The following is a 49,483-nucleotide window of genomic DNA, read 5'->3' on the forward strand; positions in this document are numbered from 1 at the left end:
GGGGTGCAGGCGGGTGCGGCTGCGGCGGGCGATGAACCACAGGGCGGGGGCGACGGCCAGCGCGACGAGCGTGAGCGGCGGGGACAGCCACGCCATGATCACCAGGGAGATCAGGAAGAGCAGGACGTTCCCGATGGTCATCGGGAGCATGAAGAGCAGGCCCTGGATGAGCTGGAGGTCGCTGGTGGCCCGCCCGACGACCTGCCCGGTGGACAGCTCGTCCTGCCGCCGGCCGTCGAGCCGGGTGATCGTGTCGTACATGTCGGTGCGCAGGTCGTGCTGCACGTCGAGGGCGAGACGGCCGCCGTAGTAGCGGCGGACGTAGGTGAGGCCGTAGACGACGAGCGCGGCGCCGACGAGCACACCGGCCCAGGTGGCCATGTCCCTGCTCTTGTCGCCGATGACGTCGTCGATGATCACCTTGGTGATCAGCGGGACGAGGGCCATGACGGCCATGCCCGCGAGGGACGATCCGAGGGCGAGGACGACGTCCTTGGGATACCGCCAGGCGTACCCCGCCAGTCGCCGTGCCCATCCCCGCTGCGCGTCCACGCGGTGCCCTCCGGTCGGTCGTTCCGCTCACCTGATCTACCGCAAGGCACCAACACGGGCGAGCGGGGATTTCATCCCGCCGCAACATTCGGGGCACGGAGCGGGCCGGGCGGAGACGACCGCGGGCCGGTCCGGGCCGGCCTGCGGCCCAGGTGGCGGGCAGGCCTGGCGGCGGCCCGAGCGGCGGGCGGGTGACGGCCCGGACGGCGGACCGGCCCCGGTGGCCCCAGCGGCGAGCAACCCGAGCGGCGAGCAGGCGGCGGGCGGCCCGGACGGCGGTGGCCCGGGCGGCAAGCGGCCGGGCGGTGAGCGGCCCGGACGGCATCTCCCGCAGCAGGGCCGTCACCGCCTCCCGTCCCGACCCACCGGAGATGATCACTGTGCCGGGCTGCCGGACCGCCCGGCCGGGCGTGCGGGGCGCGGTGCCCGGCCGGGTGCGCCTTCCTTTACAGGTAGGGGCGGGTGATCAGTTCGACGGCGTGACCGGAGGGGTCCTTGAAGTAGACGCCCCGGCCGCCGTGCTCGGTGTTCGTCTCGCCGGGGCGCCGCATCTGCGGGTCGGCCCAGTACTCGACGCCGCCGTCGCGCAGGCGCCCGCAGGCGCGGTCGAAGAGGTCGTCGTCGACCAGGAACGCGTAGTGCTGCATCTGGATGTCGACCGGGGGCTCGGCGAACTGGAGCAGTACGCCGTCGGCGAGCTGGATGTTGGTGAAGGGACCCCAGGACGGCGCGGCCGGGACTTCCAGCAACTCCCGGTAGAAGCGGGCGGATTCCTCGCGGTCCTGGGCGGCGATGATGGTGTGGTTGAACGTGGCTGCCATACGGCTGACCTCACGGTGACGCGGCGGGAAGCGGACTGGGCGGGCTCGTGGAGACGCACGAGCACCGGGGGTCCGCGTGCCGCGGCGAGGGGGTGGCCGACGCGCACCCGACGCGCGGTCAGACCTCCACCGGGTCGCCGATCCGTGTGTGGCGCAAGGCCGTTCCGGTGTTCACGTCGCGCAACGGTAGTCGATGCGGTCCGTCACCACAACGCGCCCGCCGGACACGGCAGTCCGGTCCTCGTCACGCAATCGCCACCTCTTCTTCACGCGCATGCCCGCATGTCCATGTCACTCTCTGCGGTATCACCCAGACATCAACCCGCGTAGATCGGACACCCCACATGCTCGCGATACGCATACCCGCACACCGGCGGCGCCGGACGGCGACCGCGCTCGCCGCGGCCGCGCTCATCGGCGTCGCCGCCCCCACGCTCTCCGCCACCCCGGCGACGGCGACGGCCCGGACGGCATCGGGCGCCACGGCCACCGCCGGTGACTACGACTCGACCTACTACAAGGACGCGATCGGCAAGACCGGGTCCGCGCTGAAGTCCTCGCTCCACACGATCATCGACGACCAGACGAAGCTCTCGTACTCGGCCGTCTGGGACGCGCTGAAGAACACCGACCAGGACCCCGCCAACAGCGGCAACGTGATCCTGCTCTACTCCGGCATCTCCCGCAGCAAGTCGCTCAACGGCGGGGACACCGGGGACTGGAACCGCGAGCACGTCTGGGCCAAGTCGCACGGCGACTTCGGGACCTCCATCGGGCCCGGCACCGACCTGCACCATCTGCGTCCCGAGGACGTCCAGGTCAACAGCATCCGCGGCAACAAGGACTTCGACAACGGCGGCAGCGCCGTGAGCAACGGCGGCGGCAGCCTCACCGACTCCGACTCCTTCGAGCCCCGCGACGCCGTCAAGGGCGACGTGGCCCGCATGATCTTCTACATGGCGGTCCGCTACGAGGGTGACGACGGCTGGCCCGACCTGGAGGTCAACAGCAGCGTCAACAACGGCAGCAACCCGTACATCGGCAAGCTCGCCGTACTGAAGGCGTGGAACGCCGAGGACCCGCCGGACGCCTTCGAGCAGCGCCGCAACCAGGTCATCTACGACTCCTACCAGCACAACCGCAACCCGTTCGTCGACCACCCGGAGTGGGTCGAGGCGATCTGGTAGTCCGGTCGTCTGACCGCCGTGGCCGATGGGTAGGGAGGTGGCCATGGCAGACGAACCGGAGAGCGCCGCCCGGATGTGCGGGCGGCTGTGGGCGACGCTGGTCGTGCTGAGGGCTGTCGGGGAGGACCGGGGTCGCAACACGGACCTCCTCGACGAGGACTGGCTCGACAAGGCGCAGAAGCACCCCGCCGACCACCTCGGCAGACAACTCGCCCTGGCGGCGGAACACCTGTGCAAGGCCCGGCGGCGCGGCGCCCGGCACGGCGAAGCCGCCACGCGGCTGTTCCTGGCGATACCCGGGTACGTCCCGAAGGACGGCAGGATCCCGTCGTCCTTCGGCGGCGAGCCGCGGGGCACCGAGTTCGCCAAGGCGTACCACGAGCAGCGCGGCGCGTACGCCGAGTACAAGCCGCTGTTCAAGTGACCCGGCCCGGGCCGCCGTTCAGCCCAGGTGCGTCGGGGCGAACATGCGCAGTACGGCGGGGAGGACGACCACCGAGGGGCCCGGGGCGGCCAGTGCCCGCGCCAGGTCCGCCTCCAGGGTCTCCGGTGACGTCCGCACCCCCGGCACCCCGAAGGACTCGGCCAGCGCGACGTAGTCGGGCCGGGTCAGTTCCGTCGCGGTGGCCTGCCCGAACGCGTCGGTCATGTACTCGCGCAGGATGCCGTAGCCGCCGTCGTCGACGATCAGCCAGGTGACGTTCAGGCCGTACTGGCGGGCCGTCGCCAGTTCGGCGACGGAGTACAGGGCGCCGCCGTCGCCGGACACCGCCAGCACCGGGCGGGTCGGGTCGGCGGCCGCCGCTCCCAGCGCGGCCGGGAAGCCGTAGCCGAGGCCGCCGGCGCCCTGCGCGGAGTGCATGGTGTTGGGTGCCCCGGCGTCGAAGGCCGACCAGGCCCAGTAGGCCAGGATCGTCATGTCCCAGAAGGAGGGCGCGTCCTTCGGCAGTGCCCTGCGCACGGCCGACAGGACGTCCTGTTCCAGGGTGAGTTCCTGGGAGGCGATGCGTTCGCGGACCTTGTCCAGCAGCTCACGGACGCGCTCCGGCGCCGTCGGGTCGGTCCGCTCCCCCACCGCCTCCAGCAGGGCCTGGAGGGCGAGGCGGGCGTCGGCGTGGATGCCCAGGGCCGGGTGGTTGGACTCCAGCTTGCCGAGGTCGGCCTCGATCTGGATCACCCGGCCGCGCGGGGCGAACGTGTGGTAGTTGGAGGAGAGTTCGCCGAGGCCCGAGCCGACCACCAGCAGGACGTCGGCGTCCTCCAGGAAGTCCGTCGTGTGCCGGTCCTCCAGCCAGGACTGGAGGGAGAGCGGGTGCGTCCAGGGGAAGGCGCCCTTGCCGCCGAAGGTCGTCACGACGGGGGCCCGAAGCCGCTCGGCGAGCTGCCGCAGCTTGCCGGAGGCGTCCGCGCGGACCACTCCCCCGCCCGCGATGATCGCGGGGCGCCGGGCGCGCGTCAGCAGATCCGCGGCGACCGCCGTGAGTTCGACGCGCGGCGGCAGGTCCTCCGGGGTCGCGTCCACCGCCGTCACCACCGGCAGGCTCGTCGCCAGGAGCAGGACGTCCTGCGGGATCTCCACCCACACCGGGCCGTGCGGGGCCGTCAGCGCCGACTTCCAGGCCTCCGCGATCGCGGACGGGATCTGGGACTGGGTGCGGACGGTGTGCACGGACTTCACCACGCCTCGGAACGACGCGGCCTGGTCCGGGAGTTCGTGCAGATAGCCGTGCCGGCCGCCGCCGAGGCCGGCCGTCGGGATCTGGCTGCTGATGGCCAGGACGGGCGCCGAGGCGGCCCGCGCCTCCTGGAGCGCGGCCAGGGAGGTGAGGGCTCCCGGGCCGGTGGACAGGAGCAGCGGGGCCGCCTCGCCGGTGATGCGGCCGTACGCGTCGGCGGCGAACCCGGCGTTGTTCTCCACCCGCAGGCCGACGTAGCGCAGGTCCGAGCGGCGCAGGGCGTCGAACATGCCGAGGGCGTGCTGGCCGGGCAGGCCGAAGACGGTGGTCGCGCCGAGCCCGGCCAGGGTCTCCACGACCAGGTCTCCGCCGTTGCGGCCGGGGGGAGGATTGAGGGCGGCCTCCGTCTGGGCGGCGTTCGGACGGAGCTCCAGGTCGTGGTCGTGGGTCACTTCGAACGGGCCTCGGCGATCTGGCGGGACATGATGGTGGTCAGTTCGTACGCGGTGTGGGACGCGGCCACCGAGGTGATCTCCGCGTGGTCGTAGGCGGGGGCCACCTCGACGACGTCCGCCGAGACCAGGTTGCAGGAGGCCAGGCCGCGCAGGATCTCCAGCAGCTCGCGGGAGGTCATGCCGCCGGCCTCGGGGGTGCCGGTGCCGGGGGCGTGGGCCGGGTCCAGGCAGTCGATGTCGATGGAGATGTACAGCGGCCGGTCGCCGATGCGCTGACGGAGCTGGTCGGCGACCTCGTCGGCGCCGCGGCGGTAGACGTCGGCGGAGGTGACGATGCCGAAGCCCATCTTCTCGTCGTCGGTCAGGTCCTTCTTGCCGTACAGCGGGCCGCGGGTGCCCACGTGGGAGAGCGCCTCCGTGTCGAGGATGCCCTCCTCGACCGCGCGCCGGAACGGGGTGCCGTGCGTGTACTCGGCGCCGAAGTAGGTGTCCCAGGTGTCCAGGTGGGCGTCGAAGTGCAGCAGCGCGACCGGGCCGTGCTTCTTGGCCACCGAGCGCAGCAGCGGCAGCGCGATGGTGTGGTCGCCGCCGAGGGTCATCAGGCGGGCGCCGGTGCCGAGCAGGTCGTCGGCGGCGGCCTCGATCGTCTCGACGGCCTCGTTGATGTTGAACGGGTTCACCGCTATGTCGCCGCCGTCGGCGACCTGGGCGAGGGCGAAGGGGGAGGCGTCCTGGGCCGGGTTGTAGGGGCGCAGCAGCCGGGAGGCCTCGCGGATGGCGTTGCCGCCGAAGCGGGCGCCCGGCCGGTAGGAGACGCCCGAGTCGAACGGGACGCCCACCACGGCGATGTCGGCGGTACCCACCTCGTCCAGGCGGGGCAGCCGGGCGAAGGTCGCGGGTCCGGCGTACCGCGGGACGCGGGAGGAGTCGACGGGGCCGCGGGGCGTCTCGTTGCTGCTCATGAATTGCCTTCCTTCTTACGCTTCTTCGCGTATTTACTGCTCTGTACTACCCGGTACGACTCTACTGGTGAGCCGGCTCCGGTTCGGGTGCGTCCGCGGGGGCCCGGCCGGCCAGGCGCTCGCGCCAGGCGTCCAGGACGGCCGCGTCGGTGGGGCGGGTCGCCAGGGAGACGGCGACGTAGACGACCAGGGAGGCCAGCAGGCCGTAGTAGACGGGCTCGTTGGCGAGGATGCCGTAGCCGGCCATGAGGCCGACGACCGCGAGACCGCCGACCGCGACGGCGGCGAGGGCGCCCTGCGCGGTGCCGCGCTTCCACAGCAGGCCGCCGAGGATGGGCACGAGGAGGCCGCCGACGAGGAGGTTGTAGGCGACGGTGAGCGCCTCGACGACGTCGTTCAGGGCGATGGCGGTGACGATCACGGCGACGCCCATGACGAGGATGAAGGCGCGGTTGCCCTTGACCTCGTCGTGCTCCTCGCCGGTCCCGCGCACCGCGCCGCGCAGCCGGGACCAGATGTCGTTGTTGGCGACGGTGGCGCAGGCGATGAGGGCGCCGGAGGACGTGGACATCACCGCGGCCAGGGCGGCGGCCAGCACCAGTCCGCGCACACCGACGGGGAGTTCGTCCTTGACGATGGTGGCGAAGGCGTCGTCGGCGCTGGCGAGGTTCGGGTAGAGGACCTTGGCGGCCGTGCCGATGACCGCGCCGGCGACGGCGTAGACGAGGCAGTAGGTGCCGGCGACGGTGCCGCCCCACTTGGCGGTGCGGTCGCTGCCCGCGGTGAAGACGCGCTGCCAGATGTCCTGCCCGATGAGCATGCCGAAGGTGTAGATCAGCACGTAGGTGAAGATCGTCTCGCCGCCGATGCCCAGCGGGTCGAAGTACGAGGTGGGGAGCTGGGCCTTCATCTCGCCGAAGCCGCCCGCCTTGACGACGGCGATGGGCAGCAGCAGGAGCAGGACGCCGATGGTCTTCACCACGAACTGCACCATGTCGGTGAGGGTGATGGACCACATGCCGCCGAGGGTGGAGTAGGCCACGACGATCGTGCCGCCCAGGATGATCGCGAGGGTGCGGTTCACGTCGAAGAGGACGTCGAAGATCGTGGCGTAGGCGATGGTGGAGGTGACGGCCAGCATCAGCGTGTACGCCCACATGACGACGCCGGAGATGATGCCCGCCCGGCCGCCGTAGCGCAGGTCCAGCATCTCGGAGACGGTGTAGACCTTCAGCCGGGCGATGCGGGCCGAGAAGAAGACGGACAGGGCGAGGATGCCGAGGCCGATGGTGACGACCATCCAGGCGCCGGAGAGGCCGTACTGGTAGCCGAGGCCGACGCCGCCGATGGTGGACGCGCCGCCGAGGACGATCGCCGCCATGGTGCCCGAGTACATCGCGGGGCCGAGCCGGCGGCCGGCGACGAGGAACTCGCTCTTGGACTTGGCGCGGCGCATGCCCCACCAGCCCATGGCGAGCATGCCGGCGAGATAGACGACGATCACGATGTAGTCGACGGCCATGTGGGGCCCTCCTTCACGCACTCGGTGGCGTGTCGTGCTGATGGGGAGTTGTCCGGGGGGACATTCCGGTGGCGCCTGGCGGGGACATCCGCCCGTACCCGCGGCAGCCGGTCCGATACCGGTGGGGAATTCCGGTCCGGATAGACACTAGGTGGCCGAAAAGCGCCTGCGAAGTGTACGTTTCATCCATTCCGGCGCTCAGGAACAGAGGGAACGTCCACCATGAAGGAGCAGGTCACTCCTCCCACACCTCCGGTGTCCCTCGCGGCCCTGCTGTCCCGCGAGGACCTCGCCCTGCGCCAGATCACCGGGCCCCCGGCCGCGGAGGTGGCGGTCCACTGGGCGCACACCTCGGAGATGGCCGACCCCTACCCCTATCTGCTGGGCGGCGAGCTGCTGCTGACGGCGGGCGTGCACATCCCCGCGGCGGGGACGGAGAGCGAGTACGGCGCGTACGTCGCCCGCATCGTGGAGGCGGGCGGAGCGGCCCTCGGCTTCGGGGTGACGCCGGTGCACGACACCGTGCCGCCGGGGCTGGTCGCGGCGTGCGAGGCGTCCGGGCTGCCGCTGGTGGAGGTGCCGCCGCGGACGACGTTCTCGGGCGTGGCCCGTGCCGTGTGGCAGCTCATGGCGCAGGCCCGGCTGGCCGAGCTGCGGCGCGTCTCCGAGGCCCAGCAGGCGCTGGCCGCGGCGGCGTCCCGGCCGGATCCGGTGCCGTCGGTGCTGCGGCGGCTGGCCGCGCGGCTGGACGGGCGGGCGGTGCTGTACGGGCCGGAGGGCGTCGAGATCGCGGCGGCGGGGCGGGAGCCGGTGCCCGAGGTGCGCCCGGCGCTGGCGGAGCTGGCGCGGTTCGTCGCGAGCCGGACCTCCACGACCGCCGCCGACACGGTCGCCGACACCCGACTGGCCGCCTACGCCCTGGGCACCGGCGGGGGCTTCGTCCTCGGGGTGGCGGCACCGCAGCGGGAGCCGGGGGACCACACCATCGCGTCGGTCGCCGCCGTACTGCTCTCCCTGCTCACCGGCGAGCACCAGAGCGGCACGGGAGCGGCCCGCTCGTCCGCCCTGGTACGGCTGCTGCTGGGCGCCCGCCCCGAGGAGGTCGCGCCCCTGCTCGACGGCGACGGGGAGGCCCGCTGGCACGTCGTCCACGCCCGCCCGGACACCGGCACCCCCGACCCGGTCGCCGCCTCCGCGTTGGGCGCCGCCCTCGGCTCGCCCCTGGTCGACCCGGCCGGCAACGTCGTACGGGTCCTGGTCCGGGCGGATCCGCCGCGGGGCGGGGCCGGCGACCGGGGCACCGGTGGCCCGGCCGCGCAGCGGGGCTGGACGCTGGGGGTGAGCGCCGCCGTGGGGCCGGGCGAGTGGGCCGCCGCCGACGCCCAGGCCGCGCGGGCGCTGGCGCGGGCGCGGGCCACCCGGGTGCCGGTGGTGCGGCACGGCGGCCGGCCGGGCCTCGCCGACCTGGTCCCGGACGCCGAGGCCGAGGCGCACGCCCGTGCGCTGCTCGCGCCGGTCGCGGACCTCCCGGCGCTGACGGAGACGCTGCGCGTGTGGATCTCCCTGCACGGGAGCTGGGACCGCACCGCCGTCGCCCTGTCGGTGCACCGCAACACCGTCCGCCAGCGCATCGCCCGCTGCGCGGACCTGCTGGACGCCGACCTCGACGACGCCGACGTACGGATGGAGCTGTGGTTCGCGCTGCGCCGGCTGTGACCGGCGGGGCCGGGTGACGCCCGTCCCAGCGCGCGGAACGCCGCAGACGGCGCGGCGGGGCTGCCCCACAATGGAGCCATGCCGATACCCGGGACACCCAGCCGCAAGGAACTCGCCGAGCATCTCGTCAGAACGCGTATCGCGGGGGATGTCGCCACTCCCCGCGAGAACAACCTCTCCCACTACCGGAAGCTGGCGAACGGCGACCGCAACTACTGGCTCGGTCTGGAGCTCGGGGACCGCTGGAGCGACGAGCAGGACGTGCTCGCGGTGATGGCGGAGCGGGTCGGCGTCAACGACGACCCGGAGTACCGGTACGGCCAGGACACCATCGACCCGGAGCTGACGGTGGCCGCGCTGGAGCGCATGGCCGGCCGGCTGCGCAAGGCGGCCGACGGCGGGCAGCGGGTGCTGTTCGCCACCGGTCACCCGGGCGGCCTGCTCGACGTGCACCGGGCCACGGCCGCCGCGCTGCGTGCCGCCGGCTGCGAGATCGTCGTGATCCCGGAGGGGCTGGCGACGGAGGAGGGCTACGTCCAGCAGTTCGCGGACGTGGCGGTGCTGGAGCACGGCGCCTCGCTGTGGCACACGCACTCCGGGGAGCCGATGAAGGCGATCCTGACCGGTCTGGAGCGCGCGGGCCGCCCCCTGCCCGACCTGGTCGTCGCCGACCACGGCTGGGCGGGTTACGCCGGCCAGCACGGCGTCGACTCCGTGGGCTACGCCGACTGCAACGACCCGGCGCTCTTCCTCGCCGAGTCCGAGGGCACCGTCCAGGTCACGGTGCCGCTGGACGACCACGTGGTCAGCCCCCGCTACTACGACCCGATGACGGCGTACCTGCTCGCGGAGGCCGGACTGAGCTGGTGACCGCGCGTCAGGGCCAGGGGTTCAGCCCCTCCCGGCGGCGCTGCGCGAACCCGGGCGTCGGGTCGAGGTAGACCCGGCGCACCACCGGGAACTCCTCGCGCAGCCGCTGCTCCGCCCGCTCGCAGGCCCACTCGATCTGCGCGGCCGTCGACACGTCCCGGAAGTCGACCTTGGCGGCGACCAGCGCCTCCCGCGGCCCCTGCAGGAGGGTGGTCAGCTCCAGGACGGCCTCGATGTGCTCGACGGCCAGCAGTTCGGCCCGGACGCCGTCGCGCACCCCGGCGGGCAGCGGGCGCCCGATGAGGAACTCGGCGTTGGACCGGCCCAGCACCCAGGCGACGTACAGGAGCAGCGCGCCGATGCACAGGGAGGCGGCGCCGTCCCAGACCCCGGAGCCGGTGAGCTGTCCGCCGAGCAGGCCGCCCGCGGCCAGCGCCAGGCCGGCCAGGGCGGCGGAGTCCTCCAGGACGACGGCCTTGACGGCGGTGTCCGGGGTGCGGCGCAGATAGCGGCCGAAGGGGACCTCGTACCGGCGGGCCTCGCCGCGCGCCTGTCTCAGGCCGGTCCGCAGGGAGTAGCCCTCCAGCAGGAAGGCGACGGCCAGGACGACGTAGGACACCAGCGGGTCGCCGGGCTCCTCGCCGTGGGTGAGGGTGTGGACGCCGTCGTAGAGGGAGAAGACGGCGCCGCCGACGAAGGTGGCGACGGCGGCGAGCAGGGCCCAGATGTAGCGCTCGGGGCCGTGACCGAGGGGGTGGTCCTCGTCGGCGGGGCGCTCGCTGCGCCTGAGCGAGGTCAGCAGCAGGACCTCGGTGACCGTGTCGGCCACCGAGTGCGCGGCCTCCGACAGCATCGCGCTGGACCCGCTGATCGCGCCGGCGACGGCCTTGGCGACGGCGATGCCCAGGTTGGCGAGGGCGGCGACGATCACCGTGGAGGTGCTCTCGCCGCCGCCGTTCGTCGCGCTCGCGGGTTCGGCCATGCCCCTCAGTGTTCCCGAGGGACGCGGACCACGCCTTCCTGGATGACCGATACGGCGAGCCGGCCGTCCTGCGTGTGGATGCGGGCCTGGCCGAGGCCCCGGCCGCCGGACGCGGACGGCGACTGCTGGTCGTACAGCAGCCACTCGTCGGCGCGGAAGGGCCGGTGGAACCACATGGCGTGGTCGAGGGAGGCCCCGACGACGTCGCCGACGGCCCAGCCGCCGCGGCCGTGCGCGAGGAGCACCGAGTCGAGGAGGGTCATGTCGGAGACGTAGGTGGCGAGGACGACGTGCAGCAAGGGGTCGTCGCCGAGCTTGCCGTTGGTGCGGAACCACACCTGGGAGTGCGGTTCGCGCGGGGTGCCGAAGTCGCCGAACGGCGGGTCGTCCACGTACCGCAGGTCGACCGCGGCCCGGGCCTCGAGAAGGCGTTCCACGGTGTCGGCGGGCAGGTGCGGGTAGCTCCGCAGCCGCTCCTCGCCGGTGGGCAGGGTCGCCGGGTCCGGGGCGGGCGGCATCGGGACCTGGTGGTCGAGCCCTTCCTCGTACGTCTGGAAGGACGCGGACAGGCCGAAGACCGGCTTGCCGTGCTGGACGGCGACCACGCGGCGGGTGGTGAAGGAGCGGCCGTCGCGCAGGCGGTCGACGTTGTAGACGATCGGGGCGCCGGGGTCGCCGGGGCGCAGGAAGTACGCGTGCAGGGAGTGCGGCTGCCGGTCGCCGGGGACGGTGCGCCCGGCGGCGACCAGGGCCTGGGCCGCCACCTGCCCGCCGAAGACCCGGGGGACGACGGCGGACCGGGAGCGCCCGCGGTAGATGTCCTCCTCGATCCGCTCCAGGTCGAGCAGATCGAGGAGGGACTGGAGTGCTTCGCTCATGCCCGGGGCTACAGGCCCATGTCCTTGGCGATGATCGTCTTCATGATCTCGCTGGTGCCGCCGTAGATGCGGTTGACGCGGTTGTCCGCGTACAGGCGGGCGATCGGGTACTCGTTCATGTAGCCGTAGCCGCCGTGGAGCTGGAGGCAGCGGTCGATGACACGGTGGGCGACCTCGGTGCAGAACAGCTTGGCGCTGGCGGCCTCGGCGGGGGTCAGCTCGCCGGCGTCCAGGGCCTCGGTCGCGCGGTCGGCGACGGCCTCGGCGGCGTCGACCTCGGCCTGGCAGGCGGCCAGCTCGAACTTGGTGTTCTGGAAGTGGGCGACCGGCTTGCCGAAGACGGTGCGCTCCTGCACGTACTGCTTGGCGAACCGCACGGCGGCCTTGGCCTGGGCGTAGGCGCCGAAGGCGATGCCCCAGCGCTCGGAGGCCAGGTTGTGGCCGAGGTAGGAGAAGCCCTTGTTCTCCTCGCCGAGCAGGTCCTCGACGGGCACCTTGACGTCGACGAACGCCAGCTCGGCGGTGTCGGAGGTGCGCAGGCCCAGCTTGTCCAGCTTGCGGCCGACGGAGTAGCCCTCGGACTTGGTGTCCACGGCGAACAGGGAGATGCCGAAGCGGCGGTCGTCCTCGCGGGGCGCGGAGGTCCGGGCGCAGACGATCACCTTGTCGGCGTGGACGCCGCCGGTGATGAAGGTCTTGGCACCGTTGAGGACGTAGTGCGAGCCGTCCTCGGAGAGCTTGGCGGTGGTCTTCATGCCCGCGAGGTCGGAGCCGGTGCCCGGCTCGGTCATGGCGATGGCCCACATCTCCTCGCCGGTGACGAACTTCGGCAGGTACCGCTTCTTCTGCTCGTCGGTGGCCAGCATCTTGATGTAGGGCAGGGCGAGCAGCACGTGCACGCCGGAGCCGCCGAACTGGACGCCCGCGCGGGCGGTCTCCTCGTAGAGGACGGCCTCGAACTTGTGGCTGTCCATGCCCGCGCCGCCGTACTCCTCGGGCACGTTGATGCCGAAGATGCCGAGTTCACCGAGCTTGTAGTAGAACTCGCGCGGCGCCTGGCCGGCGGCGAACCACTCGTCGTAGACGGGGACGACCTCGGCCTCGATGAAGGCGCGGAGGGTCTCGCGGAACGCCTCGTGGTCCTCGTTGAACACCGTACGGCGCACGGCGCCACCTCCAGGGTACGTGTCTAAGCGCTTGCTCAGACTTCACCGTACCGGTGGGTAGGGAGAGGCGTCCAGACCGTGGCGCGGGTAACCCTCGTCACTCCGCGGGGCCCGCACGGCCGGCCCCGGCACCCCCTACGCCTCCTCCACCGCGACCGCCGCGAAGGCCCCCCGGGCCATGCGGTGGAGCAGCGACGCCGTGACCGCGCGGCCCGGCAGCGAGCCCGGGCGGCCCAGGTGCGGGGTGGAGTTCAGGAGGCCGAAGACCGAGTGCACGGCCGAGCGGGCGACGGGCTCGGCGAGGTCCGGATAGACCTCGCGCACCACCCCGACCCATAGCTCGACGTACTGCCGCTGGAGCTGGCGCACCAGCTTGCGGTCGCTGTCCCGGAGGCGGTCCAGCTCGCGGTCGTGCAGGGTGATGAGCGGGCGGTCGTCGAGCGCGAAGTCGATGTGACCCTCGATGAGCGAGTCGAGGACCGCTTCGGGTCCCGCACCGGAGCCGTCCACCCGCTCGTGCTCCGCCAGACGTCGCTTCGCCCCGGTCAGCAGCGAGTCGCTGATGCCGACCAGCAGCTCGGCGAGCATCGCGTCCTTGCCGGCGAAGTGCCGGTAGAGACCGGGGCCGCTGATGCCGACCGCGGCCCCTATCTCGTCGACACCGACGCCGTGGAAGCCGCGCTCGGCGAAGAGCCGGGCCGCCTCCTTGAGGATCTGCTCGCGGCGGGTGGGGGCGTCGGTTCTCGTGGCCATGGGTCCGATTCTAGACAGGGAGGTTAGCGGTCGTTAACCTGAAGGAAATGCGTTAACGCTCATTAACTGGTCGACCACTGGGTGAGGGGACCGCAGGATGCACGAGGCACCGGAGCTGACGAGCGCGGCCGACCCCGCGTCGGAGGCCTTTCGGGCCAACGAGGAGGCGCACCGCGTCCTCGTGGAGGAGCTGCGCGCCAAGCTGGCGGCGGCCCGGCTCGGCGGCGGGGAGCGGGCCAGGGCCCGGCACACCGCGCGGGGCAAGCTGCTGCCGCGCGACCGCGTCGACACGCTGCTGGATCCGGGCTCGCCGTTCCTGGAGCTGGCGCCGCTCGCGGCCGACGGGCTCTACGACGGACAGGCCCCGGCGGCCGGCGTCATCGCCGGCATCGGTCGGGTCTCCGGCCGGGAGTGCGTGATCGTCGCCAACGACGCCACGGTCAAGGGCGGCACGTACTACCCGATGACCGTGAAGAAGCACCTGAGGGCACAGGAGGTGGCGCTGGAGAACCGGCTGCCCTGCCTCTACCTCGTCGACTCGGGCGGCGCCTTCCTGCCGATGCAGGACGAGGTGTTCCCCGACCGCGAGCACTTCGGGCGGATCTTCTACAACCAGGCCCGGATGTCGGGTGCCGGCATCCCGCAGATCGCCGCGGTCCTCGGCTCCTGCACGGCGGGCGGCGCGTACGTCCCGGCGATGAGCGACGAGGCGGTGATCGTGCGCGGGCAGGGCACGATCTTCCTGGGCGGGCCGCCGCTGGTGAAGGCGGCCACCGGTGAGGTGGTCACGGCCGAGGAGCTGGGCGGCGGCGAGGTCCACTCCCGCGTCTCGGGCGTGACCGACCACCTCGCGGAGGACGACGCGCACGCGCTGCGCATCGTGCGCAACATCGTCTCGACGCTCCCCGCACGCGGCACGCCGCCCTGGGAGGTGCGGCCGGCCGTCGAGCCGAAGGCCGACCCGCAGGGGCTGTACGGCGTGGTGCCGGTCGACTCCCGCACCCCCTACGACGTGCGCGAGGTCATCGCCCGCGTGGTGGACGGCTCCCGGTTCGCCGAGTTCAAGTCCGAGTACGGGCAGACCCTCGTCACCGGCTTCGCCCGCATCCACGGCCACCCGGTCGGGATCGTCGCCAACAACGGCATCCTGTTCTCCGAGTCGGCCCAGAAGGGCGCCCACTTCATCGAGCTGTGCGACCAGCGCGGCATCCCGCTGGTCTTCCTCCAGAACATCTCCGGCTTCATGGTCGGCAAGGACTACGAGGCGGGCGGCATCGCCAAGCACGGCGCCAAGATGGTCACGGCGGTGGCGTGCACACGCGTCCCGAAGCTGACGGTCGTGGTCGGCGGGTCGTACGGCGCGGGCAACTACTCGATGTGCGGCCGGGCGTACTCGCCGCGCTTCCTGTGGATGTGGCCCAACGCCAAGATCTCCGTGATGGGCGGCGAGCAGGCCGCGTCCGTGCTCGCCACGGTCAAGCGGGACCAGCTCGAAGCCCGCGGGGAGCAGTGGCCGGCCGAGGAGGAGGAGACCTTCAAGGCCCCGATCCGCGAGCAGTACGAGCGCCAGGGCAACGCCTACTACGCGAGCGCCCGGCTGTGGGACGACGGGGTCATCGAGCCCGCCGACACCCGCCGGGTGCTGGGCCTGGCCCTGACCGCCTGTGCCAACGCGCCGCTGGGCGACCCCCAGTTCGGCGTCTTCCGGATGTGAGGAGGGGACCCATGGGACACACACGGGAAGCGGGAGTCACGGCAGAGGTGGGACGCATGTTCGATACGGTGCTCGTCGCCAACCGGGGGGAGATCGCCGTCCGCGTCATCCGGACGCTGCGCTCGCTGGGCGTGCGCTCGGTGGCGGTCTACTCCGACGCGGACGCGGACGCCCGGCACGTGCGGGAGGCCGACACGGCGGTGCGGATCGGGCCGGCGCCGGCGGCGGAGAGCTATCTCTCCGTGGAACGGCTGCTGGACGCGGCGGCCCGCACGGGCGCGCAGGCCGTGCACCCCGGGTACGGCTTCCTCGCCGAGAACGCCGGCTTCGCGCGGGCCTGCGAGCAGGCGGGACTGGTCTTCATCGGGCCGCCCGCCGACGCCATCGCCCTGATGGGCGACAAGATCCGCGCCAAGGAGACGGTGCAGGAGGCCGGCGTCCCGGTCGTCCCCGGCTCCAGCGGCAGCGGGCTGACGGACGGGCAGCTCGCCGACGCGGCCCGCGGCATCGGGATGCCGGTGCTGCTGAAGCCGTCGGCCGGCGGTGGCGGCAAGGGGATGCGGCTGGTGCGGGACGAGGCCGTGCTCGCCGACGAGATCGCCGCCGCCCGACGCGAGGCCCGCGCCTCCTTCGGCGACGACACACTGCTGGTGGAGCGGTGGATCGACCGGCCCCGGCACATCGAGATCCAGGTGCTGGCCGACGGCCACGGCAACGTGGTGCACCTGGGCGAGCGCGAGTGCTCGCTCCAGCGCCGGCACCAGAAGGTCGTCGAGGAGGCGCCGAGCGTGCTCCTGGACGAGGCCACCCGGGCCGCGATGGGCGAGGCGGCCGTGCAGGCGGCCCGCTCCTGCGGCTACCGGGGCGCGGGCACGGTGGAGTTCATCGTTCCGGGCGGTGACCCGTCCCAGTACTACTTCATGGAGATGAACACCCGCCTCCAGGTGGAGCACCCGGTGACCGAGCTGGTCGCGGGAGTGGACCTGGTGGAGTGGCAGCTCCGGGTGGCGGCGGGCGAGCGGCTGGGTCTCGCGCAGGAGGACGTCCGGCTGACCGGTCACGCGGTCGAGGCCCGGCTGTGCGCCGAGGACCCGGCCCGCGGCTTCCTGCCCTCCGGCGGCACGGTGCTCGCGCTGCACGAGCCCGAGGGCGACGGCGTGCGCACCGACTCGGGGCTCAGCGAGGGCACCGAGGTCGGCAGCCTCTACGACCCGATGCTGTCCAAGGTGATCGCGTACGGCCCCGACCGGGAGACGGCGCTGCGGAAGCTGCGCGCCGCCCTCGCCGGGACGGTGACGCTGGGCGTGCAGACCAACGCCGGGTTCCTGCGCCGGCTCCTCGCGCACCCGGCGGTGGTGGCGGGCGACCTGGACACCGGACTGGTGGAGCGGGACGTCGACACGCTCGTCCCGGACGAGGTGCCGGTGGAGGTGTACGCGGCGGCGGCGCTGCTGCGGCACGCGGCCCTCGCCCCGGCCGCCCGCACGGCCGCCTGGTCGGACCCGTTCGACGCCGCGGACGGCTGGCGGATGGGCGGGGAGCGGGCCTGGACGCCGCACCACCTGCGGGTGCCCGGCAGGGACCCGGTCACCGTGCGGGTGCGCAGCACCCCGGACGGCGGGCTGGAGGTGCTGCCGGACGGCGCGCCGCGGCCCCTGGCCGCCTCGGCGGTGACGCCGTCGGGCCACGGGCACCGGTACGCGGTCCGGCTCGACGGTGTGAGCCACACCTTCACCGCGCTGCCGGACGGCACCTGGCTCGGCCGCGACGGCGACGCCTGGCAGGTGCGCGACCACGACCCGGTCGCCGCCTCGCTGAACCGCGCCGCCCACGCGGGCGCCGACTCGCTGACCGCGCCCATGCCGGGCACGGTGACGGTGGTGAAGGTGGCCGTCGGCGACGAGGTGGCCGCCGGGCAGAGCCTGCTGGTGGTGGAGGCGATGAAGATGGAGCACGTCATCTCCGCCCCGCACGCCGGCACGGTCGCCGAGCTGGACGTGGCCCCCGGCACCACGGTCGCCATGGACCAGGTGCTGGCGGTCATCGCCCCCGTCGGGGAGAGCGAGGAGGAGACGGCGTGAACACCCCGGAACTGGGCCTGCCCATGACCGTGCCCGCCGAGGGCCTGCCCGCGCGGGTGCGGATCCACGAGGTCGGCGCGCGCGACGGTCTGCAGAACGAGAAGGGGACCGTACCGACCGAGGTCAAGGTGGAGTTCATCCGCCGGCTGGCCGGCGCCGGACTGACCACCGTCGAGGCGACGAGCTTCGTCCACCCCAAGTGGGTCCCCCAGCTCGCCGACGCGGAGCGGTTGTTCCCGGCCGTCTCGGGACTGCCGGTGGACCTGCCCGTGCTGGTGCCGAACGAACGCGGGCTGGACCGCGCGCTGGCGCTCGGCGCCCGGCGGGTCGCCGTGTTCGCCAGCGCCACGGAGTCCTTCGCGAAGGCCAACCTCAACCGCACGGTGGACGAGGCGCTGGCCATGTTCGAACCGGTGGTGGCCCGGGCGAAGGCCGCGGACGTCCACGTCCGGGGCTACCTGTCGATGTGCTTCGGCGACCCGTGGGAGGGCGCCGTCACCGTGCCGCAGGTGGTGAAGGTCTGCCGGGCCCTGCTGGACATGGGCTGCGACGAGCTGAGCCTCGGCGACACGATCGGCGTGGCGACGCCGGGCCACGTCGGCGCCCTGCTCACCGCGCTCTTCGAGGCCGGCGTCCCGGTGGAGGCGCTCGGCGTGCACTTCCACGACACGTACGGCCAGGCCCTGTCCAACACCCTGGCCGCGCTGCGCCTCGGCGTCACCACGGTCGACGCCTCCGCGGGCGGGCTGGGCGGCTGCCCGTACGCGAAGTCCGCCACCGGCAATCTCGCCACCGAAGACCTCGTGTGGATGCTGCGCGGTCTCGGCATCGACACCGGCGTCGACCTCGGCCGTCTCGTCGCCACCAGCGCGTGGATGGCCTCCGAACTGGGCCGACCCAGCCCGTCCCGCACCGTTCGAGCCCTCTCCCACCAGGAGCAGTGACAGCATGGACCACAAGCTCTCCCCCGAACTCGAGGAACTCCGCCGCACGGTGGAGGAGTTCGCCCACGACGTCGTGGCGCCCAAGATCGGCGACTTCTACGAGCGGCACGAGTTCCCGTACGAGATCGTCCGCGAGATGGGCCGCATGGGCCTGTTCGGCCTGCCGTTCCCGGAGGAGTACGGCGGCATGGGCGGTGACTACCTGGCCCTCGGCATCGCGCTGGAGGAACTGGCCCGGGTCGACTCGTCGGTGGCCATCACGCTGGAGGCCGGTGTCTCGCTGGGCGCCATGCCGATCCACCTGTTCGGCACCGAGGAACAGAAGCGCGCGTGGCTGCCGAAGCTGTGCTCGGGCGAGATCCTGGGCGCCTTCGGCCTGACGGAGCCCGACGGCGGCTCGGACGCGGGCGCGACGCGGACGACGGCGCGGCTGGACGAGGCCACGAACGAGTGGGTGATCAACGGCACCAAGTGCTTCATCACCAACTCGGGCACGGACATCACGGGCCTGGTGACGGTCACGGCGGTCACGGGCCGCAAGCCGGACGGCCGCCCGCTGATCTCGTCCATCATCGTGCCGTCGGGCACGCCGGGCTTCACGGTGGCCGCCCCGTACTCGAAGGTCGGCTGGAACGCGTCGGACACGCGTGAGCTGTCCTTCTCCGACGTACGGGTCCCGGCGGCCAACCTGCTGGGCGAACAGGGGCGCGGCTACGCCCAGTTCCTGCGGATCCTCGACGAGGGCCGGATCGCCATCGCCGCGCTGGGCACGGGGCTCGCGCAGGGCTGTGTGGACGAGTCCGTCGCGTACGCGAAGGAACGTCACGCCTTCGGCCGGCCCATCGGCGCCAACCAGGCCATCCAGTTCAAGATCGCGGACATGGAGATGAAGGCGCACACGGCCCGGCTGGCCTGGCGGGACGCGGCGTCCCGGCTGGTGGCGGGCGAGCCGTTCAAGAAGGAGGCGGCCGTGGCGAAGCTGTACTCGTCGACGGTCGCGGTCGACAACGCGCGCGACGCCACGCAGATCCACGGCGGCTACGGCTTCATGAACGAGTACCCGGTGGCCCGGATGTGGCGGGACGCCAAGATCCTGGAGATCGGCGAGGGCACGAGCGAGGTCCAGCGCATGCTGATCGCCCGCGAGTTGGGCCTCGTGAGCTGAATCCGGCCGTCCTGACGGGGCGGTGCGACCCCCACCACTGGACAATATCTGAGGTTAGGCTAACCTACCTTCGAATTGTCCGGCGGACGCTCCGCCCCGTTCGAAAGCGGCCCCACCATGTCCAACGCCAGTACCGCCCGCATCTCCCGTCGGGGAATCCTCGCCGCCGGCGGCGCCCTCGGCCTCGGTGCCGTGCTCGCCGCCTGCGGTGACGACGACGCGAAGAGCGGTGGCCCGGGCGAGAAGGGCGCCGCGAAGTCCGGCCCCTGGTCCTTCAAGGACGACCGCGGCACGACCGTGAAGCTGGACAAGGTGCCCGCGAACATCGTCGCGTTCACCGGCGTCGCCGCCGCGCTGTGGGACTACGGCATCGAGGTCAAGGGCGTCTTCGGCCCGACCACGACCAAGGGCGGCAAGCCGGACGTGCAGGCCGGCGACATGGACGTCAGCAAGGTCACCGTCCTCGGCAACGAGTGGGGCAAGTTCGACGTCGAGAAGTACGTGAGCCTCCAGCCCGACCTGCTCGCCACCACGACCTTCGACACGGCGGGCACCCTCTGGTCGGTGCCCGAGGAGTCCAAGGACAAGATCGCCAAGCTCGCCCCGAGCGTGGCCGTCTCCGTCTTCGACCGCCAGCTCACCCAGCCGCTCCAGCGCATGTGGGAGCTGGCCGAGTCGCTCGGCGCGGACATGAAGGCCAAGAAGGTCACGGACGCCAAGGCCGCCTTCGACAAGGCGGCGGCCCGGCTGCGCGCCGCCGCCAAGGCCAAGCCGGAGATCAAGGTGCTGGCCGGTTCCGCGAGCCCCGAGCTGTTCTACGTCTCCGGCACCAACCTGTCCGTCGACCTGGAGTACTTCAAGGCGCTCGGCGTGAACTTCGTCGAGCCCTCCGAGGAGGCCAAGAAGGCGACCGGCGGCTGGTTCGAGAGCCTGAGCTGGGAGAACGTCGACAAGTACCCGGCCGACGTCATCATCATGGACGACCGGTCCTCCACCATCCAGCCCGCGGACATCACCGAGGGCACCTGGAAGCAGCTCCCCGCGGTGAAGGCCGGCCAGGTCATCGCCCGTTCCCCCGAGCCGATCCTGTCCTACGACAAGTGCACACCGCTGCTCGACAACCTCGCCGAGGCGATCGAGAACGCGAAGAAGGTCAGCTGACCCCGTCCGCCCCGACTCGCAGGAGCCGTCCGTGACGACAGCCGTAGCCGCCCCGTTCCGTTTCTTCTCCCTCCAGGTCGTACGGACGAGGCGGCTCGGCCCGTCTCTGACCCGGGTCACCTTCGCGGGACCCGACCTGGCCGGCTTCCGCTCCGACGGACGCGACCAGTCCCTGTCCCTGTTCCTGCCGCACCCGGGCCAGTCGGAGCCCGCGGTGCCCGTCGAGCTGGGCGACGGCTGGTGGCAGGGGTGGCGTGAACTGCCGGACGACGTAAGGGCGGTGATGCGCTCGTACACGCTGCGGTCGCTGCGCCGGGACGCCTTCGGGAACACCGCCGAGATCGACATCGACTTCGTGCTGCACGGAGTGGAGCCGGGCGCGCCCGGCACACAGGGCCGACCGGAGGCGGGGCCCGCCTGCCAGGCGGGCCCCGCCTCCCGCTGGGCCGCCCGGGCCACCGCCGGCGACCGGGTCCTGCTGCTGGGCCCCGCGGTCGCCGACAACCGGGCGATCCGCTTCCGGCCGCCCGAGGACACCGGCCCGGTCGTCCTCTGGGGCGACGAGACCGCCCTGCCCGCCGCCGCGGCGATCGTCGAATCGCTGCCGGCCGGCACCCGCGCCCGCGTCTGGCTGGAGGTGCCGCACGCCCGGGACGTCCAGGAGCTGGAGACGGCCGCGGACGCCGAGATCACGTGGCTGGTCCGGGACCGGGCCGAGGACCCGGACGGCGCGGCCCTCGACACGGTCCGCGCGGCCGTCCTGCCCCGTGCCGGGCACCCCTACGTCTGGATCGCCGGCGAGTCCGGCCGCGTCAAGGCGCTGCGCCGGCACTTCGTGCACGAGCGCGGCATCGACCGGCGCCGCGTCACCTTCGTCGGCTACTGGCGCCGGGGCCTGACGGAGGAACAGCTCCGCGAGCAGGGCTGAACCCGACTCTCGCCTCAACTTACCGTCGGTAGCGGTGAGTTGAGGCACGAGTGACCACGGTCACGCGCACCCGCACGTTTGGCGCCGCGAAGATTAGGTTAGGCTAACCTAAGTTGATCCGGGCTCAGCCCTCTCCCGTCCCTCTCGGACCGTCCCCACCGGAGGACCCCCACATGCGCTCGCACCTGCTCAACGACACCACCGCGGAGCAGTACCGCCGCTCCGTGACCCAAGGAGTCGAGCGGGTGGCCGCACAACTCGCCACCATCGACCGGCCGTTCACCGGCGTCACGGTCGACGCCCTCACCCCCCGCGTCGACGCGATCGACCTCGACAAGCCGCTCGGCGACACGGCCGCGGCCCTCGACGAGCTGGAGGACGTCTACCTCCGCGACGCCGTCTACTTCCACCACCCGCGCTACCTGGCCCACCTCAACTGCCCGGTCGTCATCCCGGCGGTGCTCGCCGAGGCCGTCCTGACCGCCGTCAACTCCTCCCTCGACACCTGGGACCAGTCGGCCGGCGGCACCCTCATCGAGCGCAAGCTGATCGACTGGACCACCGCCCGCATCGGCCTCGGCCCCGCCGCCGACGGCGTGTTCACCTCCGGCGGCACGCAGTCCAACCTCCAGGCGCTGCTGCTGGCCCGCGAGGAGTCCAAGACGGCCGACCCGGCGAAGCTGCGCGTCTTCGCCTCCGAGGTGAGCCACTTCAGCGTGCAGAAGTCGGCGAAACTGCTCGGCCTCGGGCCGGACGCGGTGGTCGTCGTCCCCGTGGACCACGACAAGCGCATGCAGACCGTCGCGCTCGCCCGCGAGCTGGAGCGCTGCGTGCGGGACGGGCTGGTCCCCATGGCCGTCGTCGCCACCGCCGGCACCACCGACTTCGGCTCCATCGACCCGCTGCCGGAGATCGCCGGGCTGTGCGAGCAGTACGGCGTGTGGATGCACGTGGACGCGGCCTACGGCTGCGGTCTGCTCGCCTCGCTGAAGTACCGGGACCGGATCGAGGGCATCGAGAAGGCCGACTCGGTCACCGTCGACTACCACAAGTCCTTCTTCCAGCCCGTGAGTTCGTCCGCCGTGCTGGTGCGGGACGCGGCCACCCTGCGGCACGCCACCTACCACGCGGAGTACCTCAACCCGCGCCGCATGGTCACCGAGCGCATCCCCAACCAGGTCGACAAGTCCCTCCAGACCACCCGCCGCTTCGACGCGCTCAAGCTGTGGATGACGCTGCGCGTGATGGGCGCCGACGGCATCGGCGAGTTGTTCGACGAGGTGTGCGACCTCGCGGCCGAGGGCTGGAAACTGCTCGCCGCCGACCCGCGCTTCGAGGTGGTGGTCGCCCCGAGCCTGTCCACCCTGGTCTTCCGCTACGTCCCGGCGTCCGCGACCGACCCCGCCGAGACCGACCGCGCCAACCTCCACGCACGCAAGGCCCTGTTCGCGTCCGGCGACGCCGTCGTCGCGGGCACCAAGGTGGCCGGGCGCCACTACCTGAAGTTCACCCTGCTGAACCCCGAGACGACCACGGACGACATCACCGCCGTCCTCGACCTGATCGCCGGCCACGCCGAGCAGTACCTGGGAGAGTCCCTTGACCGCGCTTCCTGAAGCCAGTGCCCCGTACGACTTCGTCGGGATCGGCCTCGGCCCCTTCAACCTCGGTCTCGCCTGCCTCACCGAGCCCATCGCCGAGCTGAACGGCGTCTTCCTGGAGTCCAAGCCCGACTTCGAGTGGCACGCCGGGATGTTCCTGGACGGCGCCCACCTCCAGACCCCGTTCATGTCGGACCTGGTCACGCTCGCCGACCCGACGTCGCCCTACTCCTTCCTCAGCTACCTGAAGGAGAAGGGCCGGCTGTACTCGTTCTACATCCGCGAGAACTTCTACCCGCTGCGCGTCGAGTACGACGACTACTGCCGCTGGGCCGCGCACAGACTGGGCAGCGTCCGCTTCGGCACCACGGTCACCGAGGTCACCTGGGACGAGTCCGAGGAGCTGTACGCCGTCGCCACGACGTCCGGCGACACCTACCGCGCCCGCCACCTGGTCCTCGGCACCGGCACCTCGCCGCACGTCCCCGACGCCTGCCGTGGCCTGGCCGGCGACTTCATCCACACCTCCCGCTACGTCCCGCACAAGGCCGAGCTCCAGAAGAAGGAGTCGATCACGCTGGTCGGCAGCGGCCAGTCCGCCGCCGAGATCTACTACGACCTGCTCGGCGAGATCGACGTCCACGGCTACCGGCTGAACTGGGTGACGCGCTCCCCCCGCTTCTTCCCGCTGGAGTACACCAAGCTCACGCTGGAGATGACCTCGCCGGAGTACGTGGACTACTTCCACGCGCTGCCGGAGGCGACCCGCTACCGGCTCACGGCCGAGCAGAAGGGGCTGTTCAAGGGCATCGACGGCGATCTGATCAACGAGATCTTCGACCTGCTCTACCAGAAGAACCTCGGCGGCCCGGTCCCCACCCGCCTGCTCACCAACTCCGCGCTGACCAGCGCCCGGTACGCCGACGGCACCTACACGCTCGGCTTCCGCCAGGAGGAGCGGGGCACGGACTTCGAGATCGCCTCCGAGGGCCTGGTCCTGGCCACCGGCTACCGGTTCGCCGAGCCGGAGTTCCTCAAGCCCGTGCGCGACCGGCTGCGCTACGACTCCCAGGGCAACTTCGACGTCGCCCGCAACTACGCCGTCGACGTCACGGGCCGGGGCGTGTTCCTCCAGAACGCCGGCGTCCACACGCACAGCATCACCAGCCCCGACCTGGGCATGGGCGCGTACCGCAACAGCTACATCATCCGTGAGCTGCTCGGCCGCGAGTACTACCCGGTCGAGCAGTCCATCGCGTTCCAGGAGTTCAGCGTATGACCACCCCCACCGCCGCGGGCATCGGCGCCCTCACCTTCCGTCCCCTCGACCCGCTGAAGGACGCCGTCCTGCTGCACGGCTGGGTCACGCACCCGAAGTCGGCGTTCTGGATGATGCAGGACGCCGAGCCGGTCGACGTCGAGCGTGCCTACATGGAGATCGCCGCCGACGAGCACCACCATGCCTACCTCGGCCTGCACGACGGCGTCCCCGCCTTCCTGATGGAGAAGTACGACCCGGCACGCCGCGAGCTGGTCGGCCTGTACGAGCCGGAGCCGGGCGACGTCGGCATGCACTTCCTGGTCGCGCCGACCGACCGGCCCGTGCACGGCTTCACCCGGGCCGTGATCACCGCCGTGATGACCGAGCTGTTCTCGGACCCGGCCACCGCCCGCGTCGTCGTGGAACCGGACGTCGGCAACAAGGCCGTCCACGCCCTGAACGCGGCCGTCGGATTCGTGCCCGACCGGGAGATCCAGAAGCCGGAGAAGAAGGCGCTGCTGAGCTTCTGCACCCGCGAGCGGTTCGAGAAGGCGGTGTCCTCATGAGCCTCGCCGACGCCGTGGCCCACCTCTCCCCCGAGCACTGGGAGACCGCCAACCGCCTGCTGGTCCGCAAGGCGCTGGCCGAGTTCACGCACGAGCGGCTGATCACGCCGGAGCGGGACGGGGACGCGTACGTCGTCCGCAGCGACGACGGCCAGACCCGGTACCGCTTCACCGCGACCGTGCGCGCCCTGGACCACTGGGAGGTGGACGCCGCCTCCATCACCCGCCACCGGGACGGCACCGAACTCCCGCTCGCCGCCCTGGACTTCTGCATCGAGCTGAAGGACTCGCTGGGCCTCGGCGACGAGGTCCTGCCCGTCTACCTGGAGGAGATCTCCTCCACCCTGTCCGGCACCTGCTACAAGCTCGGCAAGCCGCGCGTCACGTCCGCGGAGCTGGTGCGCGGCGGCTTCCAGGCCATCGAGACCGGCATGACCGAGGGCCACCCGTGCTTCGTCGCCAACAACGGGCGGCTCGGCTTCGGGATCCACGAGTACCTGTCGTACGCCCCCGAGACGGCGAGCCCCGTCCGGCTGGTGTGGCTGGCCGCGCACCGCTCGCGGGCGGCGTTCACGGCCGGCGTCGGCATCGAGTACGAGTCCTTCGTGCGGGCCGAGCTGGGCGGGGCGACCGTCGAGCGCTTCCACGGCGTCCTGCGCGACAAGGGCCTGGACCCGGCCGACTACCTGTTCATCCCGGTCCACCCCTGGCAGTGGTGGAACAAGCTCACCGTCACCTTCGCCGCCGAGGTGGCCCGCCAGTACCTGGTGTGCCTGGGCGAGGGCGACGACGAGTACCTGGCCCAGCAGTCCATCCGCACCTTCTTCAACACCTCGCACCCCGGGAAGCACTACGTGAAGACGGCCCTGTCCGTCCTCAACATGGGCTTCATGCGCGGCCTGTCGGCGGCGTACATGGAGGCGACCCCGGCGATCAACGACTGGCTCGCGCAGCTCGTCGAGGCCGACCCGGTGCTGAAGTCGACGGGGCTGACGATCATCCGGGAGCGGGCGGCCGTCGGCTACCGGCACCTGGAGTACGAGCGGGCGACCGACCGCTACTCCCCGTACCGCAAGATGCTGGCGGCGCTGTGGCGGGAGAGCCCCGTGCCGTCCCTCCAGGACGGCGAGTCCCTGGCGACCATGGCCAGTCTCGTCCACGTCGACCACGAGGGCGCGTCCGTGGCGGGCGCGCTGATCGAGCGGTCGGGGCTCACGCCCACCGAGTGGCTGCGGCACTACCTGCGGGCCTACTTCGTCCCGCTGCTGCACAGCTTCTACGCCTACGACCTGGTCTACATGCCGCACGGCGAGAACGTGATCCTTGTCCTCAGGGACGGGGTCGTGCAGCGGGCGGTCTACAAGGACATCGCCGAGGAGATCGCGGTGATGGACCCGGACGCGGTCCTGCCGCCGGAGGTGTCCCGCATCGCCGTGGACGTCCCGGACGACATGAAGCTGCTGTCGATCTTCACGGACGTCTTCGACTGCTTCTTCCGCTTCCTGGCCGCGAACCTGGCCGCCGAGGGGATCCTGGAGGAGGAGGGCTTCTGGCGGACGGTCGCGGAGGTCACCCGCGCCTACCAGGAGTCGGTGCCGGAACTGGCCGACAAGTTCGACCGGTACGACATGTTCGCGCCCGAGTTCGCGCTGTCCTGCCTGAACCGGCTCCAGCTCCGCAACAACAGGCAGATGGTGGACCTGGCGGACCCGTCGGGCGCGTTGCAGCTCGTCGGGAACCTGAGGAACCCCATCGCGGGACTCTGACGGCCCCCGTGGACGGGCGGGCACCCCGGAGACGGTCCTCCGGGGTGCCCGTCGGGCGCTCGCGCCGCCGTCACCGCCCGCGGAGGCGGTGGAACAATCCGCGCATGGCGGAAATCATCCAGAAGGACGGCACGTGGGTCTTCGACGGCGACAGCCTGCGGCTGACCCCCGGCCGGGACAAGAACGTCGGCCTGCTGCGCAGGGAACTCGGTGAGCTGACCGTCCCGTTGACGGCGCTGGCGGGCATATCGTTCGAGCAGGGCAGGAAGTCCGGGCGGCTGCGGCTGCGCCTGCGGAACGGCGCCGACCCGCTGCTGCACGCGGCCGGCGGCCGACTGGCCGAGCCCCACGACCCGTACCAGCTCGTCGTGGAGCCGGACCGGTACGGCGTCGCCGAGTACCTGGTGGACGAGGTCCGCAACGCGCTGCTGCTGGAGGGTGTTCCGTCCGGCCCCGTCGACGCCTATCTCCTGCCCGGTCCGTCCGTCCCCCTGTCGGTGTCCGCCGGCGACGGCACCGCGAGCTTCGACGGCGAGCGGGTGCGGCTGGAGTGGAAGTGGCAGGCGGAGGACTCCAAGTCGGCCGGCGGCCCGCGCACCCTCGCGCTCGCGGACATCGTCGCCGTGGAGTGGCGGCCGTCCGCCGGTCTGGAGAACGGTCATCTGCGTTTCACCGTGCGGGCCGCGCCGGCTAAGACCCCGCCCAAGTACGACCCGAACGCCGTCGAGTTGTGGGGGTTCAAGAAGGACCCGCTGATGGCCCTGGTGGCCGCCGCCGTGCAGGCCCGCCTCCCCCACCCGGCGGCGCAGCCGGGTCCCGGGGACGCGCGCCCGGCCGAGGACGCCCCGGCCGCCGCGCCCGCCCCGTCCCCGCTCCCGGTGCCCGCTCCCGCTCCCGCTCCCGCTCCCGCCGAGGACGACCACGACGCCCTGCTGCGCCGGCTGCGGGAGCTGGGCGAGCTGCACCGCTCCGGGGTCCTCACGGAGGAGGAGTTCACGCTGGCCAAGCAGGCGGTACTGAAGCGCATGTAGGCCGCCTGCCCGAAATCGGGCAAGATTCTTGCGAAACCGTCGGCCGTACCTCAGGATCTACCGGGTGCACGACGAACTCGTTGATCATCTGACGCGGTCCACCCCCCTCAGCCGGGGCGAGGCACTGCGCGTGATCCAGGACGTGCTCGCCTACTTCGACGAGACGACCGAGGAGTACGTCCGTCGCCGCCACCGCGAGCTCCAGGCCCAGGGCCAGGTGAACGCGACGATCTTCGAGCGGATCGCGGCGGAACTGAAGTACCGCGCGGTGGCACCACCGGAGCTGACGCTCCGCCAGTTGCGCCGCATCGTCTACGGCTGAGCGGCCGGAGAAGGACACGAGGGACACCCATACATGTGCGGAATCGTCGGATACATCGGCAGGCGTGACGTCGCGCCCCTGCTCCTGGAGGGCCTGCAGCGCCTGGAGTACCGCGGCTACGACTCGGCGGGCATCGTCGTCACGTCGCCGAAGGCGGCCGGCCTGAAGATGGTCAAGGCCAAGGGCCGCGTCCGTGACCTGGAGGCCAAGGTCCCGGCGCGCTTCAAGGGCACCACGGGCATAGCCCACACCCGCTGGGCCACCCACGGCGCCCCGTCCGACGTGAACGCCCACCCGCACATGTCGGCCGACAACAAGGTCGCCGTCGTCCACAACGGCATCATCGACAACGCCTCCGACCTGCGCCGCAAGCTGGAGGCGGACGGCGTCGAGTTCCTCTCCGAGACCGACACCGAGGTCCTCGTCCACCTCATCGCCCGCTCCGAGGCGACGAAGCTGGAGGACAAGGTCCGCGAGACCCTGCGGGTCATCGAGGGCACGTACGGCATCGCCGTGATGCACGCGGACTTCCCCGAGCGCATCGTCGTCGCCCGCAACGGCTCGCCGGTCGTCCTCGGCATCGGCGAGAAGGAGATGTTCGTCGCCTCGGACATCGCCGCGCTGGTCGCCCACACCCGGCAGATAGTCACCCTCGACGACGGCGAGATGGCCACCCTCAAGGCCGACGACTTCCGCACCTACACCACCGAGGGCACCCGGACGACGTCCGAGCCGACCACCGTGGAGTGGGAGGCCGCCTCCTACGACATGGGCGGCCACGACACGTACATGCACAAGGAGATCCACGAGCAGGCCGAGGCCGTGGACCGCGTGCTGCGCGGCCGGATCGACGACCGCTTCTCCACGGTGCACCTCGGCGGCCTCAACCTGGACGCCCGTGACGCGCGTGCCGTGCGCCGCGTGAAGATCCTCGGCTGCGGCACCTCGTACCACGCGGGCCAGATCGGCGCCCAGATGATCGAGGAGCTGGCCCGCATCCCCGCGGACGCCGAGCCCGCCTCCGAGTTCCGCTACCGCAACGCGGTCGTGGACCCCGACACCCTCTACATCGCCGTCTCCCAGTCCGGCGAGACGTACGACGTGCTGGCGGCGGTGCAGGAGCTCAAGCGCAAGGGCGCCCGTGTCCTCGGCATCGTGAACGTGGTCGGCTCGGCCATCGCCCGCGAGGCCGACGGCGGCATGTACGTGCACGCCGGCCCCGAGGTGTGCGTCGTGTCCACCAAGTGCTTCACCAACACCTGCGTCGCCTTCGCGCTGCTCGCCCTGCACCTGGGCCGCACCCGCGACCTGTCCGTGCGCGACGGCAAGCGGATCATCGAGGGCCTGCGCAGGCTGCCCGGGCAGATCTCCGAGATGCTGGAGCGCGAGGACGAGATCAAGAAGCTGGCCGCGCAGTACGCCGACGCCCGCTCGATGCTCTTCATCGGCCGCGTCCGGGGCTACCCGGTCGCCCGCGAGGCCTCCCTGAAGCTCAAGGAGGTCTCCTACATCCACGCCGAGGCGTACCCGGCCTCCGAGCTGAAGCACGGCCCGCTCGCCCTGATCGAGCCGGCGCTGCCGACGGTCGCCATCGTGCCGGACGACGACCTGCTGGAGAAGAACCGCGCCGCGATGGAGGAGATCAAGGCCCGCAGCGGCCAGATCCTCGCCGTGGCCCACCAGGAGCAGGAGAAGGCGGACCACACGATCGTCGTCCCCAAGAACGAGGACGAGCTCGACCCGATCCTCATGGGCATCCCGCTCCAACTCCTCGCCTACCACACGGCGCTGGCCCTCGGCCGGGACATCGACAAGCCGCGCAACCTCGCCAAGTCGGTGACGGTGGAGTAGCACCGCGCGCCCGTACGGGCCCGGCCGCGCGACGGCCCCCGTGTGCCCACCGCGCACACGGGGGCCGTCCGGCTCGGATCGGGAGTCGCGGTTACGGGGCTACGGGATGACCACGACGGGGCGCTGCGCCCGTTTGGCGAGGCGGCCCGCGACGGAGCCGAAGAGCCGCCCCACGAGGCCGTGGCTGGAGCCGACGACGATCGCGTCCGCCTCGTACTCCCGGCCGACCTCCTCGAGTTCGTGGCAGATGTCGCCGCCGCGCTCGACCAGGATCCAGGGCACCTCGGTGAGATAGTCCGCGCACGCCAGCTCCAGGCCCAGCACCTCGGTGCGGTGGTCCGGCACGTCGACGAAGACGGGGGGCTCGCAGCCCGCCCACACCGTGGTCGGCAGCCGGTTGGCGACGTGCACGATGACCAGGCCCGCGCCGAGCCGGCGCGCCATGCCGATGGCGTACGCGAGAGCGCGCTCACTGGAGGTGGAGCCGTCGAAGCCGACGACGACGCCGTGCTTGAACGCCGGGTCGCACGACTGGCGAGGCTCTCCGGCCGCCAGGGGCTCGGCCGCCGTCGGTTCGGCGACGGGCCGCTTGCGGTCCGCGGGTTCGAAGAATTCGTGACCGGCCATGGCTGTCTCGGCGTTTTTATCCTCGTATGGGGCAACAGTGTGCGGCGGAGCTGTGTCCGGGAATGGTCTTCCCAACCCCATACCCCCAAGGGTACGGCGGCACTCCTCCTTCGCCCAGATCCCGCGGTGGGGCCCCGGCGGGTTCCCCGGAGCATGCCCGAGGGCCGCCCGTAACGCAATGGTTGCTGTGTTGTACAGGCGGTTTGCACGGGATTCAACCTTCCCCGCGCCCGCCCGGCCCCCGCGGACGGTGCCTCCGTGACCGACGCGCGGGGCAGGCGTTGATCTCCGTGAGCCAGCCCCGGGGAGCCCGCATGTCCGTACCGCGCCAGTCCACCGAACCGCCGTCCGGCACCCCCGGCCGGGGCACGGCACCGGGCGACGCGGCCGGCGATCTGGTCCGCTGGGCGGCGTTCGGCTGCGTCCTCGTCCCGCTCGTGCTCCTCTGGTGCGGAGACTCCCTCGCCGGCGCGGCCGCGACCGCCCTCGGACTGGCCGCCGTCACCGGCGCGTGCCGCCTGCTGATCGGCCGCTCGGAGCGCTGCGCGGCACGGGAGCGCGGCGCGGGGTCCCGCAGCGGGCGGAAAACACCGGGCGGTTGACCGGTTTCCGCGCCCGCGCCCGAATCTTTTCAGCCAACTTCTGGAAGGGGCCCGAACCCCACCCCCACCACCCCCGATCCCCCGTTCCACCTGCACGGAAAGGGTCTCCGGACCCCCGCGCGGCCTACGGGGATTGGCCACCGCGACGAGGCGCACTTCCCTGGGGCTCCCGGGAGTGCGACCCTTCGTGATCGACTGCTTCACGCCAAGTTGCCATGTCGACAATGTCCCAAGTGCCGAACCGGCCACCTCGGTACGACAGGACGCAGTAGATTCGATCTTGACTGTCTACGGCGGGGGAACCGTGCAGGACCGAGGGGAAACGTGCAGGAGCGACACAACCGAGGAGCCGCGACCACCGAGGGGGGCTTAGCAGGATGAGCCACGACTCCACTGCCGCGCCGGAAACCGCGGCCCGGAAGCTCTCCGGGCGACGCCGCAAGGAGATCGTCGCGGTGCTGCTGTTCAGCGGCGGCCCCATCTTCGAGAGTTCCATACCGCTGTCGGTGTTCGGCATCGACCGCCAGGACGCCGGCGTGCCGCGCTACCGGCTGCTGGTGTGCGCCGGCGAGGAGGGTCCGCTGCGCACCACGGGCGGGCTGGAGCTCACCGCGCCACAGGGCCTGGAGGCGATCGCCCGGGCCGGCACCGTCGTGGTGCCCGCCTGGCGGTCGATCACCTCACCGCCGCCCGAGGACGCGCTCGACGCCCTGCGCCGTGCGCACGAGGAGGGTGCCCGCATCGTCGGGCTGTGCACGGGCGCCTTCGTGCTCGCGGCGGCCGGACTGCTGGACGGCCGCCCGGCCACCACCCACTGGATGTACGCGCCGACGCTGGCCAAGCGCTATCCGTCGGTGCACGTCGATCCGCGCGAGCTGTTCGTGGACGACGGCGACGTGCTGACGTCGGCGGGCACCGCGGCCGGGATCGACCTGTGCCTGCACATCGTGCGCACGGACCACGGCAACGAGGCGGCGGGCGCCCTGGCCCGCCGGCTGGTCGTGCCACCGCGCCGCAGCGGCGGCCAGGAGCGCTACCTCGACCGGTCTTTACCGGAGGAGATCGGCGCCGACCCGCTCGCCGAGGTCGTCGCCTGGGCGCTGGAGCACCTCCACGAGCAGTTCGACGTGGAGACGCTGGCGGCCCGCGCCTACATGAGCCGGCGCACCTTCGACCGCCGCTTCAGGTCGCTGACGGGCAGCGCCCCGCTCCAGTGGCTGATCACGCAGCGGGTGCTGCAGGCGCAGCGGCTGCTGGAGACGTCCGACTACTCGGTGGACGAGGTCGCGGGCCGCTGCGGCTTCCGCTCGCCGGTGGCGCTGCGCGGCCATTTCCGCCGCCAGCTCGGCTCGTCCCCGGCCGCCTACCGCGCGGCGTACCGGGCCCGCCGGCCGCAGGGCGACCGGCATACGGACACGGACAGCGGTACGACGGGAGCGCCCCGGACGCCCGAGGCCGCCCAGCCGTCCGCCGCCCCCGACAACCAGGTCCCGTTCCAGACCCGCCGCTCGCCCCTCGCGGCGCCGGCGGCGAGCCTGCCGGGCCAGCGCAGCGCGCCGTGACCGTCGGCTCCGGGCGGGCCCACGAGGCCGCCCGGAGTCGCCCCGGTCACGTCCCGGCCGGGCCGGACGGACTCCCGTCCGGCCCGGCCGGCGTTCGAGGGCGAGGCCGTTCAGGCCGGGGCCCGGATCCTGGGGCGCAAGCCCCGGTGAGCCCGCCCCCGCACCGGGGGACCGGCCGGCGGGCGTCAGCCGTAGGGTGTTCCACATGAACGATCGCATGGTGTGGATCGACTGCGAGATGACCGGCCTCTCGCTGTCCGACGACGCTCTCATCGAGGTGGCCGCCCTCGTCACCGACTCCGAGCTGAACATCCTCGGCGAGGGCGTCGACATCGTCATCCGCCCGCCGGAGCGGGCCCTGGAGACGATGCCGGAGGTGGTGCGCGAGATGCACACCGCGTCCGGCCTGCTCGCGGAGCTCGACACGGGCACGACGCTGGCGGACGCCGAGGCCCAGGTCCTGGCCTATGTGCGGGAGTACGTGAAGGAGCCCGGCAAGGCCCCCCTGTGCGGCAACTCGGTCGGCACCGACCGCGGCTTCCTGCTGCGGGACATGCCGGCGCTGGAGGGCCACCTCCACTACCGGATCGTCGACGTCTCCTCCATCAAGGAGCTGGCCCGCCGCTGGTACCCGCGGGCGTACTTCAACAGCCCCGAGAAGAACGGCAACCACCGCGCCCTCGCCGACATCCGCGAGTCCATCGCCGAACTGCGCTACTACCGCGAGGCCGTCTTCGTCCCGCAGCCGGGCCCCGACTCGGAGACCGCGAAGGCCATCGCCGCCAAGCACGTCCTGCCCGCCGGATAGGGCCGCCGGCCCGCCGGAGACCGGCGACACGAAAGGCGTGCGCGAGCACCCCTTCGGACCCTGTACACTTTTTCTCAGCCGGTCGGGGAAACCCCGCCAAGCGGGATTCGACAACCGGCCATGGTGGGTGTAGCTCAGCTGGTAGAGCACCTGGTTGTGGTCCAGGATGCCGCGGGTTCAAGTCCCGTCACTCACCCTGAGTAATCAGCCGGTGACCTTCGGAAGAAGGTCACCGGCTGATCGCGTTGTACGCTCCCGCCGCGGCCGGACCGCACGACGGCCGCCCGCCACCGCCCCTCACGACGAGGCGCGCGGCACCAGCTCCGTATCCAGGACCACCTGGTGCCGCTCGAGCCCTCGCGACGCCGCCGGACGGCGGTCCGCTATCTCGGCCAGCAGCAGGTCGATCATGGCCCGGCCCATCTCCTGGATGGGCTGGCGGACACTGGTCAGCGGCGGATCCATGTGGCGGGCGATGGCCGAGTCGTCGTAGCCGACCAGCGCCACGTCCTCCGGGATGCGGCGCCCGCTCTCGCGCAGCACCTGCCTGGCGCCGGCCGCCGTGACGTCCGAGGCGGCGAAGACGGCGTCCAGGCCGGGGCTGCGGCGCAGCAGCTCCGCCATCGCGCGGCGGCCCCCCTCCTCCGTGAAGTCGCCGGCCTCGATGAGTTGCTCCCCCTCGCCGAGGCCCGCGTCCCGCAGGGCGTCGCGGTAGCCGTCGACGCGCCGCTGGGCACCGTAGACGTCGAGGCGGCCGGTGATGTGGGCGATGCGGCCGCGTCCCCGGGACAGCAGGTGCTCCACGGCCGAGCGGGCGCCCGCGTAGTTGTCGGAGTCCACCGACGCCAGCGTCTCCGTGGCCGAGCGCGGGCCGCTGATCACCGCGGGGATCTCCAACTGGGTCAGCAGGTCCGGCAGCGGGTCGTCGGCGTGCACCGAGACCAGCAGGACGCCGTCCACCCGGTGGGCGGCCAGGTACTGGGCGAGCCGCTGCCGCTCGCGGTCGTTGCCCGCGAAGATCAGCAGGAGCTGCATCTCGGTGTCGGCCAGCCCACCGCCCACGCCCCGCAGGATGTCCGAGAAGTACGGCTCGGCGAAGAAGCGGGTCTCCGGCTCCGGCACGACCAGGGCGATCGCGTCGGTGCGGTTGGCGGCCAGGGCCCGCGCGGCCGTGTTCGGGACGTATCCCAGTTCGGCGACGGCCGCCTCCACCGCGGCCCGTGTCGCGTCGCTGACGCGGGGAGAGCCGTTGATCACGCGGGAGACCGTGCCGCGGCCGACGCCCGCCCGTGCCGCCACTTCTTCGAGGGTGGGCCGGCCACCGCTCCGCCCACGCGCTCCGTGGCCTGCCATCGGCTCCGCCTCCCGTCGACACCCCGCACACTCTGCGGCTGGCCTGGAATTTAACAGGCCGGACGGCCCCCTTCCCCGGACGCGGCCGCGGCCCGCCGTCCGCGGGGCGTCCGCACGGGGCTACCCGGGCGCTGTTAACAGGCCGATAACTGAACGGACTTGGCCGCGTCAGCTCCCTTGACACCCCTGCCCGGACCGACGACCCTTCAACTCATCACATGTGGGAGCGCTCCCATAGCACCCGGCACTTACACATCCCGCACGTTCCCCGCCCGAGCCGCAGCGCTGAGAGCAGTACCGAGCAATGGGCCCGACACCGTAGTTGGCCGGGGGGTCGGCACGTCAGGGCAACAGGAGGACGCAATGCGAGCCGCACGCAATCGAACCGCCCGCAGAGCGACGACCCTCGCGGTCGTCGCGGCGCTGGGGGCCGGACTGCTGGCCGGCTGTGCCGACGACGGCAACGACGAGGACGGCTCGTCGTCGGGCGACAGCAGCGGCAAGACCACCATCACCCTGGGGCTGTTCGGCACCATGGGCTTCAAGGAGGCCGGTCTCTACGAGGAGTACGAGAAGCTCAACCCCGGCATCCGGATCGAGGAGAACGTCACCGAGCGGAACGAGAACTACTACCCCGCCCTGGTCAACCACCTCACCACCAACAGCGGCCTCCAGGACGTCCAGGCCATCGAAGTCGGCAACATCGCCGAGGTCGTGGAGACCCAGGCGGCCAAGTTCACGGACATGTCCGCGGTCGAGGGCGTGCAGCCGGGCAACTGGCTGGACTGGAAGTGGAAGCAGGGCGTCACCAAGGACGGCCAGGCGGTCGGGCTCGGCACCGACATCGGCCCGATGGCCATCTGCTACCGCAAGGACCTCTTCGAGAAGGCCGGCCTGCCCACCGACCGCGAGGAGGTCGGCAGGCTGTGGGCGGGCGACTGGAAGAAGTTCGTCGAGACCGGCGAGAAGTACAAGAAGGGCGCCGGCGAGGACACCTACTTCATGGACTCCCCCGGCGGCCTGATCAACGCCATCCTCAGCGGTGAGCAGGAGAAGTTCTACGACTCCTCCGGCGAGGTCGTCTACAAGACCAACCCCGCCGTCAAGGACGCCTTCGACCTGACCGCGAAGGCCGCAGGCGAAGGACTGATCCAGTCGCAGACCCAGTTCCAGCCCGCCTGGGACCAGACCATCGCCAACAGCAAGTTCGCCACCGTCGCCTGCCCGCCGTGGATGCTCGGGTACCTCAAGGGCAAGTCCCAGCCGGACGCGGCCGGCAAGTGGGACGTGGCCGCCGCCCCCAAGTCCGGCAACTGGGGCGGCACCTTCCTGGGCGTGCCCAAGAGCGGCAAGCACGTGAAGGAGGCGCAGAAGCTGGTCGCCTGGCTGACCGCGCCCGAGCAGCAGGCCAAGCTGTTCTCCGTCCAGGGCAGTTTCCCGAGCGCCCCGGCCTCGTACAAGCTGCCCCAGGTGACCGGCGCCAAGAACGAGATGACCGGTGACGCCCCGATCGGCGCGATCTTCGCCAAGGCCGCCGAGACCATCCCGGCCCAGGTCATCGGCCCGAAGGACCAGATCATCCAGCAGGGTCTGACGGACAACGGCGTCATCCTCGTCACCCAGGGCAAGTCGCCCGAGAAGGCGTGGGAGAACGCCGTGAAGACCATCGACAACAACCTGGAGAAGTGACCGGATGACCACCCGGCACGACACCGCCGCGCCCCCCGCGAAGGAGGGGGGCGCGGCCCCGGGCCGCCCGCCCGGGGACGTGGCCTCCGCCCGGGCGGAGCGCAAGCGGGCCAGGCTCTCCCGGCGCTGGCAGCGGGACATGCGCTGGAGCCCGTACGCCTTCGTCTCGCCGTTCTTCCTGCTGTTCCTCGCCTTCGGCCTGTTCCCGCTGCTCTACACCGGCTGGGCCTCGCTGCACACGGTGGAGCTGACCGCGCCCACCGACATGGAGTGGACGGGCCTGGACAACTACACCCGCATCCTCGACGACGAGTTCTTCTGGAACGCCGCGAAGAACACCCTGACGATCGGCGTCATCTCGACGGTGCCGCAGCTCCTGATGGCGATGGGCCTCGCGCACATCCTCAACTACAAGCTGCGCGGCTCCACTTTCTACCGGGTGGTCATGCTGGCGCCGTACGCGACGTCGATCGCCGCCGCTTCGCTGGTCTTCGTGCTGCTCTTCGGCCGCGACTACGGCATGATCAACTGGTTCCTGGACCTGGTCGGCCTGGACAAGGTGGACTGGCAGAACGACAAGTGGCCCTCCCAGTTCGCCGTCTCCTCGATCGTCATCTGGCGCTGGACCGGCTACAACGCGCTGATCTACCTGGCGGCGATGCAGGCGATCCCGCAGGACCTGTACGAGTCCGCCGCGCTGGACGGCGCGAGCCGCTGGCGGCAGTTCGTCCACGTCACGCTGCCCTCGCTGCGTCCGACGATCCTGTTCACGGTCGTCGTGTCGACCATCGGCGCCTCGCAGGTGTTCGGCGAGCCGCTGCTCTTCGACGCCAACAAGGGCGCCTCGGGCGGCTCCCAGCACCAGTTCCAGACGCTCGGCCTGTATCTGTACGAACAGGGCTGGGTCAACCAGCACCTGGGCCGCGCCTCCGCGATCGCCTGGGCGATGTTCCTGATCCTCATCGTGATCGGAATCCTCAACTCCGTCATCTCGCGCCGGCTGCGCGCCAGTAGTCAAGGAGACCGGCCGTGACGACGACCCTGACGAAACCCCCGGCCGACGCGGCACCCGGGCCGGGCCGGCGGGCCCGGCGCTCCAGGGCGGCGCGGGCGGGCGGGCAGATGCACGCGGGGCCGATCGCGTACCTCGTCCTCGCCCTGTTCACCGTGGGCTCGCTGTTCCCGCTGGTGTGGACGGCGATCGCCGCCTCGCGCGACAACCAGCGGCTCGCGCAGACCCCGCCGCCGTTCTGGTTCGGCGGCAACCTCCTCGACAAGCTGGAGGTCGCCTGGAAGGACGCCAATCTCGGCGAGGCGTTCCTCAACACCACGATCGTGGCGGGGATCTCGGCGTTCACCATCGTCTTCCTGTCGACGATCGCCGGGTTCGCCTTCGCCAAGCTGCGCTTCCGGGGCCGCAACGCGCTGATGCTGATCGTGGTCGGCACGATGATGGTGCCGCCGCAGCTCAGCATCATCCCGCTCTACATGATGGTGGCGAAGCTGGACTGGTCCGACCAGCTCCAGGCGGTGATCCTGCCGTCCCTGGTGAACGCGTTCGGCGTGTTCTTCATGCGCCAGTACCTCCTCCAGGCCCTGCCCGACGAGATCATCGAGGCGGCTCGCGTGGACGGTGCGAGCAGTTGGCGCGTGGTGTGGCACGTGGTGTTCCCGGCGGCCCGTCCGGCGATGGCCGTGCTCGGGATGCTGATGTTCGTGCAGTCCTGGAACGACTTCCTGTGGCCGTTCCTCGTCCTCACCCAGAACGGCAGTCCGACCGTGCAGGTCGCCGTCGCGGGACTGGGCCGCGGCTTCACCCCCGACCAGTCCCTGATCATGGCGGGCGCGCTGCTCGGCACGCTGCCCCTGCTCCTGGTCTTCGCGATCTTCGGCAAGCAGATCGTGGGCGGCATCATGCAGGGCGCCGTCAAGGGATGACCTCTCGTCCCGGGGCCGGGCGGCGCCGTCCCGGCCCCGACCCCCTTCTCGCAACTCACTACTCGCCGGTCCTCCACGACCCGCTATGGGAGCGCTTCCATGCCTGAGTCCGCAACGCCGGTGACCCCGGTGACCTTCCCGCCCGCCTTCCTGTGGGGCGCCGCCACCTCGGCGTACCAGATCGAGGGCGCGGTGCGGGAGGACGGCCGCACGCCGTCGATCTGGGACACCTTCAGCCATACGCCGGGCAGGACGGCCGGGGGTGACACCGGGGACATCGCCGTCGACCACTACCACCGCTACCGCGACGACGTGGCGCTGATGGCGGAGCTGGGCCTGAACGCCTACCGCTTCTCGGTCTCCTGGCCCCGGGTGCAGCCGACCGGCCGCGGTCCCGCCGTCCAGCGCGGCCTGGACTTCTACCGGCGGCTCGTCGACGAACTGCTGGCCGCCGGGATCAAGCCGGCCGTCACGCTCTACCACTGGGACCTGCCGCAGGAGCTGGAGGACGCGGGCGGCTGGCCCGAGCGGGACACGGCCTACCGGTTCGCGGAGTACGCGCAGATCGTCGGTGCGGCGCTCGGCGACCGCGTGGAGCAGTGGATCACGCTCAACGAGCCGTGGTGCACGGCCTTCCTCGGCTACGGCTCCGGGGTGCACGCGCCCGGCCGCACCGACCCGGTGGCCGCGCTGCGCGCCGCACACCACCTGAATCTGGCGCACGGGCTGGGGACGGTGGCCCTGCGTTCGGTGATGCCGGCCCGCAACTCGGTGGCGATCAGCCTCAACACCTCGGTCGTGCGGCCGCTGTCCGAGAGCCCGGCGGACCTGGCGGCGGCGCGGAGGATCGACGACCTGTCCGGCGGGATCTTCCACGGGCCGGTCCTGCACGGCGCGTACCCCGGGTCGCTGCTGGAGGCGACGGCGCCGGTCACCGACTGGTCCTTCGTCCAGGGCGGCGACCTGGAGCTGATCCACCAGCCGCTGGACGCGGTCTGCCTCAACTACTACACGCCCACCGTGGTGTCGGCGGCCGAGGGAGACGTGCGCGGCCCGCGGGCGGACGGGCACGGGGCGAGCGACCACTCGCCGTGGCCGGGGGCGGACGACGTGGCGTTCCACCAGCCGCCGGGCGAGCACACGGCGATGGGCTGGAGCGTCGACCCGACGGGCCTGCACGAGCTGATCATGCGCTACCACCGGGAGGCCCCCGGCCTGCCGCTGTACATCAGCGAGAACGGCGCCGCCTACGACGACAAGCCCGGCGCGGACGGCACGGTGCACGACCCCGAGCGCATCGCCTATCTGGACGGCCACCTGAAGGCGGTCCGCCGGGCCGTGGCCGACGGCGCGGACGTGCGCGGCTACTACCTGTGGTCCCTGCTGGACAACTTCGAGTGGGCCTACGGCTACGAGAAGCGGTTCGGCGCGGTGTACGTCGACTACGAGACCCAGGAGCGCGTCCCGAAGTCGAGCGCGCGCTGGTACGCGCGTGCGGCCCGCACGGGAACGCTGCCGCCCGTGGAGCCGGGCGAGTAGGCACGGCTGCCGGTGGGACGGGCGGGGCGTGGCGGCCACGGGGGGCGCCGCGCCCCGTCCGATGCGTCCGAGGATCTGTGGGCGGGCGGTGGCCGGTGCGGCGGAGGCGGGGACTCGTCCTTCCCGAGGGGGCCGCGCCGGGCCGCGGCGGGTCAGCGGAAGACCGAGGGCGGCGGTGCCGGTGAGGCGACGGCCGCCGCGTCCGTGACGGGCGACGCGCCCCCGGTGAAGTCGTTCAGGGCCTTGCCGTGCTCCACGCGGGCGGGGTGCGGGTCGGAGGCGGCGCGGCGGGTGAGTTCGGCGACCGGCAGCGGACGGTCGCAGGCGGCGAGGATCGCGTTGCCGAAGCGCTTGCCGCGCAGCACGGCGGGGTCGGCGACCAGGGCGAGTTCGGGGAAGCGGGCGGCGGCGGTGGCGATCTGGCCGCGCAGATGGGCGAGCGGGGGGCCGTCGGCGAGGTTGGCGGCGTAGATCCCGCCGGGGGCGAGCGCGCGCCGCACCTCGTCGAGGAACTCGGTGGACGTCAGGTGCGCCGGGGTGCGGGCCCCGCTGAACACGTCGGCGACGACCAGGTCGGCCCAGCCGTCGGGGACCTTGGCGAGTCCGGCGCGGGCGTCGACGGACCGGACCCGGATGCGGGCGGCGGGGTCCAGGGGGAGTTCCCGCCGGACCAGTCGGACCAGGGCGGCGTCCCGTTCGACGACCTGCTGGGTGGAGCGGGGCCGGGTGGCGGCGACGTAGCGGGCCAGGGTGAGGGCGCCACCGCCGAGGTGCACGGCGTGCACGGGCCTGCCCGGCGGGGCCGCGAGGTCGATGACGTGTCCGAGGCGGCGCTGGTACTCGAACGACAGACGCGCCGGGTCGTCCAGGTCGACGTGCGACTGCGGGGCGCCGTCGATCAGCAGGGTCCAGGCCCTGGCGCGCTCCCGGTCGGGTATCAGCTCGGCGCGTCCGCCGTCGACGTCCTCGACGACGGCCTCCACTGCCGCGCGCCCGCGCCGGGCGTTCCTGGACTTTCCCATCGGGCCATTATCGACGCCCCGCCGGAGCGTGCGTCCGGCGCCCGGTCGCTCAGCGGCAGTTGTCCGCGGCCTCGATCAGCCGGGCCGCCTCGCCCAGCGCGGCCCGCAGGACGGCGGGGTCGGTGGCGAGGTCCGCGTCCCCGTCCCCGGGCGGCAGCAGCCAGCACGAGCCCTCCACCGGGGGCCGGGGCGCCGGGTCGAGCCGCAGGCCCCTGCCGTCCGTCCCCGTGCAGGTGCTGCCCGGCACGTCCCAGGCGGCGGCCGTCCCGGGGGGCACCAGGAAGCCGAGGGTGTCGCAGCCGCCGTCGTGGAGCACGGGACCCACGGCCTCACCCGCCCCCCTCCTGAGAATGTCGACCGCTTCCAGACCCTGCCGGGTCGGCACGGTGACGACGTCGCAGCCGCCGTCGTCGCGGGCGCCCGGGCCGCGGGCACCCGCAGAGTCGCTGATCGGGCTGGTCTCCATCCCGGCCTCCACCACGGAACTCCTCCTTGGACGAGCGGGATCGGGAGTCGGGAGCCTCCCGGTCCACAGGGTTCAACGCGGCAGGGCGTCAACGGCTACGGCTCGAGTCCGCCGAAAAGGATGGCACTTCATGGCAGATCCCGGATGAGATATCCGGTTTGTAGCCAAACACCGCGTGGCGACTCCGTCACAGCCGGTACTTTCTTGCTCGCCGGAAACAGGGTGGCAAAGGGGAAAATCCCCCTACTCCTCCCATGACCGGCATGGTTCGACGGTTCGCACGAGAGGACCCGGCCATGGCGACGTCTACGGCGACCTCCGCCCACCCCGACCGGCCACCGCGGCCGAACGCCGCCTTCCGGCGTCTGCGCGGCGCGCGCTCGCCGGCCGAGTTCGCGGCGGCGGTCCGCCGGGCCGCGCGCGAGATCGGCGAGCGGGTGAGCTGCGACGCGCGCTACATCGGCCGCGTGGAGGCGGGCGAGATCCGGTGCCCCAACTACGCGTACGAGCGGGTGTTCCTGCACATGTTCCCCGGCCGCTCGCTCACCGACCTGGGGTTCGCGCCGCGCTCGTCCGTACGCGGACGCCGGGCGCGCACGGAGGAGGACGCGCCCCCGGCGCACCTCGGCCGGCCGCCGGGTGCCGCGCGTCGCACCGGTGGGGCCGGTGAGCCGTATGAGACGCACAACCCGTACGACACGCACGACAACAACGAGGAGAGCGACGTGCTGCGTCGCGCATTCATGACGGGCGGTGCCACCGTGGCCGCCGTCTCCCTGGGCCCCCTGGGCTTCACCACCGAGGCCGCCGCGGCCGCCGCGGTGCCCCGCACCGCCCGCCGGGCCGGGGCCGGTGACGCGGGGGCCCTCGAAGAGGCCGTCCGCCGGATCCGGCTGCTCGACGACCGGCACGGCGCGGACGGCCTGTACCGGCGTGCGGCGGAACCGCTGCGGGCGGCGTACGCGCTCCTGGACGCCGGTGCCACCCGGCAGGCGACGGCGGACCGGCTCTACGCGGGCGCCGGGGAACTGGCCATCTCCGTGGGCTGGCTGGCACACGACTCGGGGCGCTTCGACGACGCGCGCTCGCACTACGCCGAGGCGCTGGCCACCGCCCGGATGACCGGGGATCCGGCCGTGGAGGCACACGCCTTCTGCAACACCGCCTTCCTCGCGCGGGACGCGGGGCGGCCGCGGGAGGCGGTCCGGGCGGCGCAGGCCGCGCAGCGCGCCGCCCGCCCGCTGGGCTCGGCACGGCTGATGTCGCTGCTGGCGCTGCGGGAGGCGGGGGGCTGGGCCGGGCTCGCCGACCGGACCGGCTGCGAGCAGGCGCTGACCCGGGCGCAGGTGCTGTTCGACCGGGGGCCCTCGGACGCCGACCCCGAGTGGATGAGCTTCTTCGGGGCGGCCGAGCTGGAGGGGCTGGAGGCGCAGTGCTGGTCCACGCTGGGCGCCTGGACCCGGGCGGCCGGGCACGCGCGGCGGGCGGCGGAGCTGCAGGATCCGCACTTCACGCGCAATCTCGCGCTGTACTCGGCGGAGCTGGCGGACGATCTGGCCCGCGGGGGGCGGCCGGACGAGGCCGCGGCGGCGGGGATGCGGGTGCTGGATCTGCTGGGGGAGGTGCAGTCGTCGCGGGTGCGGGCGATGCTGGCGGGGACGGTTCGGGTGCTGTCGCCCCACCGGCGGGCGGTGGGGGTGGCGGTGTTTCTGGAGCGGTACGGGGGCGTGCCGCGGGTGGCTTGACCGGTCAAAGGTGCCGAGGTGCCGAGGTTCGTGGGGTGAGCGGCGTAGGTGCGGGGCCGGGGGTGGGTGCGCTGCCCGGCGCCGGCGCGGTGCCTCCCCCCACTCTCGGCTTCGCTCGGCGGGGGACCCCCATCGCCCACCCGTGCCGCCCTGGGGGGTACCTCCCAGGGCGGCACGGGGTCAGGCACGACTGCCCGAAGCCGTGGCGGCACGGCGGCTGCCCGTGGCCGCGGTGGCACGGCGGCTGCGCGCGGCTAGGCAAGGGTCAGGTGGCCCTGGTCGTTCCAGGATTCCAGGGCCGGTTCTCCGTAGGCCCAGCCCAGGACGGACAGGGACGTGGGGTTCAGGCGTATGCGGGAGGCGAAGGTCAGGGGGAGGCCGAGCCAGCGGGCTCCGATGGAGCGCAGGATGTGGCCGTGGGCGAAGACCAGGACGTCGCGGTCCGCCTCGCGGGCCCACGCGACCACCTCGTCCGCGCGCGCGGTCACGTCGGCCGTGCTCTCGCCGCCGGGAACCCCGTCGCGCCAGATCAGCCAGCCGGGGCGGACGGCCTGGATCTCCGCCGGCGTCATGCCCTCGTACGCCCCGTAGTCCCACTCCATCAGCGTGTCCCAGGTCTGGGCGCGCTCGCCGAAGCCGGCGAGCGCGCAGGTCTCGCTGGCTCGGGAGAGCGGGCTGGTCCGCACCTCCACGCCGGGCAGGCCGTCCAGGGGCGCCCGGTGCAGGCGCTCCCCCAGCAGCTCGGCCCCGCGGCGGCCCTCCTCGAGCAGCGGCACGTCCGTCCTGCCGGTGTGCTTGCCGGACAGCGACCATGCCGTCTGTCCGTGCCGGGCCAGCAGGATGCGCGGTGCCATGGAGGGACCTTTCCGGGAGAGGTGTCGGAGACGACCCGTCCATCATCGCGCACCCCGCGCGCGGGCAACCCGGGGGGACGTCCACGCGTCTATCAGGGCCGGGGGCGCGCCGTGGGGCGGGCTCCCGGACGCCGTAGAGTGGCACGCCCGACTCCGTCGGGCACACGAGGACGAAGGGGGAGGGCGATCGGATTGCCGCACACCGAGACACCGGGCACCGAGGCGGCCCCGCGGGCTCGGCTCCGCTGGTGGACCGAGCTCCCGCTGATCGTCCTCGTGTACGCCTGCTACTCGGCCGGCCGCCTCCTGGTGCGCGGTGACGTCTCCGACGCCGTCGACCACGGGCTCGCGATCCTGCGCGTCGAGAAGGCGCTGTTCCTCAACGCGGAGCACCCGCTCAACCGCCTCTTCACCCGCGAACCGTGGCTCGGCGTCCCGGCGGACTTCTGGTACGCCTCGCTGCACTACGTCGTCACCCCGGCCGTCCTGGTGTGGCTGTTCCGCTCGCGCGCCGTGCGCTACCGGGCCGCCCGCACCTGGCTGATGACGTCCACGTTCATCGGCCTCATCGGCTTCACCCTGCTGCCCACCTGCCCGCCCCGGCTGCTCGACGCGAGCCACGGCTTCGTCGACACGATGGCCCACTACAGCTCGTACGGCTGGTGGGGCGGTGAGGCGAGCGCGCCGCGCGGTCTGGGCGGGATGACCAACCAGTACGCGGCGATGCCGAGCCTGCACGTGGGCTGGGCCCTGTGGTGCGGGGTGATCCTGTGGCGCCACGGCGGGACGCGGGCGGCGAAGACGGCCGGTGTCGTCTACCCGCTGGTGACGACGATCGTGGTGATGGGCACCGCGAACCACTACTTCCTCGACGCGGTGGCGGGCGCGGCCGTGATGGGCGCGGGCTTCCTGCTGACGCCCCTCGTGATGCGCGGCGCGGACCGGGCGCGGGCCCTGTTCACCACCCGCTTCCCCTCCGCCCCGCGGGCTTCCGGCGACGCCGGTTCCCCGATTGTCAGTGCCGGATGCCAGACTTCCGCGGGTGAGCGAATTCCACGGCAGCGCGAGCAACGGCCCGGAGCGGGAGCCGAGCCGGACACCGCCCCCTCGGACGCGGGAGACGGGGCTCCGGCACCGGCTCGCTGAGCTGCGCGGTCCCGACGTCCCGGCCAAGGCGCTGGACGCGCGGGCCCTGGCCGCCCTGGCCGCCAACCCGGGGTGCAGACGGCGCGCGATCCTCGACGGTGCCGGGGTGGACAAGGGTTCGCTGGCGAGCGCGCTGGGGTCGCCGTCGGTCTTCGGTCAGTCCCAGTTCGCGTTCACGCGGGGCAACGCCTTCGAGGCGCGGGTCAAGGCCGACGGCGGTGCCGAGCTGCTGCGGCTCGTGCACGAGAGGCTGGACGGGGGCGCCGAGCCGCCCGCCGGCGCGCACGTGCCCGACCTGTCGGCGGCGGGTCCCCAGGGCCGTGCCGCGCGCACCTCGCTGGCGCTGCGGGAGGCCACGCGGACACCCGGCGCCTGGACGCTCCTCGACCATCCGATGCTGGCCCTGGAGGTCGCCGGGTCCCCCGCCTTCCTGGAACCGGACGCGGTGGTGGTGCACCCGGACGGCACCTGGACGGTCGTGGAGATCAAGTCGTTCCCGATGCTGGACGGCTCGGCGGACCCGGCGAAGGTCGGCGCGGCCGCCCGGCAGGCCGCGGTGTACGTGCTGGCGCTGGAGGAGGTCGCCGCCCGGCTGGGGCCCGAGGCGCGCGTGCGGCACCGGATCCTCCTCGTCTGCCCCAAGGACTTCTCCAACCTGCCCACCGGGTCCGCCGTCGACGTGCGCAAGCAGCGCGCGGTGACCGAACGGCAGCTCGCCCGCCTCACCCGCCTCGAGGAGATCGCCGACACGCTCCCCGAGGGTGTCTGCTTCTCCCCCGGGCTGCCGGCCGACGAGCTGACGGCCGCGGTCGAGGCGGTCCCGGCGACGTACGCGCCCGAGTGCCTGTCCGCCTGCGAGCTGGCGTTCCACTGCCGCGCCCGCTCCCGCGAGGCCGGCCGGGTCACCTCGCTGGGCCGCCCGGTGCGGGCCGAGCTGGGCGGGCTGTCCACGGTGGAGGACGTGCTGGCGGCGGCGCGCGGGGAGGCAGGTGACCCCGACGATCCGGCGGTGGCGGCGCTGCGCCGGGCGGCCGGGCTGCGGGCCGAGGCGCTCGCGGCGGCGGGCGCCGGGGCCGGTGGGGTGGCCGTATGTCGCTGATCACCACGCTCGCCCGGCTGGAGGCGGTGCACAGCGGCCGGGCCCAGCCGGCCGCCACCGTCCGGCACCGGCACCTGTCCGACCGGCCGCTGGTCTTCGTGCCGCTGATCACCGCCGGTGAGGCGGGTGCCCCGCTCGGCGCGCTGGTCGGCACCGACCGGGACGCGCCGCGTCTGCTCGTCGTCCCCCAGCCCCGCGACCGTGATCTGCGCTTCGCGTTCCTGGCCGAGCTGGCGGGGATCGTGCTGCCTCACGTCGAGGAGTACGCCGACCGCGTCGAGGCCGCCGAGCGCACCGAGACCGACCCGGAGACGGGCAGGCGCGTCAAGGTCGAGGTCGATCTGTGCGCGGACGCGGCGCAGCTCGTCGTGCCGAGCCGGGCGGGCGTCGACTTCGTCCGGCTGCTGGGCCGGTCCATGCGGTTCCGGCGCACGGCGGAGCAGGACCCGGAGACGCCGCATCCCGCGCCGCCGAGGGTGCCGCTGCTCGGCCGGTGGCTGACCCACTACGGCGAGCGGGCGCGCGTCCCCGGCTCCTCGCTGCTGCTCGCCATGACCGATCTGCTGGGCCGGCACTGGGCGACCGGGCAGTCCACCCTGGAGGACCAGCACCTGGGCGCGCTGCTCGCGTGGATCGACCCGCCCGAGGGGCTGACCGGTGCCGAGGCCGCACTCCGGGCGGAGCTCGCCCGCGACGCCGACGGCCAGTTGCTGTGCCCGCCCGCGGGCCCGGCGACCGACCCGGCCTTCGACAACAAGCTGCTGGCGCCCGCCATCGAGCGCTACGACCGGGCCCGCACCGCGCTCGCCGCCGCTCAGGACGGTGTGGAGGCCGACGACCGGATGGGTGCGCTCACCGCCGCCGAGCGGGAGATCCGCGGTCTGGTGGAAAGCCGTACGCGGCCCACCTGGGACGCGGTGTGGCGGGGCCTGGACCTGCTGCGGGAGCTGCCCGCCGGGGCGCACGTCGAGGACCGGTGGACGCGCGACCGCTGGTCGTTCACGTCCCACCGCGACCGCATCCTCGCCGGTGAGCCCCCGCAGCCGCGCCGGGACGACGCGGTGACGGCGGCGAACAAGCTCGCCACGCGCGAGCGCGAGCAGGCCCGGCTGGAGGCGCAGGAGGCGCTGGACGATCCGTTGGTGATGGCCGGGCGGCGGCTGTCCGGGGAGGCGTTCGCGGGAGAGGTCACCGAGGTGGTGATGGCGTACAGCGAGAGCAAGCGCCCCAGTCCCCGCCCGCTGGTCACGGTCCGCACGGACGACCGGCCGCACTTGGGCGAGCGGGTGAAGGTGTACCGGTCGCTGGGCGGCAAGCCGCAGGCCGCGGAGTACGTCGGCCGGGACGACGAGGGCGGGCTGGTCCTGCGGATCATGGACAAGATGGGCCGCGGCAGGGAGCCCGAGGCCGGATCGGTGCCCGAGAAGGGCGACCGGGTCTGCTTCACGCTCTTCGAGCACGAGCAGCGCGGCGGTGCCAAGCTGCCCGACCCCGACCGCACCCCGTGGACGCACGGCGGGCCGCCCGGCGAGTCGGCCGCCGTACCCGAGCCCGCCGACGCCCAGACCCCGGAGGACGTCCTGTGACCGCCGAGGCCACCACCGCCCCCGCCGGGGCGGCCTTCGACCCGGGCGCCGAGGCGGCCCGCGCCACCGCGGCGATCCTCAACGACACCCTGCACGGCGCCGAGCGCGGTGTCGTCGTGGACTCCCCGCCCGGCGCCGGGAAGTCCACGCTGGTGGTGCGGGCGGCGCTGGAGCTGGCCGAGGCGGGCCGCCCGCTGATGGTGGTCGCGCAGACCAACGCCCAGGTGGACGACCTGGTCCTGCGTCTCGCCGAGAAGAACCCCGAGCTGCCGGTGGGCCGCCTGCACAGCAGCGACGCCGACCCGTACGACAAGGCGCTCGACGGCCTGGACAACGTCCGCAAGTCGGCGAAGGTCGCCGACCTCGCCGGGCAGGCCGTGGTGCTGTCGACCGCGGCGAAGTGGGCGCACGTCACGGTGGACGAGCCGTGGCGGCACGCGATCGTGGACGAGGCGTACCAGATGCGCTCCGACTCGCTGCTGGCCGTGGCCGGCCTGTTCGAGCGGGCGCTGTTCGTGGGCGACCCGGGCCAGCTCGACCCGTTCGCGACGGTGGGCAGCGAACAGTGGGCGGGGCTGTCGTACGACCCGTCCGCGTCCGCCGTGACCACGCTGCTCGCCCACAATCCCGGCCTGCCGCAGCACCGGCTGCCGGTGTCGTGGCGGCTCCCGGCGTCGGCGGCGCCGCTGGTCTCGGCCGCGTTCTACCCGTACACGCCGTTCCGCAGCGGCACCGACCACGGGGACCGGAGGCTGTCCTTCTCGGTGCCGTCGGACGGCTCGGGGCCCGACCGGGTGATCGACGAGGCCGCCGCCTCGGGCTGGGGCCTGCTGGAGCTCCCGGCGCGGCACACGCCGCGCACGGACCCGGAGGCGGTGCGGGCGGTGGCGGCGGTGGTGCGCCGGCTGCTGGACCGCCAGGGCGCGGCGACGTCCGAGCGTTCGCCGGACCCGGTGCCGCTGACCGCGGGCCGCGTCGCCGTGGGCACCGCGCACCGCGACCAGGCGGCGGCGGTCCGGGCGGCGCTGGCCGACCTGGGCGTGCGGGACGTGACCGTGGACACGGCGAACCGGCTCCAGGGGCGGGAGTACGACGTGACGGTCGTCCTGCACCCGCTCTCCGGCCGCCCCGACGCCACCGCCTTCCACCTGGAGACGGGCCGCCTGTGCGTGCTGGCCTCCCGGCACCGGCACGCGTGCATCGTCGTGTGCCGCGAGGGGGTGGACTCGCTGCTCGACGACTATCCGTCGACGGAGCCGGTCCAGCTCGGAACGCTGGTGAAGTTCCCGGACGGCTGGGAGGCCAACCACGCGGTCCTCGCCCACCTCGCGGAACACCGCACCACCTGGCAGCCCTGACAGCACACCGCCCCGACCGGACGGAGTCCGGCACGCCGCCGGAGGCGGCCGATGGTCACAGCCCCGGACGGCTGGGAGGCCAACCACGCGGTCCTCGCCCACCTCGCGGAACACCGCACCACCTGGCAGCCCTGACAGCACACCGCCCCGACCGGACG

Annotated in this window: 43 protein-coding genes and 1 tRNA gene (1 of these 44 only partly in view); 30 read left to right on the forward strand and 14 right to left on the reverse strand. The window is 72.7% G+C overall.

From position 1 onward, the window contains the following. Both ACH499_RS04400 and ACH499_RS04405 read right to left on the reverse strand, forming a co-directional pair. Positions 1 to 552: the 5' end (the start) of an ABC transporter ATP-binding protein gene (locus ACH499_RS04400; RefSeq protein WP_399013764.1), read on the reverse strand. Its footprint begins 3,174 nt before the window's first position; the window shows 552 of its 3,726 coding nt (coding positions 1–552); the start codon lies at positions 550 to 552; the stop codon falls past the left edge of the window. 446 nt (positions 553 to 998) lie between these two features. After that, positions 999 to 1,373, reverse strand: a complete 375-nt coding sequence (locus ACH499_RS04405) for a VOC family protein (RefSeq protein WP_356196438.1) — start codon at positions 1,371 to 1,373, stop codon at positions 999 to 1,001. A gap of 344 nt (positions 1,374 to 1,717) precedes the next feature. Between ACH499_RS04405 and ACH499_RS04410 the strand changes: the two genes are divergently transcribed. Together ACH499_RS04410 and ACH499_RS04415 are read left to right on the forward strand one after the other, a co-directional pair. Continuing rightward, a complete protein-coding gene (locus ACH499_RS04410) occupies positions 1,718 to 2,560 on the forward strand; it encodes an endonuclease (RefSeq protein ID WP_356196435.1) in 843 nt (280 codons plus the stop codon). 43 nt (positions 2,561 to 2,603) lie between these two features. Then, positions 2,604 to 2,984, forward strand: coding sequence for a hypothetical protein (locus ACH499_RS04415; protein ID WP_356196432.1), 381 nt, complete (start codon positions 2,604 to 2,606; stop codon positions 2,982 to 2,984). Positions 2,985 to 3,002: 18 nt separating this feature from the next. Here ACH499_RS04415 and ACH499_RS04420 read toward each other — a convergent pair whose 3' ends face one another. From ACH499_RS04420 to ACH499_RS04430, 3 genes are all read right to left on the reverse strand, one after another. Further along, the gene (locus ACH499_RS04420; protein WP_399013765.1) at positions 3,003 to 4,688 is read right to left on the reverse strand and encodes a thiamine pyrophosphate-binding protein; all 1,686 of its coding nucleotides are present in this window, start codon (positions 4,686 to 4,688) and stop codon (positions 3,003 to 3,005) included. Further along, positions 4,685 to 5,653, reverse strand: a complete 969-nt coding sequence (speB, locus tag ACH499_RS04425; RefSeq protein ID WP_356196427.1) for an agmatinase — start codon at positions 5,651 to 5,653, stop codon at positions 4,685 to 4,687. Before speB ends, ACH499_RS04420 begins: the two co-directional genes overlap by 4 nt. Before the next feature lie 61 nt (positions 5,654 to 5,714). Continuing rightward, a complete protein-coding gene (locus tag ACH499_RS04430) occupies positions 5,715 to 7,175 on the reverse strand; it encodes a sodium:solute symporter (protein ID WP_356196425.1) in 1,461 nt (486 codons plus the stop codon). Positions 7,176 to 7,397: 222 nt separating this feature from the next. Here ACH499_RS04430 and ACH499_RS04435 point away from each other — a divergent pair, with 222 nt between their 5' ends. Beyond that, entirely contained in the window at positions 7,398 to 8,891 is a 1,494-nt protein-coding gene (locus ACH499_RS04435; RefSeq protein ID WP_399013766.1) for a PucR family transcriptional regulator ligand-binding domain-containing protein, read from the forward strand. A gap of 78 nt (positions 8,892 to 8,969) precedes the next feature. Beyond that, positions 8,970 to 9,761 (forward strand): phosphatase, encoded by a 792-nt coding sequence (locus ACH499_RS04440; protein ID WP_356196421.1) that lies wholly within the window; start codon positions 8,970 to 8,972, stop codon positions 9,759 to 9,761. A gap of 7 nt (positions 9,762 to 9,768) precedes the next feature. Here the strand turns inward: ACH499_RS04440 and ACH499_RS04445 are convergent, their stop codons facing one another. The 4 genes from ACH499_RS04445 to ACH499_RS04460 all read right to left on the reverse strand — a co-directional run bounded on the left by ACH499_RS04445 (position 9,769) and on the right by ACH499_RS04460 (position 13,540). Beyond that, positions 9,769 to 10,743, reverse strand: a complete 975-nt coding sequence (locus tag ACH499_RS04445; protein WP_399013767.1) for a cation diffusion facilitator family transporter — start codon at positions 10,741 to 10,743, stop codon at positions 9,769 to 9,771. 5 nt (positions 10,744 to 10,748) lie between these two features. Continuing rightward, positions 10,749 to 11,621, reverse strand: coding sequence for an acyl-CoA thioesterase II (locus ACH499_RS04450; protein WP_356196416.1), 873 nt, complete (start codon positions 11,619 to 11,621; stop codon positions 10,749 to 10,751). An 8-nt stretch (positions 11,622 to 11,629) separates the two neighbouring features. Beyond that, complete coding sequence (locus ACH499_RS04455) at positions 11,630 to 12,787, reverse strand: acyl-CoA dehydrogenase family protein (protein ID WP_399013768.1); 1,158 nt, start codon at positions 12,785 to 12,787, stop codon at positions 11,630 to 11,632. A 135-nt stretch (positions 12,788 to 12,922) separates the two neighbouring features. Then, positions 12,923 to 13,540, reverse strand: a complete 618-nt coding sequence (locus ACH499_RS04460; protein ID WP_356196411.1) for a TetR/AcrR family transcriptional regulator — start codon at positions 13,538 to 13,540, stop codon at positions 12,923 to 12,925. Positions 13,541 to 13,637: 97 nt separating this feature from the next. Between ACH499_RS04460 and ACH499_RS04465 the strand changes: the two genes are divergently transcribed. The 13 genes from ACH499_RS04465 to glmS all read left to right on the forward strand — a co-directional run bounded on the left by ACH499_RS04465 (position 13,638) and on the right by glmS (position 29,931). Further along, entirely contained in the window at positions 13,638 to 15,254 is a 1,617-nt protein-coding gene (locus ACH499_RS04465) for a carboxyl transferase domain-containing protein (protein ID WP_356196409.1), read from the forward strand. Positions 15,255 to 15,310: 56 nt separating this feature from the next. After that, positions 15,311 to 17,335, forward strand: coding sequence for an acetyl-CoA carboxylase biotin carboxylase subunit (locus ACH499_RS04470; protein WP_399013769.1), 2,025 nt, complete (start codon positions 15,311 to 15,313; stop codon positions 17,333 to 17,335). Then, entirely contained in the window at positions 17,332 to 18,279 is a 948-nt protein-coding gene (locus ACH499_RS04475; RefSeq protein ID WP_399013770.1) for a hydroxymethylglutaryl-CoA lyase, read from the forward strand. The genes ACH499_RS04470 and ACH499_RS04475 overlap by 4 nt, the downstream gene beginning before the upstream one ends. 4 nt (positions 18,280 to 18,283) lie before the next feature. Then, entirely contained in the window at positions 18,284 to 19,444 is a 1,161-nt protein-coding gene (locus tag ACH499_RS04480) for an acyl-CoA dehydrogenase family protein (RefSeq protein ID WP_356196404.1), read from the forward strand. A gap of 117 nt (positions 19,445 to 19,561) precedes the next feature. After that, complete coding sequence (locus ACH499_RS04485) at positions 19,562 to 20,605, forward strand: ABC transporter substrate-binding protein (protein WP_356196403.1); 1,044 nt, start codon at positions 19,562 to 19,564, stop codon at positions 20,603 to 20,605. A gap of 31 nt (positions 20,606 to 20,636) precedes the next feature. After that, entirely contained in the window at positions 20,637 to 21,533 is an 897-nt protein-coding gene (locus ACH499_RS04490; protein ID WP_399013772.1) for a siderophore-interacting protein, read from the forward strand. 173 nt (positions 21,534 to 21,706) lie between these two features. Beyond that, positions 21,707 to 23,149: a lysine decarboxylase DesA gene (gene desA, locus ACH499_RS04495; protein ID WP_399013773.1), complete on the forward strand. Its 1,443-nt coding sequence runs from the start codon at positions 21,707 to 21,709 to the stop codon at positions 23,147 to 23,149. Next, positions 23,133 to 24,413, forward strand: a complete 1,281-nt coding sequence (locus tag ACH499_RS04500) for a lysine N(6)-hydroxylase/L-ornithine N(5)-oxygenase family protein (protein ID WP_356196395.1) — start codon at positions 23,133 to 23,135, stop codon at positions 24,411 to 24,413. The genes desA and ACH499_RS04500 overlap by 17 nt, the downstream gene beginning before the upstream one ends. Continuing rightward, positions 24,410 to 24,961, forward strand: coding sequence for a GNAT family N-acetyltransferase (locus ACH499_RS04505; protein WP_356196394.1), 552 nt, complete (start codon positions 24,410 to 24,412; stop codon positions 24,959 to 24,961). Before ACH499_RS04500 ends, ACH499_RS04505 begins: the two co-directional genes overlap by 4 nt. Next, a complete protein-coding gene (locus ACH499_RS04510) occupies positions 24,958 to 26,727 on the forward strand; it encodes an IucA/IucC family protein (protein ID WP_399013774.1) in 1,770 nt (589 codons plus the stop codon). The genes ACH499_RS04505 and ACH499_RS04510 overlap by 4 nt, the downstream gene beginning before the upstream one ends. A gap of 104 nt (positions 26,728 to 26,831) precedes the next feature. Beyond that, the gene (locus tag ACH499_RS04515) at positions 26,832 to 27,758 is read left to right on the forward strand and encodes a DUF4429 domain-containing protein (protein ID WP_399013776.1); all 927 of its coding nucleotides are present in this window, start codon (positions 26,832 to 26,834) and stop codon (positions 27,756 to 27,758) included. A 64-nt stretch (positions 27,759 to 27,822) separates the two neighbouring features. Beyond that, positions 27,823 to 28,080 carry a hypothetical protein gene (locus ACH499_RS04520; RefSeq protein ID WP_356196388.1) on the forward strand — a complete coding sequence of 86 codons (258 nt, stop codon included), beginning with the start codon at positions 27,823 to 27,825 and terminating at the stop codon, positions 28,078 to 28,080. A 33-nt stretch (positions 28,081 to 28,113) separates the two neighbouring features. Next, the gene (gene glmS / locus ACH499_RS04525; protein WP_356196385.1) at positions 28,114 to 29,931 is read left to right on the forward strand and encodes a glutamine--fructose-6-phosphate transaminase (isomerizing); all 1,818 of its coding nucleotides are present in this window, start codon (positions 28,114 to 28,116) and stop codon (positions 29,929 to 29,931) included. 99 nt (positions 29,932 to 30,030) lie between these two features. On the opposite strand, the gene ACH499_RS04530 is transcribed toward glmS, so the two are convergent. Beyond that, positions 30,031 to 30,558, reverse strand: a complete 528-nt coding sequence (locus ACH499_RS04530; protein WP_356196383.1) for a universal stress protein — start codon at positions 30,556 to 30,558, stop codon at positions 30,031 to 30,033. Between the two features lie 314 nt (positions 30,559 to 30,872). Here ACH499_RS04530 and ACH499_RS04535 point away from each other — a divergent pair, with 314 nt between their 5' ends. The 4 genes from ACH499_RS04535 (at position 30,873) to ACH499_RS04550 (ending at position 33,726) form a co-directional block, all read left to right on the forward strand. Further along, complete coding sequence (locus ACH499_RS04535; RefSeq protein WP_399013777.1) at positions 30,873 to 31,160, forward strand: hypothetical protein; 288 nt, start codon at positions 30,873 to 30,875, stop codon at positions 31,158 to 31,160. A 377-nt stretch (positions 31,161 to 31,537) separates the two neighbouring features. After that, positions 31,538 to 32,722 (forward strand): helix-turn-helix domain-containing protein, encoded by a 1,185-nt coding sequence (locus ACH499_RS04540; protein ID WP_356196378.1) that lies wholly within the window; start codon positions 31,538 to 31,540, stop codon positions 32,720 to 32,722. A 205-nt stretch (positions 32,723 to 32,927) separates the two neighbouring features. Continuing rightward, entirely contained in the window at positions 32,928 to 33,530 is a 603-nt protein-coding gene (orn, locus tag ACH499_RS04545; protein ID WP_365592628.1) for an oligoribonuclease, read from the forward strand. A gap of 123 nt (positions 33,531 to 33,653) precedes the next feature. Further along, positions 33,654 to 33,726, forward strand: a tRNA-His gene (locus tag ACH499_RS04550). A gap of 101 nt (positions 33,727 to 33,827) precedes the next feature. On the opposite strand, the gene ACH499_RS04555 is transcribed toward ACH499_RS04550, so the two are convergent. Next, a complete protein-coding gene (locus ACH499_RS04555) occupies positions 33,828 to 34,883 on the reverse strand; it encodes a LacI family DNA-binding transcriptional regulator (protein ID WP_356196373.1) in 1,056 nt (351 codons plus the stop codon). Between the two features lie 363 nt (positions 34,884 to 35,246). Between ACH499_RS04555 and ACH499_RS04560 the strand changes: the two genes are divergently transcribed. The 4 genes from ACH499_RS04560 to ACH499_RS04575 all read left to right on the forward strand — a co-directional run bounded on the left by ACH499_RS04560 (position 35,247) and on the right by ACH499_RS04575 (position 40,049). Further along, complete coding sequence (locus tag ACH499_RS04560; RefSeq protein WP_399013778.1) at positions 35,247 to 36,572, forward strand: extracellular solute-binding protein; 1,326 nt, start codon at positions 35,247 to 35,249, stop codon at positions 36,570 to 36,572. A 4-nt stretch (positions 36,573 to 36,576) separates the two neighbouring features. Further along, entirely contained in the window at positions 36,577 to 37,605 is a 1,029-nt protein-coding gene (locus tag ACH499_RS04565) for a sugar ABC transporter permease (protein ID WP_356196367.1), read from the forward strand. Then, positions 37,602 to 38,510: a carbohydrate ABC transporter permease gene (locus ACH499_RS04570; protein WP_356196364.1), complete on the forward strand. Its 909-nt coding sequence runs from the start codon at positions 37,602 to 37,604 to the stop codon at positions 38,508 to 38,510. Before ACH499_RS04565 ends, ACH499_RS04570 begins: the two co-directional genes overlap by 4 nt. A gap of 99 nt (positions 38,511 to 38,609) precedes the next feature. Beyond that, entirely contained in the window at positions 38,610 to 40,049 is a 1,440-nt protein-coding gene (locus ACH499_RS04575) for a GH1 family beta-glucosidase (RefSeq protein ID WP_399013779.1), read from the forward strand. Between the two features lie 152 nt (positions 40,050 to 40,201). On the opposite strand, the gene ACH499_RS04580 is transcribed toward ACH499_RS04575, so the two are convergent. Both ACH499_RS04580 and ACH499_RS04585 read right to left on the reverse strand, forming a co-directional pair. Then, positions 40,202 to 41,071, reverse strand: a complete 870-nt coding sequence (locus ACH499_RS04580) for a fused MFS/spermidine synthase (protein WP_356196360.1) — start codon at positions 41,069 to 41,071, stop codon at positions 40,202 to 40,204. A gap of 49 nt (positions 41,072 to 41,120) precedes the next feature. Further along, positions 41,121 to 41,552, reverse strand: coding sequence for a hypothetical protein (locus tag ACH499_RS04585; RefSeq protein ID WP_356196358.1), 432 nt, complete (start codon positions 41,550 to 41,552; stop codon positions 41,121 to 41,123). Positions 41,553 to 41,833: 281 nt separating this feature from the next. Here ACH499_RS04585 and ACH499_RS04590 point away from each other — a divergent pair, with 281 nt between their 5' ends. Next, positions 41,834 to 43,282 (forward strand): hypothetical protein, encoded by a 1,449-nt coding sequence (locus ACH499_RS04590; RefSeq protein ID WP_399013780.1) that lies wholly within the window; start codon positions 41,834 to 41,836, stop codon positions 43,280 to 43,282. A gap of 254 nt (positions 43,283 to 43,536) precedes the next feature. Here the strand turns inward: ACH499_RS04590 and ACH499_RS04595 are convergent, their stop codons facing one another. Beyond that, positions 43,537 to 44,136: a histidine phosphatase family protein gene (locus ACH499_RS04595; protein WP_356196355.1), complete on the reverse strand. Its 600-nt coding sequence runs from the start codon at positions 44,134 to 44,136 to the stop codon at positions 43,537 to 43,539. Between the two features lie 192 nt (positions 44,137 to 44,328). Here ACH499_RS04595 and ACH499_RS04600 point away from each other — a divergent pair, with 192 nt between their 5' ends. From ACH499_RS04600 to ACH499_RS04615, 4 genes are read left to right on the forward strand one after another with little or no spacing between them, the layout of a single operon-like run. Continuing rightward, positions 44,329 to 45,282: a phosphatase PAP2 family protein gene (locus ACH499_RS04600; RefSeq protein WP_356196353.1), complete on the forward strand. Its 954-nt coding sequence runs from the start codon at positions 44,329 to 44,331 to the stop codon at positions 45,280 to 45,282. Beyond that, positions 45,179 to 46,381, forward strand: coding sequence for a hypothetical protein (locus tag ACH499_RS04605; RefSeq protein WP_399013781.1), 1,203 nt, complete (start codon positions 45,179 to 45,181; stop codon positions 46,379 to 46,381). The genes ACH499_RS04600 and ACH499_RS04605 overlap by 104 nt, the downstream gene beginning before the upstream one ends. Next, positions 46,372 to 47,967: a hypothetical protein gene (locus tag ACH499_RS04610; protein WP_399013782.1), complete on the forward strand. Its 1,596-nt coding sequence runs from the start codon at positions 46,372 to 46,374 to the stop codon at positions 47,965 to 47,967. The genes ACH499_RS04605 and ACH499_RS04610 overlap by 10 nt, the downstream gene beginning before the upstream one ends. Then, positions 47,964 to 49,325: an AAA family ATPase gene (locus ACH499_RS04615; protein ID WP_399013783.1), complete on the forward strand. Its 1,362-nt coding sequence runs from the start codon at positions 47,964 to 47,966 to the stop codon at positions 49,323 to 49,325. The genes ACH499_RS04610 and ACH499_RS04615 overlap by 4 nt, the downstream gene beginning before the upstream one ends. Positions 49,326 to 49,483 lie beyond the last annotated feature (158 nt).

The sequence above is a fragment of the Streptomyces sp. NPDC018947 genome, assembly GCF_044390505.1.
Lineage (GTDB): Bacteria > Actinomycetota > Actinomycetes > Streptomycetales > Streptomycetaceae > Streptomyces.

Coding starts and splice junctions, on each gene's coding strand:
- ACH499_RS04565 (WP_356196367.1), top strand. CDS start 36,577: ATGACCACCCGGCACGACACCGCCGCGCCCCCCGCGAAGGAGGGGGGC.
- glmS (WP_356196385.1), top strand. CDS start 28,114: ATGTGCGGAATCGTCGGATACATCGGCAGGCGTGACGTCGCGCCCCTG.
- ACH499_RS04460 (WP_356196411.1), bottom strand. CDS start 13,540: ATGGCCACGAGAACCGACGCCCCCACCCGCCGCGAGCAGATCCTCAAG.
- ACH499_RS04480 (WP_356196404.1), top strand. CDS start 18,284: ATGGACCACAAGCTCTCCCCCGAACTCGAGGAACTCCGCCGCACGGTG.
- ACH499_RS04535 (WP_399013777.1), top strand. CDS start 30,873: ATGTCCGTACCGCGCCAGTCCACCGAACCGCCGTCCGGCACCCCCGGC.
- ACH499_RS04430 (WP_356196425.1), bottom strand. CDS start 7,175: ATGGCCGTCGACTACATCGTGATCGTCGTCTATCTCGCCGGCATGCTC.
- desA (WP_399013773.1), top strand. CDS start 21,707: ATGCGCTCGCACCTGCTCAACGACACCACCGCGGAGCAGTACCGCCGC.
- ACH499_RS04580 (WP_356196360.1), bottom strand. CDS start 41,071: ATGGGAAAGTCCAGGAACGCCCGGCGCGGGCGCGCGGCAGTGGAGGCC.
- ACH499_RS04445 (WP_399013767.1), bottom strand. CDS start 10,743: ATGGCCGAACCCGCGAGCGCGACGAACGGCGGCGGCGAGAGCACCTCC.
- ACH499_RS04450 (WP_356196416.1), bottom strand. CDS start 11,621: ATGAGCGAAGCACTCCAGTCCCTCCTCGATCTGCTCGACCTGGAGCGG.
- ACH499_RS04515 (WP_399013776.1), top strand. CDS start 26,832: ATGGCGGAAATCATCCAGAAGGACGGCACGTGGGTCTTCGACGGCGAC.
- ACH499_RS04555 (WP_356196373.1), bottom strand. CDS start 34,883: ATGGCAGGCCACGGAGCGCGTGGGCGGAGCGGTGGCCGGCCCACCCTC.
- ACH499_RS04610 (WP_399013782.1), top strand. CDS start 46,372: ATGTCGCTGATCACCACGCTCGCCCGGCTGGAGGCGGTGCACAGCGGC.
- ACH499_RS04485 (WP_356196403.1), top strand. CDS start 19,562: ATGTCCAACGCCAGTACCGCCCGCATCTCCCGTCGGGGAATCCTCGCC.
- ACH499_RS04590 (WP_399013780.1), top strand. CDS start 41,834: ATGGCGACGTCTACGGCGACCTCCGCCCACCCCGACCGGCCACCGCGG.
- orn (WP_365592628.1), top strand. CDS start 32,928: ATGAACGATCGCATGGTGTGGATCGACTGCGAGATGACCGGCCTCTCG.
- ACH499_RS04415 (WP_356196432.1), top strand. CDS start 2,604: ATGGCAGACGAACCGGAGAGCGCCGCCCGGATGTGCGGGCGGCTGTGG.
- ACH499_RS04530 (WP_356196383.1), bottom strand. CDS start 30,558: ATGGCCGGTCACGAATTCTTCGAACCCGCGGACCGCAAGCGGCCCGTC.
- ACH499_RS04410 (WP_356196435.1), top strand. CDS start 1,718: ATGCTCGCGATACGCATACCCGCACACCGGCGGCGCCGGACGGCGACC.
- ACH499_RS04465 (WP_356196409.1), top strand. CDS start 13,638: ATGCACGAGGCACCGGAGCTGACGAGCGCGGCCGACCCCGCGTCGGAG.
- ACH499_RS04595 (WP_356196355.1), bottom strand. CDS start 44,136: ATGGCACCGCGCATCCTGCTGGCCCGGCACGGACAGACGGCATGGTCG.
- ACH499_RS04505 (WP_356196394.1), top strand. CDS start 24,410: ATGACCACCCCCACCGCCGCGGGCATCGGCGCCCTCACCTTCCGTCCC.
- ACH499_RS04470 (WP_399013769.1), top strand. CDS start 15,311: ATGTTCGATACGGTGCTCGTCGCCAACCGGGGGGAGATCGCCGTCCGC.
- ACH499_RS04405 (WP_356196438.1), bottom strand. CDS start 1,373: ATGGCAGCCACGTTCAACCACACCATCATCGCCGCCCAGGACCGCGAG.
- ACH499_RS04435 (WP_399013766.1), top strand. CDS start 7,398: ATGAAGGAGCAGGTCACTCCTCCCACACCTCCGGTGTCCCTCGCGGCC.
- ACH499_RS04560 (WP_399013778.1), top strand. CDS start 35,247: ATGCGAGCCGCACGCAATCGAACCGCCCGCAGAGCGACGACCCTCGCG.
- speB (WP_356196427.1), bottom strand. CDS start 5,653: ATGAGCAGCAACGAGACGCCCCGCGGCCCCGTCGACTCCTCCCGCGTC.
- ACH499_RS04540 (WP_356196378.1), top strand. CDS start 31,538: ATGAGCCACGACTCCACTGCCGCGCCGGAAACCGCGGCCCGGAAGCTC.
- ACH499_RS04510 (WP_399013774.1), top strand. CDS start 24,958: ATGAGCCTCGCCGACGCCGTGGCCCACCTCTCCCCCGAGCACTGGGAG.
- ACH499_RS04575 (WP_399013779.1), top strand. CDS start 38,610: ATGCCTGAGTCCGCAACGCCGGTGACCCCGGTGACCTTCCCGCCCGCC.
- ACH499_RS04440 (WP_356196421.1), top strand. CDS start 8,970: ATGCCGATACCCGGGACACCCAGCCGCAAGGAACTCGCCGAGCATCTC.